This is a genomic window from Cytobacillus sp. QJM3NY_8 (genome assembly GCF_056173585.1).
The window spans coordinates 1,653,688-1,711,358 of sequence record NZ_CM149681.1; the positions used below are offsets into that span (position 1 = coordinate 1,653,688).

54 protein-coding genes, 1 tRNA gene, 2 pseudogenes and 1 riboswitch (1 of these 58 running past the window's edge) are annotated in these 57,671 nt (G+C 38.8%); of the genes and pseudogenes, 42 read left to right on the plus strand and 15 right to left on the minus strand.

Annotated features, from left to right (window positions below):
* A protein-coding gene (locus tag AC0VZ9_RS08695; RefSeq protein ID WP_475397266.1) for an N-acetylmuramoyl-L-alanine amidase crosses the window boundary here: on the plus strand, nucleotides 1-482 show its 3' portion. It extends 208 nt beyond the left edge of the window; only the last 482 of its 690 coding nucleotides appear in the window; its start codon lies off the left edge, out of view; it ends in the stop codon at nucleotides 480-482.
* Nucleotides 483-947: 465 nt separating this feature from the next.
* On the opposite strand, the pseudogene AC0VZ9_RS08700 reads toward AC0VZ9_RS08695, so the two are convergent.
* Together AC0VZ9_RS08700 and AC0VZ9_RS08705 are read right to left on the minus strand one after the other, a co-directional pair.
* A pseudogene (locus AC0VZ9_RS08700) lies at nucleotides 948-1,043 on the minus strand (helix-turn-helix domain-containing protein); the annotation flags it as partial.
* A 422-nt stretch (nucleotides 1,044-1,465) separates the two neighbouring features.
* Nucleotides 1,466-2,116, minus strand: coding sequence for a helix-turn-helix transcriptional regulator (locus AC0VZ9_RS08705; RefSeq protein WP_071160454.1), 651 nt, complete (start codon nucleotides 2,114-2,116; stop codon nucleotides 1,466-1,468).
* 373 nt (nucleotides 2,117-2,489) lie between these two features.
* Here AC0VZ9_RS08705 and AC0VZ9_RS08710 point away from each other — a divergent pair, with 373 nt between their 5' ends.
* From AC0VZ9_RS08710 to AC0VZ9_RS08735, 6 genes are all read left to right on the plus strand, one after another.
* The gene (locus tag AC0VZ9_RS08710) at nucleotides 2,490-3,596 is read left to right on the plus strand and encodes a D-TA family PLP-dependent enzyme (RefSeq protein WP_251266719.1); all 1,107 of its coding nucleotides are present in this window, start codon (nucleotides 2,490-2,492) and stop codon (nucleotides 3,594-3,596) included.
* Nucleotides 3,597-3,697: 101 nt separating this feature from the next.
* Nucleotides 3,698-4,714, plus strand: a complete 1,017-nt coding sequence (locus AC0VZ9_RS08715; RefSeq protein WP_252246153.1) for an ornithine cyclodeaminase family protein — start codon at nucleotides 3,698-3,700, stop codon at nucleotides 4,712-4,714.
* 147 nt (nucleotides 4,715-4,861) lie between these two features.
* Nucleotides 4,862-5,236 carry a RidA family protein gene (locus tag AC0VZ9_RS08720; protein ID WP_475397267.1) on the plus strand — a complete coding sequence of 125 codons (375 nt, stop codon included), beginning with the start codon at nucleotides 4,862-4,864 and terminating at the stop codon, nucleotides 5,234-5,236.
* Nucleotides 5,237-5,300: 64 nt separating this feature from the next.
* Complete coding sequence (locus AC0VZ9_RS08725; protein ID WP_475397268.1) at nucleotides 5,301-6,404, plus strand: threonine synthase; 1,104 nt, start codon at nucleotides 5,301-5,303, stop codon at nucleotides 6,402-6,404.
* Nucleotides 6,405-6,450: 46 nt separating this feature from the next.
* On the plus strand, nucleotides 6,451-7,446 hold the full coding sequence (locus AC0VZ9_RS08730; protein WP_475397269.1) for a type II asparaginase: 996 nt from the start codon (nucleotides 6,451-6,453) through the stop codon (nucleotides 7,444-7,446).
* A gap of 229 nt (nucleotides 7,447-7,675) precedes the next feature.
* Nucleotides 7,676-8,932, plus strand: coding sequence for an amidohydrolase (locus AC0VZ9_RS08735; protein WP_251157584.1), 1,257 nt, complete (start codon nucleotides 7,676-7,678; stop codon nucleotides 8,930-8,932).
* Nucleotides 8,933-9,339: 407 nt separating this feature from the next.
* Here the strand turns inward: AC0VZ9_RS08735 and AC0VZ9_RS08740 are convergent.
* Both AC0VZ9_RS08740 and AC0VZ9_RS08745 read right to left on the minus strand, forming a co-directional pair.
* A tRNA-Arg gene (locus AC0VZ9_RS08740) sits at nucleotides 9,340-9,413 on the minus strand.
* A gap of 254 nt (nucleotides 9,414-9,667) precedes the next feature.
* On the minus strand, nucleotides 9,668-10,708 hold the full coding sequence (locus AC0VZ9_RS08745) for an acyltransferase family protein (RefSeq protein ID WP_071160342.1): 1,041 nt from the start codon (nucleotides 10,706-10,708) through the stop codon (nucleotides 9,668-9,670).
* A 507-nt stretch (nucleotides 10,709-11,215) separates the two neighbouring features.
* On the opposite strand from AC0VZ9_RS08745, the gene AC0VZ9_RS08750 reads away from it, so the two are divergent.
* The 4 genes from AC0VZ9_RS08750 to AC0VZ9_RS08765 all read left to right on the plus strand — a co-directional run bounded on the left by AC0VZ9_RS08750 (nucleotide 11,216) and on the right by AC0VZ9_RS08765 (nucleotide 16,225).
* Nucleotides 11,216-13,021 (plus strand): methyl-accepting chemotaxis protein, encoded by a 1,806-nt coding sequence (locus AC0VZ9_RS08750; protein WP_019381629.1) that lies wholly within the window; start codon nucleotides 11,216-11,218, stop codon nucleotides 13,019-13,021.
* A 165-nt stretch (nucleotides 13,022-13,186) separates the two neighbouring features.
* A complete protein-coding gene (locus tag AC0VZ9_RS08755; RefSeq protein WP_251263804.1) occupies nucleotides 13,187-15,022 on the plus strand; it encodes a PAS domain-containing sensor histidine kinase in 1,836 nt (611 codons plus the stop codon).
* A complete protein-coding gene (locus AC0VZ9_RS08760; RefSeq protein ID WP_019381631.1) occupies nucleotides 15,019-15,519 on the plus strand; it encodes a methylated-DNA--[protein]-cysteine S-methyltransferase in 501 nt (166 codons plus the stop codon). The genes AC0VZ9_RS08755 and AC0VZ9_RS08760 overlap by 4 nt, the downstream gene beginning before the upstream one ends.
* Nucleotides 15,520-15,643: 124 nt before the next feature.
* A complete protein-coding gene (locus tag AC0VZ9_RS08765) occupies nucleotides 15,644-16,225 on the plus strand; it encodes a DUF2087 domain-containing protein (protein ID WP_009331068.1) in 582 nt (193 codons plus the stop codon).
* A 36-nt stretch (nucleotides 16,226-16,261) separates the two neighbouring features.
* Here the strand turns inward: AC0VZ9_RS08765 and AC0VZ9_RS08770 are convergent, their stop codons facing one another.
* Nucleotides 16,262-17,047: a carbon-nitrogen family hydrolase gene (locus AC0VZ9_RS08770; RefSeq protein WP_009331066.1), complete on the minus strand. Its 786-nt coding sequence runs from the start codon at nucleotides 17,045-17,047 to the stop codon at nucleotides 16,262-16,264.
* A 143-nt stretch (nucleotides 17,048-17,190) separates the two neighbouring features.
* Between AC0VZ9_RS08770 and AC0VZ9_RS08775 the strand changes: the two genes are divergently transcribed.
* The 10 genes from AC0VZ9_RS08775 (at nucleotide 17,191) to AC0VZ9_RS08820 (ending at nucleotide 25,990) form a co-directional block, all read left to right on the plus strand.
* A complete protein-coding gene (locus tag AC0VZ9_RS08775; protein ID WP_019381634.1) occupies nucleotides 17,191-18,363 on the plus strand; it encodes a pyridoxal phosphate-dependent aminotransferase in 1,173 nt (390 codons plus the stop codon).
* Between the two features lie 92 nt (nucleotides 18,364-18,455).
* Nucleotides 18,456-18,559, plus strand: a riboswitch (SAM riboswitch).
* An 86-nt stretch (nucleotides 18,560-18,645) separates the two neighbouring features.
* A complete protein-coding gene (locus tag AC0VZ9_RS08780) occupies nucleotides 18,646-19,878 on the plus strand; it encodes a 2,3-diketo-5-methylthiopentyl-1-phosphate enolase (RefSeq protein WP_019381635.1) in 1,233 nt (410 codons plus the stop codon).
* The gene (locus tag AC0VZ9_RS08785) at nucleotides 19,871-20,533 is read left to right on the plus strand and encodes a 2-hydroxy-3-keto-5-methylthiopentenyl-1-phosphate phosphatase (RefSeq protein ID WP_475397270.1); all 663 of its coding nucleotides are present in this window, start codon (nucleotides 19,871-19,873) and stop codon (nucleotides 20,531-20,533) included. Before AC0VZ9_RS08780 ends, AC0VZ9_RS08785 begins: the two co-directional genes overlap by 8 nt.
* Nucleotides 20,530-21,165: a methylthioribulose 1-phosphate dehydratase gene (locus AC0VZ9_RS08790; RefSeq protein ID WP_009331057.1), complete on the plus strand. Its 636-nt coding sequence runs from the start codon at nucleotides 20,530-20,532 to the stop codon at nucleotides 21,163-21,165. The genes AC0VZ9_RS08785 and AC0VZ9_RS08790 overlap by 4 nt, the downstream gene beginning before the upstream one ends.
* 53 nt (nucleotides 21,166-21,218) lie before the next feature.
* Nucleotides 21,219-21,761 (plus strand): 1,2-dihydroxy-3-keto-5-methylthiopentene dioxygenase, encoded by a 543-nt coding sequence (locus AC0VZ9_RS08795; protein ID WP_475397271.1) that lies wholly within the window; start codon nucleotides 21,219-21,221, stop codon nucleotides 21,759-21,761.
* Between the two features lie 304 nt (nucleotides 21,762-22,065).
* Complete coding sequence (locus tag AC0VZ9_RS08800) at nucleotides 22,066-22,299, plus strand: aspartyl-phosphate phosphatase Spo0E family protein (RefSeq protein WP_009331053.1); 234 nt, start codon at nucleotides 22,066-22,068, stop codon at nucleotides 22,297-22,299.
* A gap of 250 nt (nucleotides 22,300-22,549) precedes the next feature.
* A complete protein-coding gene (locus AC0VZ9_RS08805) occupies nucleotides 22,550-23,368 on the plus strand; it encodes an electron transfer flavoprotein subunit beta/FixA family protein (RefSeq protein ID WP_009331051.1) in 819 nt (272 codons plus the stop codon).
* 24 nt (nucleotides 23,369-23,392) lie between these two features.
* A complete protein-coding gene (locus AC0VZ9_RS08810) occupies nucleotides 23,393-24,418 on the plus strand; it encodes an electron transfer flavoprotein subunit alpha/FixB family protein (protein WP_251157591.1) in 1,026 nt (341 codons plus the stop codon).
* Nucleotides 24,411-25,706: an FAD-dependent oxidoreductase gene (locus AC0VZ9_RS08815; protein ID WP_019381638.1), complete on the plus strand. Its 1,296-nt coding sequence runs from the start codon at nucleotides 24,411-24,413 to the stop codon at nucleotides 25,704-25,706. Before AC0VZ9_RS08810 ends, AC0VZ9_RS08815 begins: the two co-directional genes overlap by 8 nt.
* Nucleotides 25,706-25,990: a ferredoxin family protein gene (locus tag AC0VZ9_RS08820; RefSeq protein WP_019381639.1), complete on the plus strand. Its 285-nt coding sequence runs from the start codon at nucleotides 25,706-25,708 to the stop codon at nucleotides 25,988-25,990. Before AC0VZ9_RS08815 ends, AC0VZ9_RS08820 begins: the two co-directional genes overlap by 1 nt.
* 444 nt (nucleotides 25,991-26,434) lie before the next feature.
* Here the strand turns inward: AC0VZ9_RS08820 and AC0VZ9_RS08825 are convergent, their stop codons facing one another.
* Together AC0VZ9_RS08825 and AC0VZ9_RS08830 are read right to left on the minus strand one after the other, a co-directional pair.
* A complete protein-coding gene (locus AC0VZ9_RS08825; protein ID WP_009331043.1) occupies nucleotides 26,435-26,755 on the minus strand; it encodes a hypothetical protein in 321 nt (106 codons plus the stop codon).
* A gap of 178 nt (nucleotides 26,756-26,933) precedes the next feature.
* Nucleotides 26,934-28,169, minus strand: coding sequence for an MFS transporter (locus AC0VZ9_RS08830; protein WP_009331042.1), 1,236 nt, complete (start codon nucleotides 28,167-28,169; stop codon nucleotides 26,934-26,936).
* A gap of 146 nt (nucleotides 28,170-28,315) precedes the next feature.
* On the opposite strand from AC0VZ9_RS08830, the gene AC0VZ9_RS08835 reads away from it, so the two are divergent.
* Nucleotides 28,316-29,308, plus strand: coding sequence for a phosphotransferase enzyme family protein (locus AC0VZ9_RS08835; protein WP_009331041.1), 993 nt, complete (start codon nucleotides 28,316-28,318; stop codon nucleotides 29,306-29,308).
* 37 nt (nucleotides 29,309-29,345) lie between these two features.
* Here AC0VZ9_RS08835 and AC0VZ9_RS08840 read toward each other — a convergent pair whose 3' ends face one another.
* Nucleotides 29,346-30,848, minus strand: a complete 1,503-nt coding sequence (locus AC0VZ9_RS08840) for a PAS domain-containing sensor histidine kinase (protein ID WP_009331040.1) — start codon at nucleotides 30,846-30,848, stop codon at nucleotides 29,346-29,348.
* 130 nt (nucleotides 30,849-30,978) lie between these two features.
* Between AC0VZ9_RS08840 and AC0VZ9_RS08845 the strand changes: the two genes are divergently transcribed.
* From AC0VZ9_RS08845 to AC0VZ9_RS08855, 3 genes are all read left to right on the plus strand, one after another.
* The gene (locus AC0VZ9_RS08845; RefSeq protein ID WP_475397272.1) at nucleotides 30,979-32,562 is read left to right on the plus strand and encodes a bifunctional metallophosphatase/5'-nucleotidase; all 1,584 of its coding nucleotides are present in this window, start codon (nucleotides 30,979-30,981) and stop codon (nucleotides 32,560-32,562) included.
* 102 nt (nucleotides 32,563-32,664) lie between these two features.
* Nucleotides 32,665-33,120: a MarR family winged helix-turn-helix transcriptional regulator gene (locus AC0VZ9_RS08850; RefSeq protein ID WP_009331038.1), complete on the plus strand. Its 456-nt coding sequence runs from the start codon at nucleotides 32,665-32,667 to the stop codon at nucleotides 33,118-33,120.
* Between the two features lie 135 nt (nucleotides 33,121-33,255).
* Nucleotides 33,256-34,950 (plus strand): M3 family oligoendopeptidase, encoded by a 1,695-nt coding sequence (locus AC0VZ9_RS08855; protein WP_217028262.1) that lies wholly within the window; start codon nucleotides 33,256-33,258, stop codon nucleotides 34,948-34,950.
* A 62-nt stretch (nucleotides 34,951-35,012) separates the two neighbouring features.
* Here the strand turns inward: AC0VZ9_RS08855 and AC0VZ9_RS08860 are convergent.
* Nucleotides 35,013-36,346 (minus strand): IS3 family transposase gene (locus AC0VZ9_RS08860; protein ID WP_475397273.1). Its coding sequence is split into 2 segments (ribosomal slippage): nucleotides 35,013-35,974 and nucleotides 35,974-36,346, totalling 1,335 coding nucleotides; the frame shifts between segments, so codons are not numbered across the junction.
* Between the two features lie 128 nt (nucleotides 36,347-36,474).
* A complete protein-coding gene (locus tag AC0VZ9_RS08865) occupies nucleotides 36,475-38,619 on the minus strand; it encodes an ATP-dependent Clp protease ATP-binding subunit (protein WP_009331033.1) in 2,145 nt (714 codons plus the stop codon).
* A gap of 197 nt (nucleotides 38,620-38,816) precedes the next feature.
* On the opposite strand from AC0VZ9_RS08865, the gene AC0VZ9_RS08870 reads away from it, so the two are divergent.
* Nucleotides 38,817-39,875, plus strand: a complete 1,059-nt coding sequence (locus AC0VZ9_RS08870) for a YkvI family membrane protein (protein WP_009331032.1) — start codon at nucleotides 38,817-38,819, stop codon at nucleotides 39,873-39,875.
* 49 nt (nucleotides 39,876-39,924) lie between these two features.
* On the opposite strand, the gene AC0VZ9_RS08875 is transcribed toward AC0VZ9_RS08870, so the two are convergent.
* Nucleotides 39,925-40,608 carry a hypothetical protein gene (locus AC0VZ9_RS08875; RefSeq protein WP_475397274.1) on the minus strand — a complete coding sequence of 228 codons (684 nt, stop codon included), beginning with the start codon at nucleotides 40,606-40,608 and terminating at the stop codon, nucleotides 39,925-39,927.
* Nucleotides 40,609-40,806: 198 nt separating this feature from the next.
* Nucleotides 40,807-41,359 (minus strand): annotated as a pseudogene (locus tag AC0VZ9_RS08880) (lysostaphin resistance A-like protein).
* A 312-nt stretch (nucleotides 41,360-41,671) separates the two neighbouring features.
* Here AC0VZ9_RS08880 and AC0VZ9_RS08885 point away from each other — a divergent pair.
* Nucleotides 41,672-41,782 (plus strand): DUF6254 family protein, encoded by a 111-nt coding sequence (locus AC0VZ9_RS08885; RefSeq protein WP_019381647.1) that lies wholly within the window; start codon nucleotides 41,672-41,674, stop codon nucleotides 41,780-41,782.
* A 199-nt stretch (nucleotides 41,783-41,981) separates the two neighbouring features.
* Here the strand turns inward: AC0VZ9_RS08885 and AC0VZ9_RS08890 are convergent, their stop codons facing one another.
* Nucleotides 41,982-42,170, minus strand: coding sequence for a YkvS family protein (locus tag AC0VZ9_RS08890; protein WP_009331029.1), 189 nt, complete (start codon nucleotides 42,168-42,170; stop codon nucleotides 41,982-41,984).
* A gap of 275 nt (nucleotides 42,171-42,445) precedes the next feature.
* Here AC0VZ9_RS08890 and AC0VZ9_RS08895 point away from each other — a divergent pair, with 275 nt between their 5' ends.
* The 13 genes from AC0VZ9_RS08895 (at nucleotide 42,446) to AC0VZ9_RS08955 (ending at nucleotide 54,263) form a co-directional block, all read left to right on the plus strand.
* Entirely contained in the window at nucleotides 42,446-42,640 is a 195-nt protein-coding gene (locus AC0VZ9_RS08895) for a hypothetical protein (protein ID WP_475397275.1), read from the plus strand.
* Nucleotides 42,641-42,788: 148 nt separating this feature from the next.
* Entirely contained in the window at nucleotides 42,789-43,532 is a 744-nt protein-coding gene (locus AC0VZ9_RS08900) for an SDR family oxidoreductase (RefSeq protein WP_217030205.1), read from the plus strand.
* Nucleotides 43,533-44,206: 674 nt separating this feature from the next.
* Nucleotides 44,207-45,145, plus strand: coding sequence for an AAA family ATPase (locus AC0VZ9_RS08905; protein WP_475397276.1), 939 nt, complete (start codon nucleotides 44,207-44,209; stop codon nucleotides 45,143-45,145).
* Nucleotide 45,146: 1 nt separating this feature from the next.
* Nucleotides 45,147-46,343 carry a DUF58 domain-containing protein gene (locus AC0VZ9_RS08910; RefSeq protein WP_009331025.1) on the plus strand — a complete coding sequence of 399 codons (1,197 nt, stop codon included), beginning with the start codon at nucleotides 45,147-45,149 and terminating at the stop codon, nucleotides 46,341-46,343.
* On the plus strand, nucleotides 46,340-47,578 hold the full coding sequence (locus AC0VZ9_RS08915) for a hypothetical protein (protein ID WP_009331024.1): 1,239 nt from the start codon (nucleotides 46,340-46,342) through the stop codon (nucleotides 47,576-47,578). Before AC0VZ9_RS08910 ends, AC0VZ9_RS08915 begins: the two co-directional genes overlap by 4 nt.
* Before the next feature lie 114 nt (nucleotides 47,579-47,692).
* Nucleotides 47,693-48,352: an ABC transporter ATP-binding protein gene (locus AC0VZ9_RS08920; protein WP_009331023.1), complete on the plus strand. Its 660-nt coding sequence runs from the start codon at nucleotides 47,693-47,695 to the stop codon at nucleotides 48,350-48,352.
* Between the two features lie 11 nt (nucleotides 48,353-48,363).
* Entirely contained in the window at nucleotides 48,364-49,161 is a 798-nt protein-coding gene (locus AC0VZ9_RS08925) for an ABC transporter permease (protein ID WP_009331022.1), read from the plus strand.
* Between the two features lie 85 nt (nucleotides 49,162-49,246).
* The gene (locus AC0VZ9_RS08930; protein WP_009331021.1) at nucleotides 49,247-49,537 is read left to right on the plus strand and encodes a hypothetical protein; all 291 of its coding nucleotides are present in this window, start codon (nucleotides 49,247-49,249) and stop codon (nucleotides 49,535-49,537) included.
* 454 nt (nucleotides 49,538-49,991) lie between these two features.
* Complete coding sequence (locus AC0VZ9_RS08935; RefSeq protein ID WP_035328512.1) at nucleotides 49,992-50,258, plus strand: phosphocarrier protein HPr; 267 nt, start codon at nucleotides 49,992-49,994, stop codon at nucleotides 50,256-50,258.
* Complete coding sequence (gene ptsP, locus AC0VZ9_RS08940) at nucleotides 50,258-51,973, plus strand: phosphoenolpyruvate--protein phosphotransferase (RefSeq protein ID WP_009331019.1); 1,716 nt, start codon at nucleotides 50,258-50,260, stop codon at nucleotides 51,971-51,973. The genes AC0VZ9_RS08935 and ptsP overlap by 1 nt, the downstream gene beginning before the upstream one ends.
* A gap of 501 nt (nucleotides 51,974-52,474) precedes the next feature.
* The gene (locus AC0VZ9_RS08945; protein WP_009331018.1) at nucleotides 52,475-52,936 is read left to right on the plus strand and encodes a hypothetical protein; all 462 of its coding nucleotides are present in this window, start codon (nucleotides 52,475-52,477) and stop codon (nucleotides 52,934-52,936) included.
* A 194-nt stretch (nucleotides 52,937-53,130) separates the two neighbouring features.
* A complete protein-coding gene (locus AC0VZ9_RS08950; RefSeq protein ID WP_009331017.1) occupies nucleotides 53,131-54,009 on the plus strand; it encodes an NAD(P)-dependent oxidoreductase in 879 nt (292 codons plus the stop codon).
* 74 nt (nucleotides 54,010-54,083) lie between these two features.
* The gene (locus AC0VZ9_RS08955; RefSeq protein ID WP_009331016.1) at nucleotides 54,084-54,263 is read left to right on the plus strand and encodes a hypothetical protein; all 180 of its coding nucleotides are present in this window, start codon (nucleotides 54,084-54,086) and stop codon (nucleotides 54,261-54,263) included.
* Nucleotides 54,264-54,383: 120 nt separating this feature from the next.
* Here AC0VZ9_RS08955 and AC0VZ9_RS08960 read toward each other — a convergent pair whose 3' ends face one another.
* Together AC0VZ9_RS08960 and AC0VZ9_RS08965 are read right to left on the minus strand one after the other, a co-directional pair.
* Entirely contained in the window at nucleotides 54,384-55,535 is a 1,152-nt protein-coding gene (locus AC0VZ9_RS08960) for an aminotransferase A (RefSeq protein ID WP_009331015.1), read from the minus strand.
* Nucleotides 55,536-55,644: 109 nt separating this feature from the next.
* Entirely contained in the window at nucleotides 55,645-55,848 is a 204-nt protein-coding gene (locus AC0VZ9_RS08965; protein ID WP_009331014.1) for a hypothetical protein, read from the minus strand.
* Between the two features lie 277 nt (nucleotides 55,849-56,125).
* Between AC0VZ9_RS08965 and AC0VZ9_RS08970 the strand changes: the two genes are divergently transcribed.
* Nucleotides 56,126-56,665 carry an RDD family protein gene (locus AC0VZ9_RS08970; protein ID WP_019381654.1) on the plus strand — a complete coding sequence of 180 codons (540 nt, stop codon included), beginning with the start codon at nucleotides 56,126-56,128 and terminating at the stop codon, nucleotides 56,663-56,665.
* 394 nt (nucleotides 56,666-57,059) lie between these two features.
* The gene (locus tag AC0VZ9_RS08975) at nucleotides 57,060-57,524 is read left to right on the plus strand and encodes a DinB family protein (RefSeq protein WP_019381656.1); all 465 of its coding nucleotides are present in this window, start codon (nucleotides 57,060-57,062) and stop codon (nucleotides 57,522-57,524) included.
* Nucleotides 57,525-57,671: the final 147 nt, after the last annotated feature.

Sequence of the window (57,671 nt, forward strand, 5' to 3'; positions counted from 1 at the left end):
GGGGAGCTGATTACTTCTTGTCAGTTCATATAAACGCAGGCGGGGGAACAGGATATGAAGACTATGTTTATCCAGGAGTTGGAGCACCTACGACCACCTACCAAAACAATATTCATGCTGAAGTAATTAAGTTGGTAGATTATTATGATCGCGGTAAAAAGCAGGCAAACTTCCATGTACTTCGTGAAACATTGATGCCTGCTTTGTTAACTGAAAATGGATTTATTGACAATGCCAATGATGCAACAAAGTTAAAATCAAGCACATTTATTGAAAATTTAGCCCGTGGACATGTTAATGGAATTGTGAAGAGCTTTAATCTTCCCAAGAAGAGTTCAGCGGTCTACCACACTGTTGTATCTGGAGATACTGTATATTCTTTAAGCAGAACCTATGGGAGCACAATCCAGCAGGTCCGGGATTGGAACAATCTTGATGCAGACTATACTATCTATGTTGGTCAGCGCTTACGTGTCAAATAATAAATAAACCCTTTTTCGATCGAGAGTGGTTATGGAAAATCAAGCCCATCATGGTTTAGCAATTGATGGATTAGTAGGCAGGAATATTTCGTGCAAACTAATCTAAAGGTCAGCCCTGGATGAACAATCCGGGGCATTATTTTTTTCATAAACAAAAAGTTCCACTTTGGAACAATCAAATTATTCAAGAACCCTTTGTGTTATTTTTAGCGTATTAGTTGTTTATAAAGGAGGAATGAAAGATTTTATATCTTTTATATATAGTTACTTGCCTGGCAGTTACAGTTTTCTTCAGCGTTCTGGTTTGGTATTTAATCTATATAGGTGCAGCTGGCGTCGCGGTTGTGGCTTCAATTATATGGTTTGGGTTCATTGTTGGGTTCTTGACAGAAAGAGAAAACAGGGAAAACGATAGGTCGCTTTTTAGCAATCAATATTAAAAACCCTACTCACTCGAGAGGGGCTTTAGTATATTACATCTTTAATTTTCTCCCCGGGTACTCCATAATATCTCGCCAACTTTTCAAGGTCCTCCAGTGAGGGATTAATTTTGTTACATTCGTAGTAACTGAGTTTTTAATATAGATCCCAGTAGCTTCTGCTACTTCTTTTTGAGTCTTGTTCTTTTCGAACCTTAACATTCTTAAATTGATACCTATACTTCCATACATGTTATCACCCAATAATTATTTCGGCAAGAATTACCTGACTTTAATCCAGCAGGCAATATAAAAAGCTCCATCCGAAGAAAGGGCTTATCTAGTCATAGCAACTTTACAGTTGCAAAACTCATTATAGAATATAAGTATTAAAACGGCAAAGCAGCCTTCAGGATTGATTTCCTTCACATTCTCAGTAATATCATTCTTAAATAGGGAAAAAAATTATCTATAAAATTAAAAGGCGTTTGGAAAATGAGGACATTTCCAAATGCCTTTTGTCTACACTGTAAACCAGTTATATAAAACTGGTTTTTTCATTTCTCAGTCAATTGTTTTTTTTATTTCATCCAAATAACTGTATACGGTAACTTTTGAAATACCAAGCTTTTCTGCCACTTTATCTACAGATCCTTTGATTAGAAATATCCCTTTCTCATCCATAAACTTGATTAATTTAATTTTTTCTTTTCTTTTTAACTCTTCGGTTCCGTAATTGGCAATAATGCGATCTATTAAATCGTCTGCAATTTCTACTACATTTTCCATAAGTTCCACATTTTCTTTTTCTTTTTCTTCCTCATCTTGTCCAATACCCATAAAATCATCTAGAAATTCCTTAAAATGAATCATGCTTTCCAAACTATAATTAACACAAAGTGCCCCAATAACTTTTTCGTTCGAATCTCTAATTAAAGCAGTAGATGATTTTATTTCCTTTCCATCGTCGGTACGTATTTTATAATTTGCCAAATAATCGTTCTCAAATTTACTAGATAGAAGCACTTGCTTCACTAGGTGATCGAAAGCCTGTCCAACTTTTCTTCCTGTTACATGATTATTAACAGCGTAAATCACTGAGTTTTGAGGAACGGTTAAGTCATGAATGACGACCTCACAATTCCGTCCAAAAGTCTTTGCGATTAAATTAGCGATTGGGATGTACTTTTTTAATTCTTTATTATTGATATTCATAAGATGGTCCCTTCTTTTTAAACGATATCTATTTATTTGAATCATTTCTAACATGAAATATATATTTTTTTATATAAAAATCCTTATTGTGTTGACTTTTGTATAACTTTTTATATAATTTTAATAAATAATAATGATTTAGTTTTATTTTATATAATTTTTTATGTGTTTTCAATTTAAAATATATAAAATTTTCTTTTCTTGAATTGAATAGTTAATCTCCTTTGTAATTTTTACAATTAACTTAAACTAATTACTACTTTGGTCATCGGTTAGTTGATAAAAAAGTTTTTTAAATCCTACCTACTCAATTGCAACCATGAAAATACTCACTCCCACAAGCTTGTCAAAAAAATAAAAAGGAGCCGATAAAATGAAATATGTTGAGTTAGATACACCAGCACTTTTAATTGATAGAGAAATAATGATGGATAATCTTCGCTTCATGCAAAATTACGCTAATGAACATAAAGTACATTTACGTCCACATACCAAAACTCATAAAATGCCTAAGCTTGCTAGATTACAAGAAGAATTAGGCGCAGTTGGAATTACAGTAGCAAAAGTCGGTGAGGCTGAAATTATGGCTAAAAACGGCTTGAAAAACATCTTTATTGCCAATGAGATTGTTGGAAAATCAAAAATTCAACGAATTAGAAAATTAGCTGAGACCATCGATATCTCGTTTGGTATAGATAATATTTACCATGTAACTGAAATTGAAGAAGTATTCAAAGGAGCAGAGAAAAAAGCCCAGGTTCTAATTGAAATTGAAGTAGGAGAACAACGCTCAGGGATTATTGAAGAAAGTGATTTCAGAACACTATTAGAAAACGTAAAGGCTTGTAAACATGTTGAACTTAGAGGGATTTTTTCACATGATGGGCATTCCTACAAAGCTGAAAACATTGATGAATGTAAAGAGCTTTATCTTGAAAGTGTAAACCGAACCTTGCACTTTGCAAGAATAGCAGAAGAGATGGGAGTTAAACCTGAAGTAATAAGTATTGGCTCGACTCCTCCTTTCATGCTCAATTTCGAGATACCGGACGGGGTTACTGAAATTAGGCCTGGTACCTATATTTTAATGGATTCCTCACAGGCAAACGTTATTGGCACATATGAGCGATGTGCAGCATCGGTCCTTACAACAATCATCAGTAAACCTACTAATGAACGGGTGATTACAGATGTTGGGGCAAAAGGAATTACAGCCCAAACACGAAGCGAGGGCCATACAACCACAAATGGTTTGGGGCGTATAAAGGAGTTTGAAGATGTCTATATTCACGGTGTTTTCGACGAACATGCGATCATTTACAATGGAGATTTCCGTAATCAAGTAAATATTGGAGATAAAGTACAAATTATCCCAAACCATATTTGTCCGGTTTGTAATTTATATGAAAAAGCTTATTTGCTTTCCAAAGGCGAAGTTGTTGAAGAAATCCCTATCGACTGCCGGGCAAAACTGCAGTAAATAATTTTGTATTCTCAGTTTCAATTATAAGATCTCTTATAGAGTTTGGACTGATTGAATCAGTTTATTCACAAATTTGATAATGGAAAGGATGAGTTACAATGATCGATTTAAGTGCAATGGGAAACACTGAGTTTCTACTTCTTAGTAGGTCTGAAATTGCCTCCATGATTTCATCTAATGATTACTTAACGGCAATGGAGAGTGCTTTTAGAAAATGGTCTGAAGGTCGAGCTCTAGTTCCAGGATTAATGCACGCGGATGTAGAAGACGGAGAATTTCATATTAAGAGTGGCGGACTTAAAATTGACAAGACGTATTTTGCACTGAAAGCAAATGGCGGATTTTTCGGAAATTGCACCAAATTCGGCTTACCAAACATTATCGGATTGATTATACTGTTTGATGGTTCGAATGGGAGACCCTTATCCATCATGGACTCAACGGAAATCACCTCAAAGCGTACTGCTGCAACAACAGCAGTGGCAGCAAAATATCTTGCCCGTTCAGACTCATCAACAGTCACTATTTGTGGCAGTGGAAACCAAGCGAGAGTTCAGCTGAAGGCTCTTATGAATGTCATTTCTTCTATCTCTCAAGTATACGTATGGGGAACTAACCAGAACAAGATAGAAAAATTTTCGAAAGAAATGTCAGAGGAGCTTAAAGTGAACATTGAGGCTACTGATAATTTAGCCGATGTTGCACCTAAAAGCGATATTATTATTACTTGTACTTCTGCAAAAAAATTCTTTCTGCACGAAGAGTATGTTCGCCCTGGGACCTTCATTTCTGCAGTTGGTGCAGACAGCCCAGATAAACAAGAACTTGACCCGCAACTTTTGGCAAGTGGAAAACTAGTTGTGGATATTCTAGAACAATGTGCACATGTAGGAGAGCTCCATCATGCTATGGATGCAAATCTAATGTCTACTGGGGATGTTTATGGAGAATTTGGGGATATTGTTACTGGTAAAATTGATGGACGAACAAATTCTGAGGAAATTATTATTTTTGATACCACAGGTAGTGCGATTCAAGATACAGCTGCTGCAGTCGCTGTATATGAAAAAGCTATATCACTTGGCAGAGGAAAACTTTTAAATATTTACGAATAATATTTAATGGAAAATAAGAGCTTTAGTAGTTTCCAACATTAAAACTGTTTATAAGAAGGATCTGTTGAGAAGGTCGCATCTAAGTTAGGCATTTCCAAAGTAGTTATTTGGATGAAATCAAAAATAAGTCAAGTTAAGGGGAATCAAATGAAAAGCATCTTTGAAGTAGGAAATTTAAAATCTAATGGACACTATGCATTAGCAACAGTTCATCAGAACACTGTCTATGTATCAGGGCAATTTGCCATTAATCCAGAAACCGGTGAAAAGAAATTTGGCACAATCGAAGAAGAAACATTACAAGCACTTAAGAATGTGGAAATGATTGTAGAAGCAGCTGGAAGTAAAAAAGAGAAGATTTTGCGTATGACATTATATACTCCGGACGTGAAATTATGGGATAAAGTAGATGCTGTTTTTAAGGAATTTTTCGGTGAACATAAACCAGCACGTACCGTTGTACCAACTAATCAATTACATTTTGGCTTCAAAATTGAAATTGATGCCATTGCATATATTTAGTCATATTTTTTTCCTGTTTTGTATGAAAAAATCTAGTTAATATCATTTAAAGGGTTGATTAACGATGAAACAATTTATTTGTAACAGTTGTGGGAAAAAGCATGATATTACACCAACTATATGGAAATGTGAATGTGGGGGAGTATTAAACATAGTAAAAGATACCCCGAAAGTTGATATTAAAGCTTGGAATAACTATCCAAACTCATTATGGCGTTATTTTGAAACTATGCCATTCGCAAAAGATTCTAAGACATGGGAATCCGTGACAATGGGTGAAGGTCAATCACCATTAATCGTTCTAGATCCTATGGAGCCAAATACGTATGTAAAAGTTGATTATATGATGCCTACATTATCCTTTAAAGATCGAGGGGCCGTTGTTTTGATGACGAAGGCTAAAGAATTAGGGGTATCAAAGGTCATTGCTGATAGTAGTGGTAATGCAGGTACGGCGATTGCAGCTTATGCAGCACGTTGTAATATTGCCTGTGATATTTATTTAAGCGACGAAACATCCCCGAAAAAAATTGCTCAAGTAAAAGCTCATGGTGCAACGATTAAAGAAATTCGTGGTACACGAGAGGACATTGCAGCTGCTGCCCAAAAAGCAGTAAAAAATGAAAATGTATTTTACGCAAGTCATGTGTATAATCCATACTTTTATGAAGGAACAAAAACATATGCTTATGAAGTTTTTGAACAATTAAAAGGTGCGCCTGATGCATTAATAATTCCAGTTGGTAACGGTACACTTTTACTTGGTGCATATTATGGTTTTAAAGAGTTATTGGGAAATGGATTAATAGAAAGAATGCCGAAAATCATTGCTATCCAAGCAGCGAATTGTGCGCCTCTTGTAAATGCCTACAAACATGGTGAGGTAACAGCGAAACCTATTATGAACGAAGGTACTTTAGCGGAAGGGATCGCCATTGCAGCTCCAGCACGTTCAAAACAAATTTTAGAAGCTGTACGGGAAACAAATGGTACATTTATTGAGATTCAAGAAGATGAGATTCTAAGAGCACGGGAGAAGCTTAGTGAAAAAGGTTTTTATGTTGAAGTGACATCAGCGACCAACTATGCCGGTTATTTAAAATATGGAAAAAAATCGGATGAAAAAATAATAATACCTCTTTGTGGTGCAGGTATAAAATCGAAATAAACCAAGAGGAGCTAGTTGGATGTAATAGAGAATATAGGAGAGAAGCATGGAAAGTAAGCCAACGATAAAAATTATTGGAACCGGTGGAACAATTGCAGGGGCTGGAACTTCGAGTACAATGACCACAGGCTATCAACCAGGAGCTTTGTCTATTGATGACTTATTAAAAGAAGTACCGGATTTAGTCAACATTGCAAATTTAAAAGTTGAACAATTGTTTAATATTGATAGTGTTGATATGACAACAGAACGACTATTGACACTGAGTAAATATATCAATGACATATTATTAGATGAAGAAATAGATGGTGTTGTGATCACACATGGTACAGATACACTGGAAGAAACCGCCTATTTTTTACATTTAGTGATTAAAAGCCATAAACCAGTCGTGATTGTTGGAGCAGTAAGACCTGCAACAGCGATAAGTGCAGATGGTCCGTTGAATATCTACAATGGTGTAAAAGTTGCTTGTAATCAAGAAGCTCATGGAAAAGGTGTATTAGTTGTCCTTAATGACCGAATTGGTTCTGCACGTTATATCACTAAAATGAATGCTACAGCAGTCGATTCGTTTAAAGCTCTCGAACAAGGTTATATCGGATCAATTGTTGGTGGGAAAGTTTATTTTTATTATAAAGATATCACCTATCTTCATACGACTGAAACCATATTTGATGTTAGCTCCATTAGTAAGCTGCCTAAGGTTTCAATTATATATACTCATCAAGGAGATGAACGATATTTATACGACGCAGCCGTTCAAGCAGATACAAAGGGAATCATTGTAACTACTGCTGGGGGCTATACAATCTCTAAAGAAGCAGAGGCTGGAATTCATGATGCGATAAACAAAGGGGTTATCGTCATACGATCATCTCGACTCAATACGGGAATTGTTAGCCGTACTGATATGGATAATCAACACGCATATATCGTATCTGAATCATTAAATCCTCCAAAAGCAAGGATTCTTCTTATGCTAGCATTAAACTTAACAAATGATAAAAATGAGATTCAACAGTATTTTCATATATACTAATTTTTTGAGTGTCCCTTAGAAGAATGAAAAAAAAAGATTTGATTTTTCACGATTTCATTCAACGAATGATTTTTGAAGGAAGCGAAGATTCACGGTGTGAAAAAAATGGTGTAATGCCAGAAAGAATAAGGTGGATTATTATAAAAAGTTTGGTTTAAGAGACCAACTCCAGTTTTATAGGAGAGGGGAAATGCTAGAGTTCTAAAAAATTTAGTAGAGGAGATCAAAAATGGATATTATAGCTTTAAGGCGAGAGTTTCATATGCACCCTGAGGTTGGATTTACTGAATTTCGAACGGCTTCAAAGATAGTGGAGCTGTTAAACTCGCTTGGATATCATTTAATCTATGGGAGAGATGCAATGGACGGAGATTTTATGAGAGGAGTTCCATCCAATGCGGTTTTAGAGATGGCATATCAAAGGGCATTACTGGATGGTGCTAATCCGAATATACTTCAGAAAATGAAAGGTGGCTATACTACTGTAATTGGAGTTTTAAAAGGTATAAAACCGGGTCCTACCGTTGCATTTCGTTTTGATATGGATGCCTTGCCAATTGCAGAGAGTCAGGATGAGAACCATTATCCTAAAGTAAATGGTTTCCGTTCAAAATATGAAGGGAATATGCATGCTTGTGGGCATGATGGCCATACTGCCATAGGCTTGGGGCTCGCTGAAAAACTGGCGGATGGTCAGTTTGCTGGGACAATAAAGCTGATATTTCAGGCAGCAGAGGAAGGAGTTCGCGGAGCATATGCAATTGTACAGAAGGGGTTATTAGATGATGTGGATTATATGTTTTGTCATCATCTAGGTGCAGATGTTCCGACTGGTGAGTTCCATGGTGGTTCAACGCACTTCCTTTCCTCCACGAAAATGATAGCTCACTACTATGGTGTTGCTGCTCACGCAGGCGGTAATCCGGAAATGGGTAGAAATGCTTTGTTGGGTGCTAGTACCGCCTTATTAAATATACATGCTATCCCGCGCTTTAGTACAGGACCCACCCGAGTTAACGTAGGAATCTTAGAGGGTGGAACAGCAACTAATATCATTCCCCAATATGCAAAAATGAATATTGAGACTAGGGGTCTTACCGAAGAGGAGAATAAAGATTTGGAGGAGAGAGTTAGAAATATCATTACTCACAGTGCATCTATGCATGAGCTTGATCATCAAATTGAAGTTATTGGTGCCGCTATCCCAATTACCTGTGACAATGAACTGGTTGAGTTAACTATAGAAGAGGCAAAGCAAGCAGAAGGATTTACAACATTTGGAAATGGTGATGGTAAAGGACTCGGGAGTGAAGATGCTAGCTTTATGATAAAACGAGTCCAAGATTTAGGGGGAAAAGGGACTTATATGATTGTAGGTTCCACTATACCCGCACCGCATCATAATCCAAAGTTTGATATTGAAGAAGAAATTCTTCCGCATGCAGTTGAATTGTTTAACCGAATTGCACGTCGAATATTAAAATAATTATTATTTGGATTTAGGTTATCGGTCACAAAGTGAATAATCATAACTTATTTGAAGTGTTTATCAGCATAAATTTGAGAAGTCCCGATTAATGTGATTCCTCTATTACACTTTTTTATGTTTAATATATTCATGTGTTATTGAAGATGAATGTAATTAACTAACGGATTCTTAACTTCAACATTAGCTGCTAATCAGGCAGCTTTTTCTTTTTAAACAACACTGATGTCTTAACCAACAACAGGGGCTTTAGTGGCCGATTAGAGGTATGAAATCATAAATAAAAATCGGTTCGACCCCAAACCGACCCCAAACTTGGTATTCTAAGGATTAGGAATAAACATATTGAATAAAATAAAAAGCGCAAAACCCTTGATATAAATGGGTTTCGCGCTTTTCTTTTGTAGCGTCCCAGGCGAGATTCGAACTCACGACCTACAGCTTAGGAGGCTGTCGCTCTATCCAGCTGAGCTACTGGGACATATTGGCGTAAGTATATTTTTTGTAGTGCAGATAAGACTGGTATATCCTGTTTTTTCCTCTGCAAGCCCAATACAAGGGAGCAAATGCGTCGAAACAGAGCTACAGGGATGTAATTCAGGGATGTTTACGCTTAGCTGAGCTACTGGGACAAAATAATATAACACAGTTATTTATTATAATCCCATAATCAAAAATGGTCAATAGTTATGACTAAAGTAAAAACCGGCCATTAATACATGACCGGTTTCTGTTCTAACTTGTAAGTTTTTTACGATAAAATCTGGCATATGCCTTTGATCTATCTTTTAGCTTCTTTAGCTGTGATGTTCTCAGTTCTATAATAGGCTGCGCAAATGAAGTAATCAGTTTGCTTGAGAGAAGCAAAGTCAGCAGCAGCGATATTCCGGCAAGCAGCAGGAAGTTTTCCGGTTTGCTGAAAAAGCCCTGTACATCACTTTCCCTGAATACCCGTACAAAGAATCCGTGAAGCAGATAGACATAAAGTGTATTTTTTCCTAAATCAGTAAAGAAATATTGTTTGCGGGGCACAAAAGCAAAGAAGCTAAATACCATTATTAAACTTAGGACATAAAAGCCCAATCTCGTTAAGACTGCCCCAATTGAAGCTGCCCCCATTTCAGTATATGGCTTTGAGCCAAGCAGCCACTTATAATCCACTTCAGGATAGAGGTAAAAGCCTATAAAGACTACAGCAAAGATTGCTAATGCACTAATTCTGAACTTTGGCTGGAATAGCGCATAGAAATGCTCCTTCTTTAAATAATAACCCAATAGGAATAAAGGAAAGAACACAAATGTTCTCGATAAACTTAAATAGTTTGAAATCCAATCGGCATATCCAACAGCAAGCCCAATGATAAAAGCAGCTGCCAGGGAATAAACCGCTTTATACTTTGCAAAGAATAAAAGCATGATATTCCAGCAAAACATACTGATCAGGAACCATAAAGACCAATGCGGGTTAAAAGGATCCAACTCAAAGGTGCCTTTATTATATAAAAAATAATAGAAGATCGAATAAATAACCTGAAAAATAATATATGGCAGTATGAGCTTTTTTGCAATTTTCTTTATATAGCCTTTTTTATAAAAGCCTTTTGCAAAAAAACCGGATACCAGTATAAATGCTGGCATATGGAACGTGTAGATTACCTTATATAAAGTATAGATTGTTTCATTATCTTCAATAAAAGAGCGGAGTAAATGTCCGAAAACGACAAAGAAGATTAAAATAAACTTCGTGTTGTCGAAGTAATAGTCACGTTGTTTCATAAGTCCTCCTCTATTAAAGACCCCCATAAATACTCTTTCTTTCTTTACCCACTTTAACATGAAGCAAACTTCTTTTCTCGTGTAAATAGAAGGTTTAATTTACAGAAAAAGTAAAAACTTCTAACTCTGAAAATGCTGTCATACTAATTAGAAATTACTGTTATACAAATAAATATTGCTTGTTACTTCATATATTATATGGCTTGAATGGATTTAATTTAAATCTGTTTCAAATTTTATTTAAAGAAAATCATTTTTGTCGCAGATAAAAGGGAGTAGTCCGATTAGTATGTCATGACTGATGCTGACGTGAGAAAATCAGGTTTTTTAAGGTAAGATTTTAAAGGGAATAGGTGCAGGGAAGGCTTTATTAAAATGAAAAATTGGAAAAATAATCTTCAAATGTCTTTTTTGTTCTATTATAATGAATTGAAAGAATAGTAAAAAAGAATTAGGTACATACTAGTTCAATTGTTCGCATCTGGTTCAATCATAAAGGGGGAAGTTATGTTGAAAGGGGTAAGAAAATTTATACCTGGCAATAAGGAAAGAAAAGAATCGTCCAGGTCAAAAAAGTTTAAAATAGGCAAGTATTTAAATAAAATGGCGAGCACGAAATGGTGGAGGAACCTGAAGCTTGGCCAGAAATATGGGGTTGCGCTTTTTGTGACCATTGGACTATTCACGGTTTCCACCGTTCTAACTTTCTTCTTGCTGACAATTGCCAATTCAAAACTGGAGACTGTTAAGGATTCTGGGGAAAAAGCCATTAAGATTACAGAATCAGCGGCCACTTTTCATCATAAAGGGAGCACGATTGGAAACTTTATCATTGACTCCAACCCCAAACATTTAAAAACATTTGATGAGCTGACAGAGGATTTTAATAAATTGAAAGAGGAAATTTCTCCGGAACTGAGCGATTCAAAATCAAAAACCCTTTTTAGGCAAATCGATGAAAATGATCAAAAAATCACCAGTTTATTTCATGATGTCATCGAGCCAGAAGTAAAACTGCAGCATGCAAGAGAATATAGGCTGGGGAAATTGCAGGCAGATAATATTATTTCTGAAACGGTTGATAAGTTAAATACCCTTGGCAGAATGATGAAGGAGGATCAGCAAAAGGCTGTGTCTTCTGCCAAATATGGTCTTATCCTTACTTTAATAGTACTTGGTATTTCAATCATCATTTCTGCTATCCTGGGAATCGCGAGCATCCTTTTTATTGGAAGTATAATTTCTAAAAAACTAACTGCCATTGTCCAATTCTCAAATGAAATTGCAGGAGGAAACCTCAATGCAAATTCAGTGGAATATGAAGGTGATGATGAAGTAGCACAGCTTAGCAGAGCCATGAACTCCATGAAAATAAAGCTGCAGACCATGATTCAGGAAATTAATGCAGTTTCTGGGTATGTGACAGAAAGAAGCGGAGAACTGAATATTGCTGCAAATGAAGTAAAAGCAGCCAGTCAGCAGGTGGCTTCAACCATGCAGGAACTGTCCGGAGGAGCCGAGGATCAGGCGGGTTCTGCAACGCGTTTATCTTTAATGATGGACGAGTACCTGGAAAAAGTGAAAGAAGCTTCATACAGCGGTAATGAAATAAAGAGTGCTTCCACAGAGGTGCTATCGCTTACTGAGAATGGAAACAAGCTAATGAAAGAATCCCAGGAACAAATGAGATTAATTAACCAAATAATGAAGTCTTCTGTTGACAAGGTAAATGGACTTGATGATCAGACAAAACAAATCTCCAGATTAGTTAAGGTTATAAAGGAAATTGCAGACCAGACCAACCTTCTGGCATTAAATGCAGCAATTGAAGCTGCCAGAGCCGGTGAGCATGGAAGAGGTTTTGCAGTAGTGGCAGATGAGGTGAGGAAACTGGCTGAGCAGGTATCATTCTCGGTTTCAGATATCACTAAGATTGTCGGGGGTATTCAAACGGAGTCAAACAGTGTGGCCACATCCCTTCAAACAGGCTATGTTCAAGTTGAAAAGGGAACCGGGCAAATTCAATTGACAGGACAAACATTTCAGAAAATTTATGAGGCAGTTAACTCAATGTCCAATAATGTCAGTGACATTTCCCGCAGCCTCGAGCAGGTATCCATTAATTCTGCCCATATGAACCAGTCCATTGGCAATATTGCCGCAGTGTCTGAGGAATCTGCGGCAGGCATCGAACAAACGAGTGCATCAATGGCTCAGACTAACCATTCAATGGAGGAAATCTCAGAAAATGCACAGTCCTTGTCGGAATTGGCAGAACAATTAAATGAGATGATTGCAAAATTCAAATTGTAAAATCCAGGCATACTCTCTACACAGGGTATGCCTTGTCCTTTCCCTAGACATTTGAGATGAAAAATTAATAAGACAGTTTTCTCGGAGATTTAAAGGTTTTAGTCAGATATTGTAGAAATATTTAATTAATTGCATATCCCAATAGGAGGAAATAGAGTGGTCATTATGAATCAAGAAATCAGGAGACTCTATGCCAGGATTGAGACTTTGGAAAAGGAAAATAATATTTTGGCCAATAATCATTCACTTAAATATAATATATTCTCACGCTCAAATGATGGAATTTTAATTTTTGATAGCCAGGAGAGAATTGTTGATGTCAATCCATCATTTGCTGAAAGTATAAAGACTGATAAACAAGACCTGATCGGCAGGAGACTGTCTGATATCGTGCCGAAAAATAGACATTTCAAGCTTGAAAAGCAAAGGGAATTATTAAAGAAGAAGGAAAGTGTCAGGGGCATTCTGCCAATATATAACGGCAGAACGATAATAGAGTTTGATTTTACTACCAGCATCCTTAATGAGGACGGTCTTTATATGTGTATATTAAGAGATGTAACGAGTAAGCGGCTCCTCGAACGAAAAGTGAAAAAGAATGAAGAGCTGTATGCTGACCTATTTATTGAAGCCCTGGATGGAATCATTTTTTGGCGTGGAAATGGTGAGATCATTGATGCGAATGAAGCTGCTTGCCGAATTTTTGAATGTACTCATGATGAGCTTCTCAATAAAAAGATCAAAGATTTTGTATATGAAAAATCGGAAAGATACAAAAGCATTGTTAAAGAGATGTTCGTTAAGGGAAGCATACGGGATGAGCTAGTTTTTCTTATGCCAAATGGCCAGTTCAAATCTTTGGAGTTTACAGTGAAATTGAACTCCGTTGAAGGCTACCATATGACAATCTTTAGAAATGTCAGTGAGCGTCACGCTATGGAAAAAAGCTTGAGGGAAAGCGAACAAAAATTTCGCATGATATTTGAAGGTGCCCTTGAAGGGATTCTGCTCTGGAACAATCAGTTTGAAATAGTCGATATTAATCAATCAGGTCAGAGAATGCTCCAGATGACAAAAAAGGAGCTTATTGGTGTTTCGCTGCATAGTATTTTAAATGACTGCAATATAACCGATGATGAATTAAAGGAGCAGATAAAAAACATACACTCTGCGGGGCAATCAGACGGTAACCTTTCCATTACTCTGAAATCAGGCAGAAAGAAATTTTTTGAGTTTTCCAACAAGCTGAATATTTTTTCTAATATCAGTATGACAACATTTAAAGACATTACTGAGAAGCTGGAAATGGAAGAACAGCTTCGGAAATCAGACACTTTGCATGTGATTGGAGAATTGGCAGCAGGGATTGCCCACGAGATAAGAAACCCCATGACAGCACTTAAAGGCTTTATACAGCTGCTTGAGGACAGTGTGAAGGAAGATCATACTATGTATTTCAATGTGATTACCACTGAGCTTAGCAGGATTGATTCAATTATTAATGAATTTCTTATACTTGCTAAGCCTCAAGCTGTCAAATTTGTGGAAAAAGACATATCTCAAATCATGAAGGAAACAGTCGATCTCCTTAGTGCTCAGGCTGTGCTCCATAATGTTCAATTCAGGACTTATTATGAAAAGAATTTGCCCAATGTTTTCTGTGAATCCAATCAAATGAAAAAGGTCTTTATCAATATTATAAAAAATGCCATTGAAGTCATGCCTAAAGGTGGATATATTACTGTATCCATTCAGAAAGGGTTTGACCATAAAGTTCACATATCCATTAGGGACGAAGGGACAGGAATTCCTGCGCATAAAATAAAAAAGCTTGGTGAACCTTTTTATACTACAAAGGAAAGAGGCACTGGACTTGGCTTAATGGTTACATATAAAATTATTGAAGAACACAAGGGAACAATTGAAGTGGAAAGCAAATTGGGGGAAGGAACTGTATTCCACATCCATTTGCCCTATTCTTTAAAGGCGGGAATGAAATGAAAGGCAGAGTTTATTCTAAAACATACACACCGGCAGGAGACATTTACATTGTCATTGAGAATGGAATCCTTTCGGCTTTATACATTGGGGAAGAAGATTTTCTCGAAGGGGAAGACGTTTTATCATTGAAATTGGATCCCTCCGACTCTTTAATTAAAAGGTGTACAAATCAGCTTGAGGAATACTTTGAAGGGCATAGGAAAGAGTTTGACATCCCCATAGAACCTCATGGCACTGAATTTCAAAAGGCAGTCTGGAAAGAGCTGTGCCTAATCCCATTTGGAGAGACAAGAAGTTATCAGGACATTGCTTTTAAAATAGGGAGAGAAAAAGCAGTGCGTGCCATTGGTCAGGCAAACAAGGCCAATCGCCTTCCGATCATTATTCCATGCCATCGCGTGATTGGAAAAAATAAATCGTTAACGGGTTATGCAGGAAACAGGACTGAAATTAAAGAAGTACTGCTAGCACTCGAAGGGTCTAATTATATAAAATAGCTCAATCTTAACAATCACCTCTTAGGTGATTTTTTTATGGGGGTATTATATATATGGTTGACTGAATGAGTGGGATTCGATTATCATCTAATTAGATATCGATCGAAATGAGGGCGCTGAAAATATGCAATTAAATCGTTTAGTAGCTTTTTATAAGACAATGGGAGACCCAACCAGAATCAGGATTGTTTTTCTCCTTGCCAAAGGTCCTTTGCATGGACAGGCGATAGCGGGGAAGCTTGGTTTAACTCCGCCAACCATTACTCATCATTTAAATAAACTGAGGGAAATAAACCTTGTTTATCAGAGAAGAGATAAAAATACTGTTTATTTTTATTTAAATGAATCCGTACTGAAACATCAATCAGGTGTTCTTGCAAAATTGGCAGATAAAGAGGAGGTTAAGAAAATGGAAGAACAAAATATAGAAAGCCAGAAGGTTATTGAAAATTTCTTTACCAAAGATGGAAAGCTGAAGAATATTCCTGCACAGAGGAAGAAGAGACTCATGGTTTTTGAGCATCTAATCAAAGGATTGAAAATGGGGAAAAAATATGAAGAAAAAGAGCTTAACGAATATATTCAACAGTATCATGAAGACTATGCTACGATACGCAGAGAATTTATTATAAATCATTATATGTACAGGGAAAATGGCATTTATGAATTAAACCCTCCGGAAATGTGGGCGAAAATAGAAGGGTAAAGCAAGGCAGGGCCCCAGTTAGGGCCCTGCATGCCTTCAATAGTAATAATCCGGTTTGCGATCGGTAAAAATCGGAATCATGCTGCGGACTTCTTTCACTTTATCCAGGTCTATCTCAGCATATAGGATTTCTTCCGTTTCAGAACCTTCTGCAAGCACTACTCCCCAAGGATCTATAATCATCGAATGGCCAGCAAAGACATTGTCAGGATCAGACCCGGAGCGGTTGCATGCAATTACATAGCACTGGTTTTCAATGGCACGCGCAATCAAAAGTGCCCGCCAATGTGCCAGCCGGGCCAATGGCCATTCAGCTACTACAAATAAAGCTTCAGCACCTTCCGCTGTATGGGTCCGCACCCACTCAGGAAAACGGATATCATAACAAATCATCCCTGCAAACTTCCTATTTTCCAGTGAAAAAACTCCCTTGGCTGTCCCGCCGTTCAGATAGAGATGTTCATTCATCAGCTTGAACAAGTGCAGCTTGCTGTATTCATGTATAAGGTCACCTTGGTTATCTACAATCAGCAGAGTGTTGTAAATGCCTTCGGGTGTTTTCTTTGCAACAGATCCGCCAATCATATGAACCCGATTGCTCTGTGCGGCCTTTTTCAAAAAGACTAGCGATGATTCTGCATCCTGGTCTGCAATTTCACCCAATCTGGTCAAGTCATAACCAGTCGTCCAAAGTTCCGGCAGCACAATAACATCCGGTTTATCCCTAAGCGCCTTTTTAATCATGATTTCGGCTGCTTTAAAATTATCCTCAGGTTTTCCAAATGCAATATCCATTTGCAAACAGGCAATCTTTAATTTCATAAAACTCCCCCGCAATCATCATATCCTTATGGTAAAATTAGTCCGATAGATGGAAATTTTCAAAATTTTACTTTACATCTTACCATTTACGTTATATCATTTGTGACTATATTTTCAATCTTTTTTTTAAGCAGGTGAACAATTTGGTAAATTATCCGCAATCAGATCTTTTGAAAAGTCTGCCTAAACAGTTTTTTGCATCTTTGACAGCCAAAGTGGGGAGAAAACTCCAACAAGGGCATGATGTCATCAATCTTGGACAGGGCAATCCTGACATGCCTACACCAGAGCATATTGTCAAGAGTCTTCAAAGTGCAGCCGATAATCCGCAAAACCATAAATATTCCCCTTTCCAGGGCTTCCCGTATTTAAAAAAGGCAGCTGCTGACTTTTATAAAAGGGAATTTAATGTTGAATTGGATCCTGAAACCGAAATAGCCATCCTTTTTGGTGGTAAAGCCGGACTGGTTGAAATCCCTCAATGCCTTTTAAACCCTGGGGACAGCGTATTGGTTCCGGACCCGGGATATCCTGATTATTGGTCAGGTGTTGCACTTGCCAAAGCAAAAATGGTGACAATGTCTCTAAGAGAAGAAAATAACTTCCTGCCAGTATACAGTGAATTGTCAGCAGACCAGCTTAATGCAGCAAAACTGATGTTCCTTAATTATCCAAATAATCCCACTGGAGCAGTGGCAAACAAGGACTTTTTTCAAGAAACAGTTGATTTGAGCAGAAGCCATGGTATTTGCATCGTCCATGATTTTGCATATGGAGGAATTGGCTTTGACGGCATAAAGCCTGAAAGCTTTCTTCAGGCAGAAGGGGCAAAAGAGGTCGGAATTGAAATTTATACACTTTCAAAAACATTTAATATGGCAGGCTGGAGAGTTGGATTTGCAGCTGGAAATGCAAGTGTCATCGCAGCACTGAACCTTATGCAGGATCATCTATACGTCAGCTTGTTTGGTGCTGTTCAGGAAGCTGCAGCAGCTGCTCTGTCAGGACCACAGGATTGTGTTAAAGAATTGAATTCCATATACGAATCCAGACGTAATACATTCATCTCTGGCCTCAGGGAAATCGGCTGGAATGTTCAAGCTCCTAAAGGCTCTTTTTTTGCATGGCTCAAGGTCCCTGAACAATTTACATCGGAAGAGTTTGCTGACTATCTCTTGGATAAAGCGCATATTGCGGTTGCACCAGGCATCGGATTTGGTGATTTTGGAGAAGGGTATGTGAGAGCGGGTTTACTGACATCTGAGGAGAGACTTAAAGAAGCAGTGGGCAGAATAAAAAAATTAAATTTATTTTAAATTTTTCTCATAATTCAATTGACAAAAATATTAAGCACTGTCATAATTCTAATTAAATTTTAATTCTAAATTAACTGAATACTCGTTTCGTTTTCTTATCAAGAGCAGGCGGAGGGACTAGCCCTATGAAGCCCGGCAACCGACTTATACATGAGCACGGTGCTAAATCTTGCAGCTTATAGCTGAAAGATAAGAAGATGTTAGATTGCTATCCTAACCTCTTCTTATTTGAAGAGGTTTTTTATTGTTTTCATTCTTTGATTTTTGAAAGGAAGAATATACATGAGTGAAATTATTGCAACGTATCTGGTTCATGATGAAAAACATAACCCGGAGAAAAAGGCCGAGGAGATCGCTTTAGGCTTAACGGTCGGGTCATGGACCCATTTGCCGGAACTAGAAAAACAGCAGCTGGAAAAGCATAAAGGCAGGGTCGTTTCTGTTGAAGACTATACTAAAGATGAAGAAAAAAAGGAAACAGCCGCAGTCATTAAGATTGCCTATCCAACTGTTAATTTCAGTCCTGATTTACCGGCAATATTAACAACAGTCTTTGGAAAACTATCATTGGATGGAAAGATTAAATTGTTAGATTTACAGTTTTCCAATGAACTTAAAAGCTTTTTTCCTGGGCCACGATTCGGGATTGACGGACTGAGGGAAAAACTGAATGTATATGATAGACCCCTTCTGATGAGCATCTTCAAAGGGGTGCTGGGCAAAGACATGGATTTTTTAACTTCGCAGCTGAGGGAACAGGCCCTTGGCGGCATCGACCTTGTAAAAGATGATGAAATTCTATTTGAAAACCGCCTTACACCTTTTGAAGCCCGGATAACCGAAGGCAAAGAAGTGCTAAGGCAGGTTTATGAGGAAACAGGCCACCGTACCCTATATGCTGTGAATTTAACAGGCAGGTCTTTTGATTTAAAAGATAAGGCAAGGAAAGCATCCAGACTTGGTGCAGATCTTCTTCTCTTCAACGTATTCTCGTATGGGCTCGATGTTTTGCAGTCATTAAGAGAAGATGATGAGATAGGGCTGCCTATCATGGCACATCCTGCAGTTAGTGGAGCTCTTTCTGCTTCAAGTGTTTATGGGATTTCCTATCCTTTGCTTTTAGGCAAACTCCTCAGGTATGCAGGCGCAGACTTGTCTCTATTCCCTTCACCTTATGGATCGGTTGCCCTTGAAAAAACTCTGGCCTTATCAATTGGGGATACCCTGACTAGGAATGATTTCTGCAAAAGAACCTTTCCGGTTCCATCAGCCGGCATCCATCCGGGTCTTGTACCTTTGCTTTTCGAAGACTTCGGAATAGACAGTGTAATTAATGCCGGAGGTGGCGTACATGGGCATCCGGATGGGGCAAGAGGAGGCGGTTTGGCATTCCGCCAGGCGATAGATTTAATTTTAAATGGGGCTTCTTTAACAGATGCTCCATCAAACTTCCCTGAATTAAAAAAAGCGATTGATCTGTGGGGGTACAAAGAGGTGGCTGTAAAGAATGGCTAAAGTGGCGGTATTTTGTGATTTTGATGGAACTATTACCGAAAACGATAACATCATTCATATCATGAAGCACTTTGCTCCTTCTCAATGGGAGGGGTTAAAAAATCAAGTTCTGGGACAGGAAATTACCATTCAAGAAGGAGTAGGAAAGATGTTTTCCCTTCTGCCAAGCAGTCTGAAAGATGCTATCACCGATTTCATCTTAGAAAATGCAAGAGTAAGAGAGGGATTTCAGCCATTTATCGATTATCTGGAAAAAGAAAAAATACCGCTTTATATAGTCAGCGGAGGAATAGATTTTTTTGTGGCTCCTGTACTGGATAAGTATGGACCCTTTGAAGAGGTGTTCTGCAATAGTTCTGATTTTAGCGGCGATACAATTAATATCTTATGGCCCCATAGCTGCGATGAAAAATGCAATAAGAATTGCGGCTGCTGCAAGCCTTCTATTATGAGGAAACTGGTGGATGAGAACACCTTTAAAGTGGTGATCGGAGATTCAGTAACCGATCTGGAGGCTGCCAAACAGGCAGACTTTGTCATTGCCAGAGATCTGCTCCTGGAGAAAAGCAAAGAGATGAACCTAAATCATTCTGCCTTTGAAACATTCTATGATTGCATTGAGCTTTTAAAAAGATTAAATGAGGTGAGGGTATGAGCAGAGTTGGGGAAAAATGGAATGAGCTTGCAGATATTAAGGAAGAGCTTGCAGAAAGGGACTGGTTTATGGGAACAAGCGGAAATCTGGCCATTAAGGTCAGCTCACATCCCCTTCAATTCCTCGTAACAGCAAGCGGAAAGGATAAAAGGAAACGCACTGATGAAGACTTTCTCCTTGTTGATGAATATGGACACCCGGCAGGGGAAACACATTTAAAGCCTTCTGCTGAAACACTTCTGCATTCTGAGATATATCGAAGAACGAAAGCTGAATGCAGTCTTCATGTACATACTATTGACAATAATGTCATTTCAGAAATTTATGGTGATCAGGCGGCGGTTACATTTAAAGGGCAAGAGCTGATTAAAGCATTTGATAAGTGGGAGGAAGATGCTGTTCTCGAGATTCCGATTATTCCGAATCATGCGCATATTCCAACGCTGGCAAAGTGTTTTTCTTCCCATGTACATGAAGATTCAGGTGCCGTCTTGATAAGAAATCATGGAATTACAGTATGGGGCAGAACCTCCTTTGAGGCTAAAAAGATCCTTGAGGCTTCAGAGTTTCTGTTCCGTTATCAGTTAAGGCTCCTGGCATATAAGCCCGATCAGCTAATTAAAGTAGTTTAATATATGAACTGCTGTTATTAAATCATGCGAGAAAAAAATTATAATAGAGAGGAATGATTAGATTGGCATATATCGTACTGAAAAATTCAAAAAAAGAAATTAGGAATCAGGAAGAGGTTGCTGCTTTTCTGGAAAAGCAGGAGGTTATCTATGAGCAATGGGCAATAGATAAATTGCCTGAAAATCTGCAGGAAAAATATTTACTTTCCGATGATGAGAAACAAGAAATTCTGGCTGCATTTGCTGAAGAAATTAAGGATATTTCTGATCGAAGAGGATATAAGGCACAGGATGTAATTTCCCTTTCAGAGAATACGCCGAATTTAGAACAGCTTCTTCAGAATTTCCAGCAGGAGCATCATCATACAGATGATGAGGTGAGATTTATTGTCAGCGGTCATGGAGTCTTTGCTATACAAGGAAAAGATGGAGAGTTCTTTGAAGTATTCCTGAATCCTGGCGATTTAATATCCGTACCCGAAAACATCCGTCATTATTTTACTCTTCAGGAGGATCGAAAAGTAGTAGCCATCCGGATTTTTGTTACCGCAGAAGGATGGGTGCCAATTTATGAAAAAAAGGAAGTTCATCAATAATTTAATGACCCACCCATTGCCCCCGGCATTGGGTTTTTATTTTCCTGCTATAACAATTGGATATTTTTTTAACATATTATGGTCTTGCGATTTTTTTATCAAATCCCGTTGATGCCACATAATAAATTTAGCAGAATGTGTCGAAACCCCATGAGGGCGAATTGAAATTGATGTCGATAAAAATAAATTCGGAAAAAGATTGTCTAATATTGCGAATCTATTTACATTTATAGAAATTCTTGTAATAATGCTTCAAGTAGACACATTTATATCGGATAAAGGGATAGGAGTAGGAGGAAGAAAGTTGCGCTATAAAAGAATACAGCTGCTGACTGAAATTCAGCAAAAAAGGGAAACAATGATAGAAACGGCCAAGAAAAATGGAATGGCGAGCCAGGAAACGGTTCGCTGCAGCCAGGAACTTGATCAATTAATTTTTGAATATCAATGCGTCGTTAAAAGAGAGAAGGAACAAAAGAAAAGAATGAGGATTTCCTTCCGGGAAATGATTCTCTTATGGAAGAAAGCTGTTGTATAATTTTAAAATTCCAAGCACATAGATTGAACATATAATAGGGAAGAAAAAAAAGGATCCGTTGAGGATTCTTTTTTTTAGTTGGCGCCAGTTCTCGCTTTTCTTAGTAATGAACTGCACAATTCTTATTAATTCTTCATAGCAGTACTATGCATGTATCGAGAATCATATCGTAATACAAAGCTTTTTTATCTATCTCTTAAAGCGAACTATACTTATAGAAGCTTTAAGTTTAGAGGGGGGAAAGTAAAAAATGCACATAGTAGTGTGTGTCAAGCAAGTGCCTGATACAAAAATTATTAAAATCAATCCCAAAACCAACACTCTTGACCGGCGCAGTGCACCTGCCATTTTAAATCCTTATGATGCCCATGCAGTACAGGAAGCAGTGAAAATAACAAAGACCATAGGAAAAGGCACCATTTCGGTTTTATCCATGGGACCTCCACAGGCTGTTGCTGTTATTAAGAAAAGCATCGAAATAGGAGCAGACCGCGGCTTTTTAATCTCAGACCGTGCATTTGCCGGCGCAGATACACTGGCAACAAGCTATGCTCTGTCTAAAGCATTGGAGCGTATTTCAAAAGATATGCCTGTGGATTTAATCATATGCGGAAAACATGCCATTGATGGAGATACCGGCCAGGTGGGACCAGGAATAGCAAGAAGGCTGGATATTCCGCCTGTTACAAATGTTATAGAGGTATCCGAACTTAATGAAGGTGAAAAAACGATACTGATCAAAAGGAAAATTACAAACGGATATGAATTAATACAAGCTCAAGTCCCTTGCCTGCTGACCGTTGAAAAAGAGATTAATAGCATAGAATACTCCCCTATGCCAAACATGATAAAAGCTGCCAGGTATGAGCCGGTTATCTGGTCTGTAAATGATCTTGAGGAAGTAGATCGTACACAGCTCGGGTTGAAAGGGTCTCCTACGATAGTGGGAAAAATGTTTACTCCTCCCAAGCCGGAAGGCGGAAAGAGGCTTGAAGGGAATGCGGAAGAACAGGTTAAGCAGCTGATGGAGCTGCTTAATGATAAGAAAGAGCTGTTTGTAAGCCGATAATGGGAATAATTAGGGGGGATTTACATGATGGATGAGTACCGGGGAGTGTGGGTATTCATAGAACAAAATGATGGGAAAATAGAAGGGGTTTCCCTTGAATTGCTCGGTGCAGGCAGAAAGCTGGCAGATAAGCTGGATGTGCCTCTTTCCGGTGTTCTGCTTGGATATGAAATAAAGTCTTTATGCCAGGAAGTGATCGCTTATGGAGCTGATCAGGTATATGTTATTGACCATGAAGTGATGAAAGATTATCGGACGGAGTCTTATATGAAGGCAGTAATCAATCTTGCAGAAAAGTATAAACCTGAGATATTTCTCTATGGGGCCACTTCCAATGGTAAAGATTTGGCCAGTGCTGTTGCTACAGATCTTAGCACTGGATTGACTGCTGATACAACCATGCTGGATGTCGAAGTGGATAAAAGGCTGCTTGAAGCTAGCCGCCCGGCGTTTGGGGGAAATATAATGGCAACCATCCTTTGTAAAAAGCACCGGCCGCAGATGGCTACTGTCCGTCCTAAGGTTATGAAAGCCCTGGAGCCAGATCCAGATAGACAGGGCGAGGTTATAGAAGAAGCGATTACCCTAAGTGAAGATGATATGCGCACAAAGGTAATTAAAATTGTGAAAGATGTCACAAAAAAAGTGAATTTAGCAGATGCGCATGTTGTTGTTGCGGGCGGAAAAGGAATGGGGGATTTTCAGAATTTCCAGCTGATCCATGACCTGGCTGATGCAATTGGAGCAACTGTAGGGGGCACAAGGGATGTAGTGGAGGCAGGATGGCTGCCGCATGAACAGCAGGTAGGGCAGACCGGAGAAACCATTACCCCAAAGGTCTATTTTGCTATTGGGATTTCAGGGGCAATCCAGCATGTCGTAGGCATGAAGAATTCAGAGTTCATTATTGCGATTAACAAGGATCCAGACGCACCTATATTTGATGTAGCAACCTACGGAATCGTGGGTGATGCACTTGAAATTGTGCCGAAGCTGATTAAAGAGTTAAAGGAAGCAAGGGAAAGAGGGGGTGAAATGAGTTATGTCTGAAAAGTTTGATGTCATCGTGGTGGGGGCAGGGCCTGCAGGAACTTCCTGTGCTTACACATGCGCCAAAAACGGTCTAAAAGTCCTTCAAATTGAAAGAGGAGAATATCCCGGCAGCAAAAATGTAATGGGTGGAGTTTTATACCGTAAGCAAATGGAGGAAATCATTCCAGAGTTTTGGAAAGAAGCACCGCTGGAGCGGCCTGTCGTAGAGCAGCGGTTTTGGATGATGGATAAAGAATCGACAGTGAGTTTTGGCTATAAAGGTCTTGAGTGGGGGAAGGAACCATATAATAATTTTACAGTACTCCGGGCGCCATTTGACCAATGGTTTGCAAAAAAAGGGGTTGAACAGGGCGTTCTATTAATAAATGAAACAGTCGTACTTGAGTGCCTGACTGAAAATGGAAAAGTGGTTGGTGTAAGAACTGACCGGCCGGATGGGGAGGTATATGCAGATGTAGTGGTTTTGGCAGATGGTGTAAATTCACTGCTGGCAAAACAGCTGGGCTACCATAAAGAATTTCGCCCTGATGAAGTGGCACTGACGGTAATGGAAGTCATTAATCTTTCTAAAGACAAAATTAATGACCGCTTTAACCTGGAAGACAACCAGGGCTGTACGATTGAAATATTCGGGGACTCCACGAAAGGCAATCTGGGAACTGCCTTTATTTACACAAATAAAGATAGTATTAATATTGGTGTGGGAACCACGCTGTCAAGTATGATTAAGGCGAAGCTTAAGCCTTATGACCTGCTGGATTATTTAAAAACACACCCTATGGTAAGACCCTTAATAGAAGGAGGAGAATCTGCCGAGTATCTGGCTCACTTGATTCCTGAAGGGGGCTACCATTCAGTGCCTAAAGTGGCTGGGGATGGTGTCCTTCTTGCAGGTGATGCTGCACAGCTGGTTAATGCCATACACCGCGAAGGCTCCAATATGGCAATGGCTTCCGGAACAATGGCTGCAGAAACCATCATTGATGCCAAAAAACGGGGTGACTTCAGCGAAACAAGCTTGAATCAGTACAGGGAAACACTTTATCAAAGCTTTATTATAAAAGACCTGGAAAAATATAAAGATGCAACTCACACGTTTGAACACTACCCTCAGTATTTTAAAGAATATGTTCCGATGCTTAACAGGGCAGCGAGCAAATTTTTTACAGTTGATGGAACTCCTAAGAAAGAAAAGCAAAAAGAAATTATGAAGAGCTTTACCAGTGAACGCGGGACCATTCGTGTGCTTCAAGACATGTACAGGGCATGGAAGGCGGTGAAATAATGTCAACGAAAACGATCGAAGAAAAGCAATATTTAGTTCGTTTTAAGGCAGACACCAAATCACATCTTACCGTATTGGATCATGATATCTGTATGACAAAATGCCCCGATAAAATATGCACTATTTTCTGCCCGGCTGAGGTGTATAAGTGGGAAGGATTGAGAATGCAGGTGGGTTATGAAGGATGCCATGAGTGCGGCAGCTGCAGGATTGGATGCCCATATCAGAATATTAAATGGGAATACCCAAAAGGCGGCCATGGTATAGTATTTAGGCTTGCATAAAGTTAACCCCTATTTCATACAAAAACCGGCCGCATTTGGCCGGTTTGAAAAGGGGGGTAATGAAAAAGGTTTTATCTTTCGGTACATTTATATTATAGATAAGAAATATTAACAAACTGTTAACAACATATATCAAAACTATTAATCCTGCAGCATACATATCATTCTGTTTTTTTTATTATAAATTACCGCGTTAAAGCTTTTAAGTAATAGTACTTTAGTATCTTAATTTTTTAGGCAGGATTTGTTAAACTAAATGTGGTCGGACTATTATAGTTGACCCCCTATAATCTGGAGAGCTTAGAGAAGTCTAGGCTCTTTTTTTGATCTGAATTAAGAATTCACTTTTTTAGGATTTTGTTTAAAAGTAGAAATTACCTATATGTATGTTATTTCACATTCGAGGGTAAAAAAGAGTAACGCATAGGGGAATGGATTTTGAGGTTAGCTGATTTTCTCTTGTCTCTTTAAAAAATTGAACTGGGAGTCCTTTACATTGGCTTCAAGTTCTTTAGCATGTTCAAAAGCTTTATGGATGCATTCGTACAGAGATGAAGAATAAAGCGCCTTATTCCATATAAAACTTCCTTCTGAATTGGATGGATATAAGGTTACTTTCCAGAGGTAATATTCTTTTTCCTGTTCCTTAAGCTGTCCTTCCAGAGCAATTAGCCAATGGGTTTGCCCGGCCGGAAGGAAAGTATCAGCTCCATTTGCAGGAATAAGGCATTTTTGATAAAAATCAAAGTAGTTTGGCAGATGCATATTTAATCCCTCCTAACATTTTACAGGGTATTTAGCTGCGCCAAAGAGAGCTAATATCTTACCTTTATTATATGGCAAAAAAGAAGAAGATTGCACACAATTATTAAAATTTTTAGAAAATTTTAATAAAAATAATCTATATCCTTTATAAAAAGGAGGGACGCCCCCTCCTCCTTACCTATTTATTCCATTCTGAAACAGTTTCATCCGGTGGGAGTAATAATGTCAGCAACCCCAGTACAGGAAGAAAACCGGTAAATATGATCATATTTACCAGACCAACGGTGTCCGCTATATAGCCCAGAGCGATTGAGCCTATTGCCCCCATACCAAAAGCCAGACCCACTGTAAGTCCCGCCATAGTGCCGATTTTGCCGGGAACTAATTCCTGAGCGTATACTACCGTCACCGAAAAGCTTGACATCAATATGAATCCGCTTGCCACCAGCATTATAAATGCAATAGGAGATGGAACGAAAGGGATCATGGCGGATAGCGGAACAGTCAGGATCATGGACAGAAAAATAATTCTTTTCTTTCCAAACCGATCTGCGAGCGGCCCGCCAAAAAATGTGCCCAATGCACCTGATACTAAAAATGCAAATAAGAAGAGCTGCGCCTGACTAATGGAGAAAGAGTATTTTTCTATCGCATAAAAGGCATAGAAATTTGTCATACCCGAAATATACCATGAACGGGCAAATATCAAAAAGAGAACCAGGATCAGTGCACTCCATATTTTTTTTGATATCCTTTTATTATTATGGCCACCAGCTTGTTTTTTTGCTCTGCCGGCAATCAATTCCTCCTGAAGGCGTCCAGTATACCAAAACGCTATATAAATCAGCAGCCCGACTGCAATAGCAGCAACTGCAGTAAACCAGGCAGCACCCATTTGACCTAGCGGAACAAGAATAAGGGCCGTAATGATAGGAGCAAGTGCCTGTCCAGTGTTTCCCCCTACCTGATAGATTGATTGGGCCAGACCTCTGCGCTGGCCAGCTGCCATATAAGCAACCCTAGATCCTTCCGGGTGGAATACAGCTGAACCGAGACCAATGAACAATACTGATATAATAATCCATTTATAATCCGGGGCAAAAGCCAATCCTAATATGCCAAATAAAGTTGAAGTCAGACCGATTGGCAAGGCGAAAGGGAACGGCTTTTTATCAGTGGCCATTCCAACTACCGGCTGCATGATTGAAGACACGATATTAAGTGAAAAGGCAATCATACCCAGCTGTGAGTATGAAAGCCCCATAGATTTTTCTAAAATGGGAAACATGGCTGGAATGACAGATTGAATAGAGTCATTTAATAGGTGGCAAAGGCCAATAATGAATAAGATCCGATAGGCCGTTTTTTGATGTGGCTCATATCTTGGACTGACTGAAGCAGCGGTAGTACTCATGGTATAGTCTCCTTTTTCACTGAACATTTCGTAAAACTAAATATAGTTTACCTTATTCATTAGCCTTTCAAAATAGTTATTTTGGAAATCTATTAAATATTATATAATTTACATTATTCAGATTAAATAAGAGGGCAGGGAAGCCAATGGAAAAAGCAGTTGATGCTTTAATGACGGACGATATTCTCACTAATTTCCTTAGAATCTATTCTTTAAATATAGGAAATTATAAAAAGCTGGGTGACTTTGAAAACTATGTTTATGAGGTTTATAAAGATGAAAAAGCATATATTTTGAGGATTACCCACTCATCTCACCGCATGCTTGAGGAGCTTTTATCAGAAGCAGACTGGATGAGTTATCTGAAATCGAAGAGTTTAAAGGTTCCAGAAGTTTTTCCATCACAGAATGGGAATTTGGTTGAGCGGTTAACAGCTGGGGACGATTCTGCCTTTTACGCCTGCCTGTTTTCAAAAGCAGAGGGAAAACCAATAAGTGTTCGGGCACCGGAATTCAATAAGGAGTTATTTCATGCGTGGGGAAGTGCGGTAGGGAAAATGCATGCAGCCACTAAATCATATATGCCATCAGCTGGAATTGTACCGCGGATGCAATGGGATGACGAAGAATTGCTTAAAGTTGAGAAATATATACCTGAAGAGGATCAATTGGTCATTAAGCATACAGAAGATTTGTTGAATCTGCTTCAAAATTTGCCAAAACATATAAACAATTATGGCCTTATTCATACTGATCTCCATTCCGGAAACTTCTTTTATGATGGGAAAGATATACAAGTATTTGATTTCGATGACTGCTGCTATCATTGGTTTGCATCAGATATAGCCATACCGCTGTATTACTCACTTTTATATAAGTTTAAAGAGGCGGATCAAGCGGAAATGGAAATATTCGGCAAGCAATTCCTTGACTCCTTTTTGGATGGCTATCGGCTGGAAAATGAAATTCCCGAAGATTTGGGAAGGCAGCTGCCCTTATTTCTGAGACTGAGAGATATCACACTTTATTCTGTCCTGCATAAAAAAATCGCACCTGAGGAAAGGAATTCGCAGCTATTATTTATGATGGAGACGATCAAGAAAAGAATTGAAAGAAATGCTCCAATCTATGTGAGTTAAAAAAAGAAGGTGCCTCCGAGCGAGCACCTTCCTTCTTTTATGCGTCGTTTTTGATGGGCAGAAAAATATCTACATGCGTTCCTTTAGTTTCTTTGCTTGTAATAAAAATTTCACCGCCGAAAGAATGCAGAATGCGCCTGCAGACTACGAGGCCAAGGCCCGTGCCCGTTTCCTTTGAAGTGTAGAATGGATGGAAAATCTTTTCAATTTCATCTTCAGAGATGCCTGAACCTGTGTCCGCAATTTTAAGCTGACACTTAGAATGCATTTTATTTAGTTTAATTGTCAGCTTTCCTCCGCCCTCCATCGATTCAAAAGCGTTTTTCGTTAAATTCAGGATAACCTGTTTCATCTGGTCTTTCGTACATTCGACCATGACAGGTTCATCTGAAATAGCAGATTCAAAAGTGACATTGTGTAAATTGGCTTCGGAGAATATCAACGGTTCCAATTCCTTTATGATGTTTCTCAAATCCAGGGTTTCCATCTTTTGAGCTGCAGGTTTACCCAGAATTAAAAATTCACTTACAATTTCATTAATTCTGCTGATCTCATCATTTATAACTGAAAAGTAATACTGGTCATGTGTATTCGTATATTTTTCACTTAATAGCTGTATAAGACCTTTTATTCCTGTTAAAGGGTTCCTGATTTCATGGGCTGTGCTGGCAGCCAGAGTACCCACCAGTTCCAGTTTTTGGAGCTCATTTTCCTTTTTTTCCTCTTCATTCTGCTTTTTAAGCCTTAAATACTTAATAAAGAGAAATAGAATATGGCTTATAATCATTAATACAAGGATAGCCTTAAAAGCATCTTTGACAATTGCCAGCATATCTCTTGGCGGCAATTCTACTTTTACACTCCAGGGAAGCCTGTCAATTGGAATTGAGATGCTATTCTGGCTGGAAAATGATGAGTCACCATTCATGTTGATATCCATAATCGTTTCCCTTTCAGAATTAAGGACAGAAAGTCTTGCTTCTGGAGTAAGAAGTCTCATGATATTTTGTACGTAATCCACCCTCATATGTGCCACAATAATAGAGATTACATCTCCATTGTCATTGAACACGGGTTTTCCTATCCCAACGACTGTTTGCCCATTGGTTAGTGTTTCAGGGGAGTTAGAGATTACAATATCTTTCGTGCGCGAAACCTCTTTAAGATATTTCTTATTAGATAAATCGGAGTTCGCTAAGAATTGATTGGACCCTGTAAGAACCTTTCCGCTGGGATTAAGAAGGTAAATTCCGCCATATCGCGGATCCAGCTGATTGGCTTTTTGGAGCAGAGGCTCCAGTTTATCAGAGGGAGTGTCAGCACTTCCAGCAGTCAGTGATAACATATCAAGTGTGGTCACAGTTTCGGAAATAAACTGGTCCCAGCTTCTTTGGTGTATGGAGCCAATCCATTTTGCTTCTTCCAGCCTTTCCTCATCATTTTGTTTAACAGAGTCCATAAAGAAAAAGATGCTGCCGGCCAAAGTGGGAATAATTACTGCGATTAAATATAGTAGTAAATTTCGTTTTCGACTTTTCATCAGGTTAACTCCAGCATAATTAGGTTAATTTATTCATATCTAACTGACATTATCAATATTATACCATTTTGTGTTAAAAGAGGTTTATTTCTAACAAAGGAATGATATTTTATATGTAAGGAGGGGTTTGATGAAATCAGAAGTTTTTCTCACGGTTTTGGCTACAAGTGATGTCCATGGACATGTTTATCCATATTATTATGGAACTGGTGAGCATGCTGGTCATGGGCTGGGCAAGCTTGCAGCAATAATAAAGAAAGAAAAGGAACAATCTGAGATCTCTATACTTATTGATAACGGGGATCTGATCCAGGGAACTCCTCTAACTTATTATTATTCCAGATACTTAAATAACCAAAAAAATCCCATGATTCAAATATTAAATGAACTTGAATACGATGCAGCTGTAATCGGAAACCATGAATTCAACTATGGAAAGAACACACTTGCAAGAGCTGTCAGTGAATCCAATTTCCCATGGCTGTCAGCCAATATATTATTTAATTCAACAAAAGAAACGTATTTCGGGCTTCCCTATAAAATAAAATCCTTCCCAAATGGCTTGAAAGCAGCAGTTATAGGTGTTACAACCCAGTATATTCCCAATTGGGAGAAAAGGCAGCATATTGAACATCTTGTTTTTGAATCTGCGGTGATCAGCTTAAAAAGGTGGGTTTCATATATTCAGGAGGAAGAAAAGCCGGATGTGATTATTGTCTCTTATCATGGCGGCTTTGAAAAGGATATCAGAACTGGTGAAGAGACGGAAGAACAAACAGGAGAAAATGAAGCATACCGGATCTGTACAGAAGTTCCTGGAATCGATGTTCTGATTACCGGGCATCAGCACCGTTTTATTGAAGGAGAACAAGTAAATGGTGTGGCTGTTGTTCAGCCGGGATTTAATGGTCAAGCGCTTGCAAAGGTCACCGTTAAATTCAGAAAGAAACATAATGATTGGCTGATTGATGATAAACACTCTGCGTTAATCTATCCCGACGGAATACCGTCTGATAATGAGGTTCTGCAGCTGGCTGGGTATTATGAATCCAAAACCCAGAAATGGCTGGATACGGAGATCGGTGAAATTGATGGTGATATGCTGATTGATGATATATTTGAGGCACGTACAGGGGAGCATCCGCTGATTGAATTCATTAATAAAGTGCAGATGGAAGCCTCAGGTGCTGATATTTCCTGCACTGCCTTATTTCATGAGGGGGCACCAGGATTCAAGTCTAAAGTAACGATGAGAGAAATTGTTTCTAACTATATTTATCCAAATTCATTATGTGTCCTCAGAGTTGCAGGAAAGGACATTAAAGATGCTTTGGAGCGGTCTGCAGCTTATTTTGAATTGAACAGTGACGGAAAAATTATAGTGAATCCTGATTTTTCAAATCCAAAGCCACAGCATTATAATTACGATATGTGGGAAGGTATTGAGTATAAAATAGATGTTTCACGACAAAAGGGCAGCCGGATTACAAAGGTTTTGTATAAAGGGCATCCAATCAGGGAAGATGACGAGTATCATGTAGTAATGAACAATTACCGCGCTGCAGGCGGGGGAGGCTACAACATGTTCAAGGATAAGCCAGTGGTGAAAGAGATTTTAACCGATATGACCGAATTGATTGCAGACTATTTTTGGGAAAAGAAAAAGGTAATTCCAACTCTTAATCACAATTGGGAGGTTGTTTCGGGCAAATGATCCGGATGTGTTAAATTGACAGCTTTCTTCCTGTTTTCTATAATGATTGAGAATTGAATTTATGTATACGCTACTAATTAAAAGGAAAAGGGATTGGATAAAATGGGGTCTGAACAAATTGACCAATCGTTGAAATTGTTTATTGTCCTGTCCAGGGCATATAGGGCAATAAATGAAAATGTAAATAAACTAATACAAACATATGGAGTGAATCCAACTGAATTTGCTGTTCTGGAACTGCTATACCATAAGGGTGACCAGCCTTTGCAGCAAATCGGCGGGAAAATACTATTGGCCAGCGGAAGCATCACTTATGTAGTGGACAAGCTTGAGCAGAAAGGCTTGTTGAAAAGGGTCGCATGCCCTAATGACAGAAGAGTTACCTTTGCGCAAATAACAGATAAGGGAAAAGACTTTATCGAAAACATATTCCCTGACCATGAAAAGCATATCCATTCTTTAATGTCCGAGCTTACTCCAGAAGAAAAAGGAACAGCCATTGAGTTATTAAAGAAGCTTGGACTATCTATCTCCAATGATAAAAATAGCTTACAATAACTAAAACAGCCTTGACCGGCTGTTTTTTATTTTGTGCTTTATAGATATGTTCAGGGGAGGAATTAACCAAATATTGTCGAAATAGTTTAGTGGTTTAATTAAAATCGATTTACATATACACGAGGGGGCAATAATGTGAGATTTGAAGACTATACATACGTTCGTCCGGATCTTGATACAGTACAGGGGAAATTCGAAGCAGCGCTTGAGAAATTTGAAAACGCAGCTTCTGCAGACCAGCAAAATCAAGCTATGAAAGAAATTAATGATATTCGCAATGATGTCGGCACTATGTTCAACCTTTGTTATATCCGTCATTCAGTCGATACGAATGATGAATTTTACAAAGCAGAGCAGGATTATATGGATGAGATTCAGCCTGAAGTAGAAGGGTTTGTTACAAAGTATTATCAGGCTTTGGTTAATTCCAGGTTCAGGGCAGAGCTCGAAGAAAAATGGGGGAATCAGCTTTTTGCACTTGCGGAAGCCCAATTGAAGGTGTTCTCGCCAGAGATTGTTCCGCTTTTGCAAAAAGAAAATAAGCTCTCATCAGAGTATACTAAGTTAATTGCTTCAGCCAAAATTCATTTTGAAGGTGAAGAACGCACTCTTGCCCAATTGGAGCCATTTACTGAATCTACAGATCGGGAAATGCGCAAAAAAGCAAGCGAGGCACGCTTTGGTTTCCTGGCAGATAATGAGAAAGAGCTGGACCGTATTTATGATGAGCTTGTCAAGGTTAGAACAGTGATTGCCCATAAACTTGGATATTCGAATTTTGTTGAACTGGCTTATTTCCGTATGTATCGAACTGATTATAACGCCGAAATGGTTGCAAATTTCCGCAAGCAGGTGAAGGATTTCATCGTCCCAATCGCCACAAGGCTAAAGGAACGGCAAAGAGAGAGGATTGGCGTTGACAAGCTGAAATTTTACGATGAAGGATTTGAATTTAAAACAGGAAATGCTGTACCCAAAGGCAATCCTGAATGGATTATTGAAAACGGACAAAAAATGTATGATGAGCTTTCCAGAGAAACCAGTGAATTTTTCTCTTATATGAGAGAAAATAATCTTATGGACCTGGTGGCCAAAAAGGGAAAAGCAGGGGGCGGCTATTGCACTTATATTGAGAACTATAAATCCCCATTCATTTTCTCAAACTTCAATGGGACGTCAGGAGATATTGATGTTCTTACTCATGAAGCAGGCCATGCATTCCAGGTGTATTCAAGCAGTCATTATGAGATACCTGAATATAACTGGCCAACTTATGAAGCTGCAGAAATTCATTCCATGAGTATGGAATTTTTCACATGGCCATGGATGGAGGGCTTCTTTAAAGATGATACTGAGAAATACAAGTTTTCCCATTTGAGTGGAGGACTGCTATTCTTGCCTTATGGCGTATCAGTTGATGAATTCCAGCATTGGGTATATGAAAACCCGGATGCATCACCTCAGGAAAGAAAACAGGCTTGGAGAGAAATTGAGAAGAAATACTTGCCGCATAAAGATTATGATGGCAATGAGTATTTGGAGAACGGCGGATTCTGGCAGCGGCAGGGCCATATCTACAATTCACCTTTCTATTATATCGATTATACATTGGCACAGATCTGTGCATTCCAATTCTGGAAACGGTCCCGGGAGAATCAGGAAGCAGCATGGAAAGATTATTTGAAACTGTGCCAGCTTGGCGGCAGCAAACCTTTTACCGGACTGGTAAAAGAAGCTGGGTTGATTTCTCCTTTTGAAGAGGGATGTGTCGAGTCAGTTATCGGGGAAATTGAGAATTGGCTGAATTCAGTGGATGATAAAAGTTTATAAACAAATAAAAAAGAGCCGGAAGTTTGAACTGTGCCCCGATTTACGGACAGTTTAAAAAGCGCCTATGCGGCTAGTAAATGGCCCCGGTATTGCTCCGGGGTCATTTTATTTAAGCCCCATTGATAACGATGCTGGTTATATTCCTCAATCACTCGATCCACTTCTTTTCTAACATCTCCTAAATTATCTAATGATTTATACTCTGCTAAATCCTTAAAGTGCCCAAAGAAACTTTCCATTGGTGCGTTATCCCAACAGTTTCCCTTTCGGGACATCGATTGTATTAAGCCAAGTTCTTTTACTTTGCTTTGGAATTGGGGATGGGTATAGTGGAAACCTTGGTCAGAGTGCAGTATGGCTTCTGGATGAAAATGGTCGCCGACAGCTTGTTTTAACTTTTTAAGCGTCTTATATACAATATCCATTTCTAACGAAGTGGATAGATGATAAGCGACAATTTCTTTGGTAGCTCCATCTTTTACGCAGGATAAATATGCTTTTTGTCCCTTTCCGAAATAGAGATAAGTAATGTCAGTAAGCAGGACTTTTCCTGGTTCTTCTTGATTAAATTCTCGGTTAAGGAGGTTGGGACAAGATCGATGCTCATGGGTTGCCTTAGCCATTTTACGATAAGGATTGGCTTTCCTTACTTTTGTTACAAGATTATATTTTGCCATCAGACGCCTAATCTTTTTGTGGTTCATTACCGATGAATAATCATTCTCCATAATCATTTTGATCTGGAGGACACCTACTTTTTCTTTTTTACTTATGAATATTTCTCGAATTAACTCTATATCCAATTGATCCTTCTCGTCACGTTGTGCCCGTAATTGTGCTGCCTTCAGCCAATCATAGTAGCCACTTCGACTTACGCCTGCCAGTTCACACAGGTAGGAAACAGATTTTTTCAACTGATATGTTCTGATGGTTTTCTCAATTAAAGAAAACTTCTCAGCTGCCGTTAGAATCGTTTCTTCATCAACGCCTGCCTTTCTAGTTCTTCCAGCTTTTTTAAGAAGTCATTCTCTGCCTCAAGGAATTTAATCCTTGCCTCAGCCTTCCTTAGTTTCTCCTCAATGGAAAGTTGTTTAGAAGAAGGACGTTCAGTGCTCCCTTTACCTCGACGTTCCGTAAGGAAACCTTCCTCCCCGAACCTTTCGAATGTTTCTCTCCAACGCTTAAGACAACGTTTTGGCTGTTCCTTGCCAATCATCTCGAGATCAAAGCCTTGTTCAATAAAGATTTGCGATGGTGTTTTCCCACTTTTGTACTCCGCCACTGCTTTTATCTTAAATTCAGAACTATAGGAGATTGACCTCTCAGAAGCCCTCAAAACATTAGGATTCTTTTCAAGCTCTTTCATTTGGAATTCATTATAGATATTCTTACTCATAAAAAATCCTCCGCCTTATTCATTAAAACTATTGAAACACAAAAAACCCCAGAAAGGGGCACTTTTTTATCAGTGTCCACTATCTAGGGTATAGTTCAATTATTTAATTCCGGCTCTTTTCGTTCTTTTTAGCGGATGGGTTTAATAACAATTGCTTCGTCTTCGAGATCGGCCTGTAATTGGCTATTTCCGCCATGATCAATGATGAAATCAGCAATCTTGTCTTCAAGTTCATCCTGGATGATCCTTCTTAATGGCCGTGCGCCAAAAGCAGGATGATATCCTTCTGCTGCTAATTTCTCCTTGGCTTCCTGGGTAACAGTCAATTTTATATCCTGCTCATTTAATGTTTCCTGAAGGTCATTGAGCATTAAGTCGACAATTTTCAATAAATGCTCTTTTTCCAAAGCTTTAAATTCAATAATGCTATCAAAACGGTTCAGGAATTCAGGCTTAAAGAAGCTGCCGAGTGATTCAAGAATGTTTGACTCCATGACGGCGTCAGCTGTGCCAAATCCAACATGGATTTCCTTTTGCCCAGCTCCTGCATTGCTGGTCATGATAATGACTGTATCTTTAAAGCTGACAGTGCGGCCTTGGCTATCTGTCAGGCGTCCATCCTCCAGTATTTGAAGGAACATGTGCTGTACATCCGGATGTGCTTTTTCTATCTCATCAAGCAGAATGATGCTGTACGGGTTTCTGCGCACCTTCTCAGTAAGCTGTCCGGCTTCTTCATGACCCACATATCCTGGAGGGGAACCGATAATTTTTGATACGCTGTGTTTTTCCATATATTCACTCATATCAAGCCTTATCATGCTTTCTTTTGAGCCGAATAGCTCTTGGGCAAGTGTTTTGGTTAACTCAGTCTTTCCGACCCCAGTTGGCCCGACAAATAGAAATGATCCAATTGGGCGGTCCTTTGATTTAAGTCCTGCACGGCTTCGGCGAATTGCCTTTGAAACTTTTTGCACGGCTTCCGCCTGTCCGATTACTTTTTCAGCAAGGCTTTCCTCAAGGTTCTGCATTTTTTCCTGTTCATCTTCTGCTAATTTGCCGACAGGAATCCCGGTTTTCTTTTCGATAATCTCCTGAATATGGCTAACGTCAATAACTGGCCGTTCTGCCTTGTTGTCCCCGTTTAGTGCCTGCTGGAGTTTTAGTTCCTTTTCACGGAGTTTTGCAGCCTCTTCATATTTTTCTTCATTTAATACAAGTTCTTTCTGCCTGCTGATTTCTTTCAGCTGATTTTCAATATCATCTGCAGGTATATATCCTGATTGAAGATTCATTTTAGAACCTGCTTCATCCATTAAATCAATGGCTTTGTCAGGCAGGAACCGATCCTGAATATAGCGGCTTGACAGCTGCACACATGCCTTGATGGCATCTTCTGTAAAAGAAACATCATGATAGTCTTCATATTTTTGTTTCAGTCCAAACAGGATATTAATTGCCTCATCAGGTGTCGGCTCATCTACATGTACAGGCTGGAATCTGCGTTCTAGTGCAGGATCTTTTTCAATTTGGCGGTATTCTTTCAAAGTGGTTGCTCCGACCACTTGAAGCTCTCCTCTTGCAAGGGCTGGCTTCAGAATATTGCCTGCATCCATTGACCCCTCAGCTGATCCTGCTCCGACAAGAAGATGAATTTCATCTATAAAGAGAATAATGTTCTTCCGTGACTGAAGCTCAGAGATCAGCTGCTTCATGCGTTCCTCGAATTGGCCGCGGATGCCTGTGTTTGCAACCAGAGACGCCACATCAAGCAAATAGACTTCTTTATTTTGAAGTTTCTTTGGTGCATTTCCCTCGGCAATCTTAATGGCTAGCCCTTCGGCAATAGCTGTTTTTCCTACTCCTGGTTCACCGATTAAGACCGGATTATTTTTGCTTCTTCTATTTAATATTTCAATCACACGATATACTTCATCGTCCCGTCCGATGACTGGGTCGATTAAACCAGCTTTGGCAAGCTGTGTAAGATTTTGTCCGAATTGATCTATAAAACCGCCGTTGCCATGACTGTATCCCGGTGCTTCGTTTAGAGCATAGTTTTCATTCCCTTGGGATGCAGCCATTTTCTTGAAGAAATCCTCTAATGGCATTTGGCCAAAACCTGAAAAACCGCTCAAAGCAGGCCCAAAGGAAGTAAGGCTATTTTGCTTTTCATAACAGTTATGGCATAGGTGTAGATTACGCTCATTTCCATTCACATTCAGTCTTAATTGTACATTTGCTTGTTTTGTTTGACATTTTTGACAAAGCATTTTGCATCCCTCCATTAATAGTTTGGTCTGACTTTGACTATATTTGACCTAATATCCACATTATAATTTGACCTTCTTTGACTTTCAAGTGATTTGTATTGTTATTTTTAACCAAAACTGAAGTTTAGCCATAATGCAAAAAAGCTCGTCTTTGTTTGTACTAGCCTACATATATTGGAAAGGAAGGAGGAGATTAAGTGAAGACAAATTGGGGGGCAGCTTTCCAGATCGCTGCCGTTTATGTGGGAACCGTGGTGGGAGCGGGCTTTGCCACTGGCAGAGAGATTGTGGAGTTTTTTTCCCGATTTGGTTTTATCGGATTAATTGGGATTATAATGAGCGGCTATATCTTTATTTTTCTCGGTTCCAAATTAATGAGAATCTCTGCACGAATAAAGGCTGCATCATATCAGGAATTGAATGAATATTTATTTGGAAGATTTTTTGGTTCTGCCATTAATATATTGATGCTGTTTATGCTGCTGGGCGTTTGCGCCGTCATGCTGTCGGGAGCTGGTGCAGTGTTTGAAGAACAGATCGGCATCAGCAAAACTGCAGGGTTGCTCATAACGATAGGGTTAACGATTATCACAATGATAGTGGGCATTCGCGGATTATTCGCTGTGAATACGTTTGTTGTTCCAATGATGATTGCATTTAGCTTTATTTTATTGTTCATAAGCATGAAGCTTCCTAGTTTTGCAGATCAGGTTCTATTTATCCCATATGCTGAAGATGGATGGAAAGCAGTTGTGGCTCCGTTTTCATATACGGCTCTGAATTTGACATTAGCACAAGCAGTCTTAGTGCCTGTGGCTTCAGAAATAAATGATGATCGGACAATAAAGTGGGGTGGATACCTTGGTGGAGCCGCACTGACTCTTATCCTGCTTTCCAGCCATTTGACACTGATGATGCTCCCAAATCTGCAGGCTTATGATATCCCAATGGCCGCAATTGTGAAGACATTGGCATCATCTTTCTATTGGATATTTGTTTTTGTCATCTATGGTGAAATTTTCACTTCTGTTATTGGGAATGTGTTTGGGATCGAGAGGCAGGTAAAAAAATATATTTCCGTGCCGAGTATTATAATTGTGGGCTTTATCTTTATAGTTTGTTACTTTATCAGTTTGATCAATTACGGAACCTTGCTTTCCTATTTATATCCGGTTTTCGGATATGTAAGTTTGACATTTATTATTCTTCTGTGGATGAAACCATTTGATAATGGAAGTAAAGGCAAGAAAGCTTAAAAAAGCTAAATAAAGAGATCCGTTTTGCACGGATCTCTTATTCACTCCATTATTTTTGCGACTCCTCTTTCATAATGGTTTTCGCCATCTGAAGGAAAGCCTCTTCATGATCAGCTTCTTCCTTATTGAATAGGGTAAGCTTCAGTGAAAGATCTTCGTTTTTCACTAGATAGGCTGAAACCTTCTCGCCGTTTCCTTCAGCCTTCATAACATTAGCATCTTTGTAAAAATCATCTGAAGGAGCATCAGCTGTCTGCACATTTTCGCTAACAGCTCCTAATTGTGCTTTTGTGTTTTCTTCGATCATGTTCCAATCTGCATCATTCGGAAGAAGTTCAATACGCATGAATACCTGATCATTTTCTGAAAGGTATAAAACATCCTTATTAGGCTCCTCGGCAGTTAGTTCATAGGCGGGCAGAACGTACATAGAATAATTCTGATTATCACTATGTTTCAGGAAGGCAGTCTCTTCCTTGGCTTCACCCTCAACCGTATAAGTCATGTTCTGTTCAAGGATTCTGATTACGCTCTGTCCTTCATCCACAGTGCCCTCTTCTGCTGGATCCTGTTCTTCAGTTTGCTCTTGTCCATCCTGTCCATCTGAAGCTGTTTCTTCTTCATTTTGCCCAGGATCTGATCCATTGCCGGAATCATTCTGAGACGTGCCGCAGCCTGCCAGGATAACAGCAAATAAACCCAGAATTAACATAAATTTCGCCATGAATTTCATTAATGTTCCATCCTCCCGTTGTTACTTCTAGCGCTTTTGCATAATTAGACGTAAGTGGAATAAAAGAGTTACATATAAATTCCTATTAATTAGTACATTACCATTTATGTAAAACATCGACAAGACTCAACAAAAACTTTAAAAAAAGACAATCCATTAAGGATTGTCTAATCAACATTGAATCTGCACGTGGCCATTTTAATAAAAAGGGAGCAGGACAAACATCAATAAATCAAAAATCAGGTGGGAAACGATTACTAGCGGAATGCTTCTTTTCCATGCGTAAAGCCATCCCCAGAAGAGGCCTGCGATTAACGCTGCAAAGGCCAGCATCCAGTATCCTGAATAAAAATGAACTGAAGAATAGAGGAGAGACGATAGGAATGATGGATAACTTAACAGTCGTAAGTTTCATCAATCTCTTTTGAACGAACCCTCTCCAAAAGACTTCTTCTCCTGGAACAATGATTAAAATCAGCACAATATAGTGCCAGATAAAGGAAGGCGAAAAACGGCCATATAGTTTTTCAACCTGATTAACAAGGGGAAGATTGAGTATTTCAAATAAACTGTAGCCGGCCCAAAAAAGACCGTACAATAGAAAACCTGAAAGGGCCCCATAGGTAATAAATGTCCCAAATGAGGCCTTGTCTTCCACTTCCTCCATTATGATGGAATAACTGATTAGAAGCAGTAAAGAGGCAGAAAAGATATACCAAAAAATTGATTTATCCTGAAATGTAAAATACATAAGCAGATGAGCGAGTAATATCCCGCCAATAAAGCGGAGATCTGCGGCAACACTCTTCAATTTTTAATCTCCTTTCAATAAGAAAAGCGGAAGCGCCCTGCCCACCCCCAACAAGCTTATGAACTCGAGGGAGCAGGCGCTGCAGCTGGACAGTTCTCAAAGCAAAAAAACTTTCTTATCTATTAAAAATAACCAAACACTATTCTAACAAAAAACAATCCTAAAAAGTAAGGAAAAGATTTCTTTGGAAACGATAAGATAAAATAATGCAGAAATGCTAATCATAAGCCCATGAGAAGGGAGGTATGTATAATGACGAAATCAAAAAGAGAAAAAGAGCGTGCCTGGACGGTAAGAAAGCAGGATCAGCATCCTCATGGCAAAGTGAAATCCTTAAAAGAACTGTCAGGGGAAAAGGAATAATATCTTGGCCTCCTATTCAGGGGGCCGCGTATGTGCAGAATTCCAAGGCTGCGCCTGTTTAATTTGCAAACTAAAAAGAGGACGGTGGAGCAAAAAGCATCAAAAGGCTTGAATGGCAAAGATAAAATAAAAAAATAAAAAAAGCAGCAAGAGAGCTGCTTTTTTTAGACTCCGAAAGAATACGCTTTCATTTTTTCTTTTATACTGCTGATTCTCTTACTACCTTGTAATTTTTATGATTGACAACTGTTCTTTGATCTAATTCCAAATCACGGTAGTTATCCATATACGTTAAATCAACAATAACAGAATTCTCATTTACTTTTTCTACAATTCCCTGTAATCCGTCACGAAACTCAATAATATTGCCAACCTCTGCTTTCTTCAAAAAGCATCTCTCCTTTTGTCCATTTCTTTCGCTGGTAATAACAGTTTGCACTATATTATGAAATGCGTAAAGAATTTTGCAATTCCACTGATGCTTAGGTAATTTATTACAGCATTAGGTTGGTAATATTATACCAGATAAAAAAAATTTGTACATTCAAATTATTTAATATTCAGAAAAAATGATTGGTATGCAAATATAATATTAGATACTTCAAAATTGACAGCACTTTATTTATGATAAGGAAAGAATAGAAATAAAAGGAGTTCTGAGTAATGAATTATGAACAAATCCAGGAAGTGCTCGATCAATTAAAAAATGGAATCATTTCTGAATATCATGTTTCAAAAGATGACTTTCTTCCATTTCGGAGTGTCATAGTGAACAGGGAGGATTTTAAACACTTCCGCGGAGTTGCCCAAAGAGGCGGACACGTTATATATCAATATTTAGATTCGCCCCGGAGCTAAAAAAGGAATGACACTGAAATATAAAGCATAGGAAAGACACCTGAGCGTCTCAGGTGTCTTTCATGCATGCCTTTATGAAAAATTGAATAGAAAGATAAGCAAGCAGGGTATAAAAGCAATATTACAAGTTTGAAGGGAATGAAAAGGTATGAGCAAATTTAAAGGAAAAACGGTCATCGTTACCGGAGGAGCCAGCGGAATTGGCAAGGGAATTGCCGAGACGTTCGCAGCGAACGGGGCCAATGTAGTCATCGCTGACTTAGATGAGATGAAGGGGAAAAATTTAGAAGAAAGCTTGAACAAAAATGGACTTATAAGCATGTTTATCAGAACAGATGTTAAGAATGAAGCAGAAATCAAGGGACTTATAACAAAGGTTTATGATTCATTTGGAGCAATTGATGTTCTAATAAATAACGCTGGCGTCTCAAAGTTTCATTCATTTTTTGAACTGACTGTGGAATTGTGGGATGAAGTGATCAATACGAACCTTCGAAGTGTCTTCCTGTGCAGCAGGGAAGCTGCCAAATTGATGAAACAAGGATCCTGTATTATTAATCTCTCATCGACGAGAGCTGTAATGTCTGAAAGCAATACAGAAGCATATTCAGCATCAAAAGGAGGAATTATGGCGATCACCCATGCTTTGGCCAGCACGCTCGCTGAAAAAGGGATCAGAGTTAATTGTATAAGTCCCGGCTGGATTGAAACAGGAGATTATGAAAGTCTCAGGAAGATTGATCATAAACAGCATTTTGCCAACAGGGTTGGAAAACCCGGGGACATTGCAAGGACCTGCCTATTTTTAGCCGATCCAGAAAATGATTTTATAACAGGAGAAAACATAACGGTAGATGGAGGCATGACAAGGAAAATGATTTATGAACCATAATAACTGTCTATTTTCTTAATAATACGATATTCAGCACAAAAACTGCACCAATGAAAATAAGGCATAGCAGGATGTTAATCATTATTCTCGCCTCCTGTCTTAAAGACATTGTAAAATAGCCTCGTTAAATCGCGTTGAGTTCTTTGTAAATTTACTGTGAAAAATGATAAATAAGTTATAAACACGAACAGGCTCATATCCTTTAAATGCTTTAGAACAATTAGAGCGAGTGATTCTAGTGGGAATTACTATGATTATGATTTCATCCGTTTAATTTGCGGTGGGAATTTTGCTTGGGTATTGTATGTCAAGTACTCATTCATACCTATTAACGCCTGTCCATGTCCATATAGGTTTACTTGTGGCATTTCTGGCTTTATTATATAGAACTTCCAATCATCCTTGGTCCTGGTAACGGAGATTAATGCCTTTCTTCCTGGTACTGCTATTGGAGCCGCTATTACTGCTGCCGGAATTTTAATTTTCGTATGGAACAAACTGAAAACTTTATAAGCTGATTAGTCAGGAATTAGCGTATTGGATTTATTATTCATGCGTTTTTCTTTTTGTCAGGCAAACTATCAGATAATTGTAAATAGTAATATTTTTTAGTAAAATTATACCAGTCAATCTAAAACGCAGAGAGCAGCATGGAAGTGAACAGGAGGGCAAAAATGAAATATATGGACAAGCTTAAAACAGAAATTGGGAAAGTAATATCAGGGAAAGACCTGGAAATTGAATTGATGGCCATTTCCTTAATATTCAATGGCCATATCTTATTGGAAAGTGTGCCTGGAACTGGAAAAACAATGCTTGCCAAAGCATTTGCCCGCACCATTAATGGGGATTTCTCACGCATTCAATTTACACCGGATGTTTTGCCGAGTGATGTCACGGGTATACTTTTCTTCAATCCGAAAAATCAGGAATTTGAATTTCATCCTGGGCCAATTATCTCGAATGTTGTACTTGCTGATGAAATTAATCGTGCAGCACCAAGAACGCAGTCAAGTCTTCTCGAAGTTATGGAGGAGCGCCAGGTCACCATTGATGGACACACAATTAGACTTGACCCACCTTTTATGGTTATAGCTACACAGAATCCGGCTGAATCTCAGCAGGGGACATTTCCGCTACCTGTTGCTCAGCTTGACCGTTTTTTTATGAAACTTAAAATGGATTATCCTAGCAGGGAAGAGGAAAAGGCGATGCTTCAAATGTATCGAAGCGGTGCCGCTCCTTCGGAAGTCAATGCCATTTTCATCTTAGATCAAATCATTAATTTAAAGAAGGATGCCGGCAAAATTATTCTAAATGAGCCTGTTGAAGCTTATTTGCTGGATATTGTAAGGAAGACACGTGAACATGCGGATATTGTATTGGGGGTAAGTCCCAGAGGAATGCTTGCCTTAATGAAAGCTTCCCAAGGCAAAGCGCTTATGGAGGGAAGAAACTATGTGATACCTAATGATATTAAAGAAATGGTTCCATTTGTGCTTGGTCATAGGATTTTCCTTTCCACTGAAGCTTCTATGACAAAAAGCCCTGAGTCGGTTCTGAAAGAAGTGCTGGAATCTGTGCCAGTTCCTGTAGAGTCAGGTGCTCTCTAGTATGGAGTGGAAAAAGTATCATGCTGAAGACGGGTATTTGTCCCTTTCAAGTGTATTCTCCGTATTTTTATTAATAGCAAGCTTTTATTTAAAATCATGGGAAGTATTTCTGGCATCAATCCTTTTTCTGCTTATAATATCTGCCAATACATATTATATGAAGCACCTGGGGGAAAAGCTGAGTCTGCAAAACACGAAGGTCAGATACAAATTGTTTGCCGGACAAGAAGCAAAATGGATTTTGGAATTTGATAATAAAGGGCTTCCCATTTTAAAGGGAGAATTAAGGATTTTATTTGACGATTGTATTTGTCCGGTGGATCAAAATCTGGAGCCCAGGCTGGGGAATTTTGAGCTTTCTATCCCTTTTTCATTAAATCATAATGAAAGAAAAATAATAACAATCCCCATTTCTGCAAGGAAAAGGGGAGTTTCAAAAATAAGAAAATTGGAGTTATATATTCCTAACTTTATAGGTTTTGGAGAAACCATTCTTGAATATCGTGCTCAACTGCTGCAGGATGCATTGGTCTATCCAAGTCGTCTGCCAGTTAAAAATATCCTGTCACTCTTTACAGACCGCCCAGGCACTTTTCTTTCCGCCTATTCACTTTTTGAGGATCATTTTTCGCCAGCCGGAACAAGGCAGTATGTTTCATCTGATAGTTTTAATCGGATCAATTGGAAGGCAAGTGCGAGGAAACAGAGTTTGCAAACAAAGGTCTTTGAAAAAGCTGCGGAAACAGGCTGGAATATTTCGCTTAATGTTTCAGCTGGACATTCAATATCTGCACAACTGGAAGAACGCATCAGCAGCGCAGCAGAAATTGCCTATATTTGTGTTAAGGAAAATATCCCTTTTTCCATGTGTATAAATATCCGGACTGCTGGCAGCACTCCCTTTTATTTTATATCTGCTGCATCTGGAAAAGATCATCTGCAAAAGGTGCTTGAAATGCTGGCTGTTGTAGATAATCATTCTTCTATTTACCCTTATGAAAAAATGCTTTCCTTTTATGAAAGACATTTGACTAGTCAGCCTTATTTCCTTCATGCAGGAGAATTGAATCCAGCGGCTTCCAGCGCAATAACTAATATCAGCCGAAAAGGAGCATTTTTATTTGAACTGCAACTGCTTAATGAAGAAGCCGAATTGAGGCCGCTTCAAGTGAAAGCGAAGGAAGTGGCAATACAATGAAAAAAATGTTTGAAGTGAGTTTTCTTCTTGGCATTGAAATCATTTTTGGAGCACTAGTGTTATTCCCTTTTTATATGGCTAATGAAGCGGCTGTTCCTCTCACTGAATATTTTGTGCTTGTTTTTCCTGCAGGAATGGCCTTTATAATTCTGCTCATCAGATTTAGAGAAAAAGGGAAGGTTCTTTTTTTTCTTTTAGAGCTTCCTTTATTATATGTAATCGGAAATTTTCTCTCTTTTTCCTGGTTTTTTATAGTACTGATGAGTTTTTTGGTTTTTTGGAGAACTTATGTTCATTTCAATGAACATAATAACCGGCCTGAGGGCTGGTGGATTCTGCTTACGGTTTTCTTCGGAACTTTCCTGGTTATCTTTTCGGCCATAAAGGACGGTGCTTATACTGGAGAAATTGTGGGATTAATGATATTTGAACTGTTTTTTATCATCTCTGGAGGGTTTATAAAACGTATAATTGAATCGGATGCAAATGCGAAAGAAAAGAAAAGGTTTTTAATTTATTTCTTGTCACTGACTGCTTCAATTCTTGCAGTTGGCATGGTAGTTTCCTTCGGTATGGGAACTGTCAAGTTCCTATTCTTTGGTATCCTAAAATTAATTGCTTCTGCAGCTGCCATCATTGCTTCACCGCTGTTTAATTGGGCAGAGAAACAGGATTGGGCAGTGCATATGAAGTTCTTATCTGAGAATGAAAGCCGTGATAACGATGTACTCTTCAAGGAACCTGCTGATTTGGGGGAAAGCGGGCAATACATAGATCCTGCTGCCTTAATATCTATCCTGTTTATTATAGTTATCATTTTTCTGTTCATTTATATTTATAAAAAAACTATAAAGGTAAGATTCGTGAAAAATGGAGCTGTATTTGCCTCTTATAGTCAGCAGATTGAAGATGAAGGAACATTGCTGTCAAGGAGGTTTCAGCATATTGCTCCTGAAAATCAAATCCGTAAAGAGATTTTTCACCTGGAAAGACATGCAGCTAAATTTGACCTGGGAAGAAAAGAGTCCGAAAGCTTGCCTGAATGGTTTGATAGAATAGGGCTCAAGGACCCCGAAAAGATTGTAGATGCCTATGAAATAGTCCGATACAGCAATAACATGTCCACTCAAAGCGTTGAGAAATATAAACATGCAGTGGATCAAATAAAAAAAGAAATAAAAAGGATTCATAAGGAAAATTTGAAAAGGAAACAGGCAAAGAAAAACTCTAAATAAATAATGTGTATAGTCTTTTCTCATATGGGAAAGGGCTTTTTTAAAACCAATACAAGCTATTGCGATTAAAGGGATAAGCTAGAGGGTATACGGAAACTGGAAAAGGAGCTGCATATGACAACAGATTTGCTATTCGCAATAAGAGGAGTAAGGGTTAATAATATTTTGAATGTGGATCATCTTGACATAAGAAAAGAAAAAGTAACTTGTATTACGGGTGAAAGCGGCGCTGGAAAGTCAACTCTCATGAAATTGCTGAACAAAATGATTTCCCCGGATTCTGGTGAAATCTTCTATGAAGGCGCCCCGCTAAAAGATATAGATTCTGTCCAGCACAGAAGAAAGGCAGTCATGCTATCGCAGGTTCCATTAATATTTCCTGGCACAATAAAAGATAACTTGATGATGGGTTATATGCTCAACGGATCTAAACCTGATGGTGATGAAGTACTTAAGCAGGCACTACATAATATGCAAATGACTAAGGAGCTTGATGAAGATGCAGGGACTCTTTCCGGCGGGGAAAAACAGCGGCTGGCATTGGCAAGAATTCTGCTTCTTGCAGCTGATGTCTATCTGCTGGATGAACCGACTGCTGCATTGGACGAAGACACCGAAATGATGGTTTTGGGTCATTTTATCGCGGAAATTAAAAAGAAGCATGCTTCATTAATCATGATTACTCACTCCAGGAAAGTCAATGAGCAATATGCAGATGAAAGGATTGATTTATCCCAGCTGCCGTTCAGGGAGGAGATGGAGAAGAATATCTAAGGGGGATTATGATGGAAAATAGCTCCATTATTGATATTGAATTTTGGCGGCTAATATCAGCTTATTTATTTGTGCTTCTTCTTATCATTATCTTTAAAGTGAGAGGAATCGCCCGTGAGAAAAAGCTGACTATTGCAGCTTTCAGAATGACACTTCAGCTCGTAATTGCAGGCTATGTATTAACCTGCTTGTTTGAATTTTCCAATCCGCTGTTGACATTAGGTGTTATCTTGATTATGGAAGGTTTTGCTATTTATACAATATATAAACAGGCTGGAACCAGGCTTTCAGTAAACCTTAAGAAAACCATTGCGATATCCATGATAGCCGGTACATCCTTTTGTCTTGTGTTTTTTAATTTTGTAGTTATTCATTTTGAGCCGTGGTATGATCCACGCTACTTTATTCCAATAGCAGGGATGATAATTGGCAACTCCATGACAGGCATTACTTTAAGTGTAAAGGAGCTTCTAAATTCCTTTACAACTCAAAAAGATATGATTGAGGGTGCACTAATGCTTGGCGCTGATCCAAAAGCTGCAGTTAAGCCATATGTTAATCATGCTTTTGATTCTGCTGTTCTGCCGACTATCAATAATATGCTGGGAATGGGCATCATATTTTTGCCTGGGATGATGACAGGGCAGATTCTATCAGGAGTCAGCCCATTGCTTGCGATTGAATATCAGATTGTTATTCTGCTGGGGATATTGGGAAGCGTAGGTTTATCGGTAATCTTATTCATCCTTCTGGCTCATAGGAATTTTTTCAATCTGGATGCCCAATTTTTTCCGGAAGGAAAGAACTAGATTGCTTAATAGCCTAAGCTCACAGCATTTCACTCTTCTGGCCCGCATATAATGAAAAAATCAATCAAAAAGGCGGGATAAAATAATGAAAGTTGAATCCGAAAAAGCATTAAGAGTGAAAAGTTTATCTCAAGATATTTTAGAGCATCTGATGGAAGACAGCACTTCTTATAATCATGAAGACTTGAAACATGTCATAGAAATGCTTTCGCGATCCGTATCGGATCTTGCCACATTGTATACGGACCGGGAATGCGATCATGAAACGGCTCTAAAGGGAACCATTTCAAAAATGCGAATCAGCTATAATGTACTTCAATACAAAGAAACTTCAAAACTGGTTAGAAAACAAGATAAGTATCATCCACAGCCATAAATCAAAAGGAATATTGGATCTGAAACATTAAGTAGAAATCATTGGCAAATGAAAGCGTTTTACTCAAAAAAGTGTGAACAAACGTGAAAAATTAAGGGTTTTTCATTGTCTAAATGAATGTGAAATGCTATTCTTTTGTCTGAGATGTAAGTTGTCCGATGACTTAATTGCAGCCAGGTAATATTTCCTGATTTTATGGAAGTTTTCAAAGTGCAGAGAAGCTTCGAGACGAAGTGATTTTATTAATTTTTCTCAGCCTTTTTGAACAACTATATACATGAATAATAGGGCGTTGGAAAAAATAAAACAGCATATAGGACGAAATATCCGGCATCATTACTGTTTCATCCTGCTGCTGATTTGCAGAATAAGTTCCAGTTCCCGTCTTTAAGTTCGTGAGGCAACGCCTTGCACATCTTAATACAATCATTAATAAGAAGGAGATTGATCCCATATGGTTCAAAAACAATTTAAAGTAACTGCAGAAACAGGAATTCACGCTCGTCCAGCTACAATGCTTGTACAAGCTGCCAGCAAATTTGACTCAGAAATTCACCTTGAGTACAAGGAAAAGAAGGTAAACCTAAAATCAATCATGGGTGTTATGTCTTTAGGTGTTGGACAAGGTGCAGATATAACTATTATTGCTGAAGGCAGTGATGAACAGGATGCCCTTAACAGCCTTGAAGAAACACTGAAAAAAGAAGGTTTGGCTGAATAATGAGCTTTTTAAATGGAATTGCGGCGTCAAGCGGTATCGCAATAGCGAAAGCATACCGTTTGGTTGAGCCGGATCTCTCTTTTGATAGAAAGACAGTAGAAAATGCTGAACAAGAAGTGGAACGCTTTCAGTCGGCATTAGCTGAATCTAAAGGTGAATTGGAAGTCATCCGCGATAATGCCCATAAAGAACTTGGGGCTGATAAAGCTGCTATTTTCGATGCTCATCTTCTTGTATTAAGTGATCCGGAATTAATTTCGCCAATTGAAGATAAAATCAAAACAGATAAAGTAAATGCTGAATCTGCTTTAAAAGAGACAGCAGATATGTTCATTACAATGTTCGAACAAATGGACAATGAATACATGAAAGAGCGTGCAGCGGATATCCGTGACGTAACAAAACGCGTACTTTCTCATTTGCTTGGAGTGCAAATTGCGAATCCCAGCATGATTGCAGAAGAAGTAATCATTATTGCTGAAGACCTGACCCCTTCCGATACTGCTCAGCTGAACCGCCAGTTCGTAAAAGGTTTTACAACTGACATTGGAGGCAGGACATCTCACTCTGCCATTATGGCCCGTTCCATGGAAATTCCAGCAGTAGTGGGGACAAAGGAATCCACAAAGCAAATTAAAAATGGTGACCTGGTTATCGTGGATGGATTAAAAGGTCTGGTACATATTAATCCGACCCCAGAGGCCATCGCCGAATACAAAGAAGAACACCGCAAATTCGAGGATCAAAAAGCTGAGTGGGCAAAGCTAGTAAACGAAAAATCAGTTACTGCTGATGGCCATCATGTTGAATTGGCTGCCAATATCGGCACTCCAAAAGATCTGAAGGGCGTAGTTGAAAATGGCGGAGAAGGAATTGGCCTTTACCGCACGGAATTTTTATATATGGGAAGAGACCAGCTTCCAACTGAAGAGGAGCAGTTTGAATCCTACAAAGCTGTCCTGGAAGGAATGGGCGGAAAACCGGTTGTAGTCCGTACGCTTGATATTGGCGGGGATAAAGAGCTTCCTTATCTAAATCTTCCTAAGGAAATGAACCCATTCCTGGGCTTCAGGGCGATTCGCCTATGTCTGGAAGAACAGGATATGTTCAGGACACAATTAAGGGCTTTGTTAAGAGCAAGCACTTATGGAAACCTGAAAATCATGTTCCCTATGATTGCAACTCTCGATGAATTCCGTCAGGGCAAAGCAATCCTTGAAGAAGAAAAACAAAAGCTTATAAGCGAAGGCTCACAGGTTGCTGACAACATTGAAATTGGTATTATGGTTGAAATTCCTTCAACTGCTGTTATGGCTGAGCAATTTGCTAAAGAAGTTGATTTCTTCAGCGTAGGCACAAACGATTTAATTCAGTACACAATGGCTGCAGACCGAATGAATGAGCGTGTTTCTTATCTTTACCAGCCGTATAATCCTGCAATCTTGCGTTTAGTTAAAATGGTTATTGACGCAGCACACAAGGAAGGAAAGTGGGCAGGCATGTGCGGTGAAATGGCTGGGGATGAAACTGCAATTCCATTGCTGCTGGGATTAGGACTTGATGAGTTCTCTATGAGCGCTACGTCGATCCTTAAAGCTCGTTCTCAAATCAGTCACCTAAACAAAAAAGACATGGAAGCACTGGCTGAAAAAGCGCTTCATATGAATACAGCAGAAGAAGTAGTCCAAGCTGTAAAAGAAGCAGCGAAACTGTAATTAAATTGAAATAATTAAAGAGTTTTAAATATAATTTCCCGGGTAAATAAGAAGTAAGCACTTAGGTCAGTCTTAAGTAAGCTGATCATTCTCATTTTCCCCCCTTTTTAAGCCGGCCAATAATGGCCGGTTTATTTTTTATCCTTCTCCAGTCGAAACTGCCATTCAGCCTTAAGGATGACGGCAATCACATCTTATGATTGTTATCCGGAATCTGAAACTCTCCTATAATAAAGCTACAACATAAAAAGGAGAGATGGAAAATGGTTACCATGATAATCAGCTTTCTCTTTCATGACCGATATAGATGTATTAAAGATAAGCAGAAAAACGACTTATATGAGAAGCAGAGCTCATTTTTAAGCCGTGTCCTCCACTAAAGAAGCCCGGAAGGGTTTCTTTTGTATTTTGTGAGCTTAAATTAAGGTAACGTTTTAGTTTTATAATTGGGGTTTATCTTAAGGCGAGAATGGAAAAGGTGATGAAAAAGGAGGAATTCTTATGAATAAAAAGCTCATTTGCCTAATCCTTACCGCCATATTAGCCCTGTCTTTGTCAGGCTGCATGCAGGGTCCCCAGGACTCAATCGTTAATAGTCATGCTGAAGCCTTGCTGACTAAAAACAATGAGCTGCAGTTCCGGTTTAAAATTAATGATAAAATCCTTTCAGAAGAAGAATTATACAAAGTAAAAGTTTCCATACATAATGAAAAACTGGCTGCTGCCCTGGGTACGGATGAGTTTGTATATGGGGAGGACACGATAATCGACGGGGAATATATAGAAGTCAATAATGAAAAGGGAAACTTTATTTTTATGAATCCCATTCCTCTTACACAGGACCTGCATGTTTTCGAAATAGAAGAAATGATCGTGAATGAAGATGCGGTATCTGTAGAAATCTTAAATGAGGAGGTAGTGATCGCTAGAGCATTCTTAAATAATTTTTCATCACAGCTTTAAATAGAATCAAATGTGATGACAGGAGTTTTGTTTTTATCTAAATTGGGTAATATTAATTACGCGCATAAAATTGGGGATGGACCAGGTATTTGCCTGGTCTTTTGTCTTTATTGGGACATCTAATATTTTTAATATGAGAAAAGGAATGGTAGAATTAATATAAAAAATTCAGATATTTAAAGGGAGCGGGTACGTTGATTTCACCTGAAAATACAGTTATCGGTTTTGTGGGAACAGGGGTTATGGGCAAGAGCATGGCGGGACATCTGCTGAAAGCAGGTTATCCATTAGTTGTTTATACAAGAACCAAAGAAAAAGCTTCTGAACTAATAAAACATGGGGCAGAGTGGGCTGAGACGCCGTTGGAAGTTGCAAAGAAGGCAAATGTCATAATTACGATTGTTGGTTATCCGGCAGATGTAGAGGAAGTGTATCTTGGGGAAAATGGCATTATCACAAATGGCAGAGAAAATACATATGTAATTGACATGACCACCTCGACACCTACATTGGCCAAAAAGATATACGAAGAAGCAGGCAAAAAAGGAATGCATGCAATAGATGCCCCTGTTTCAGGGGGAGATATCGGCGCCAGGGATGCAAAGCTTTCAATAATGGCCGGAGGAGACAGGGACGCATTTCTGGCTGTGGAGCCGATTTTCAACCTTCTCGGAACAAATATCGTTTATCAAGGAAAAGCAGGAGCCGGACAACATACGAAAATGTGTAATCAAATTGCGATTGCATCAAATATGATCGGGGTGTGTGAAGCGGTAGTTTATGCTGAAAAAGCAGGTTTAGATCCAAGGACGGTGCTTCAAAGCATATCATCTGGTGCAGCAGGCAGCTGGTCACTATCAAACCTTGCACCTAGAATAATTGATGGCAACTTTGAACCCGGCTTTTATATAAAACATTTTATTAAGGACATGAATATCGCCTTAGATGAAGCAGAAGCAATGGACATGATGACTCCAGGGCTTGCTCTTGCAAAAAAAATGTATGCCGAGCTTTCTGAAAAAGGGGAAGAAAACAGCGGTACACAGGCGTTATATAAATATTGGGATAAGTAATTTGCGCCCGTTAATGAATAAAGCCCCCTTTTTCACTTCAAACTAATAATGAAAGTGAAAAGGGGGTTAGACAGGTGGCTAAAAAAAATAAGAAAAACGATCCTCAGCAAAAGAACAAAAAAGGCTTCGATTCCGCTGTCATTGATTCTGAATTCTCCCACGAATTTGGAAGTGCTGACACAAATAAAATTCATAAGGATAAAGCCAAAAAGGAAAAAGCATCAAAAAACAACGGGCACTATCAGGGGCAGTAAGGGTGATAAAGGCAGGCAGGAAGCCTGCCTTTTTGCTTTGATTGAAATTAGAAGCAATGAATATACAAACAGCGCCATTCCTACTAAAAAGGAAAATGGCGCTATTGACTGAGTGATTCGCTACAATATACCCTCCAGATACTTTTCAATCCGGTCAAGCCCTTCTTTTAATGTATCCATGGAATATGCAAAGGAAATCCGGAAATAACCTTCTCCATATGAGGAGAATGCACTGCCTGGAACTACTGCAACTCCTGCTTGTTTAACGAGAGAAAGGGCAAATTCAAAGGAGTTCATTGATACATCTGGTATTTTTATGAAAAAATAAAATGCACCATCCGGTTTGACTACATCCAGGTTCATTTGTATTAATCGTTCATATACATAATCACGGCGTTTGGCATATTCATTCCTCATTGGCAGGGCGTCGTTGATTCCTGTTGTCAGCGCATCAAGAGCTGCCATTTGGGAGACAGAAGCTGCACATGTCACATTATACTGATGCACCTTCAAGATATGTTTAGCCAGGTTTTCCGGTGCGAATAAAAGACCAATGCGCCAGCCTGTCATTGAATGGGATTTTGAAAGTCCATTAATTACTATAGTTTGCTCCCGCAAAAGGGAGGCGATTGAGTGGTGTGTTTGATCATAGATCAGTTCGCTGTAAATTTCATCAGCAAGGATAAAGATATCTTTGCCTTTAACAAGAGCAGCAATTTCCTCAAGCTCCTCCAAACTCAGACTGACACCTGTCGGGTTCGAAGGATATGGAAGAACAATACACCTTGTTTTATCACTCATATGTTTTGCAATTAAATCCGCAGTAAATCTAAACTTGTTTCTGGAAATATCAGTATGTACCGGAACTGAACCGCAAAGCTTTATGATTGGCTCATAACCGGGATAAACAGGACCAGGCAGAATTACTTCCGATCCTTCATCCAGAATTGTACGGAATGCAATATCGATAGCTTCACTTGCCCCCGATGTCACAATGACTTCTAGTTCAGGGTTATATGTAAGGTTATATTTTGTTTTTACAAAAGAAGCTGCAGCTTCCCGCAATCGAATATCGCCCGCATTGTGTGTATAGGAGGTAAAGTTCTCGTCGATTGCCTGTTTAGCTGCTTCTTTAACATGTAATGGCGTCGGGAAATCAGGCTGTCCAATTGTAAGAGAAATCATGTCCCTGGTGCCGGCAACCATATTGAAAAACTTTCTGATTCCGGAAATTTCAATGTCCTTCACTCTTTGGTTAATTAAATGTTCCAATGTGTTCACCTCGCATAATCATAATGTATATTCTATCACTTTGATGCGGGAGCAAACAGAAAAAAATAAAACAGGCTCTGAATTCTATTCAGAGCCTCCAAAAATAAAATTAGTATCCGTAATCCCAATCGACTTCGTCTTCATGCCATAATACCGGGGATACAGCACCAAAATCGATTACTTTATTTTCTATATGGCATCGGCAATGTTTGTCGCCGCATTGATCTTTCATTTCCTCAAACACAGAATGCTCCACATTTTCCAGGATTGTAACTTTATGTTCATCATGGTAAAGGATTGCTGTACCTTTCATGCCTGATCGCACCTCTTTTTTAATTTATGTAAAACTTACTTTCAGCTTTACAAACTTATTTTATGACTTGGTAAAAACAGTGTCTACACTGTTATAAGACTGTTCACAAAAAAGTCAAGATGAAAACGTTTTAGAGGAATTTTTGTAAAAAATAAATGAGTGTAAAAATTTACAAATAGTTGAATATAATTCATTTAGAGATTAACATTAGTAGATAGTGGAAACTGCATTTTTAGTTTGTTAGTTTTCCAGCTGAATAAATAAAGGAGGTTTTAAAGTGGAGACATCTTTAGAGAAGCAGCCTTATGAAAGCACTAAGGAATATGAGGAGTATGGCGGGTTCTGGCTCCGATTTGCGGCCTATTTAATCGATTCTATTATTGTTGGAATTCCGCTTACAATTCTAAGCATTGTTATCTTTATGATTTTCTTTGGCACTTCTGACGCTTTTAATACGATGATAAGCGACCCATCTTATATGGAAACAGAAATGACCAATGAAGAAGCTTTTGCATTCATGGGATCTTATTTTGGCGCACTTGGAGTAACCTTTCTTGTCAATCTTGTCGTTGCTGTTGCCTATTTTGCAGGCCTGCACGCATCCAAATGGCAGGGAACTGTGGGCAAAAAGCTGCTGGGATTAAAAGTGACTGACTTAAATGGTAACCGTATTTCTTTCTGGAGGGCGCTTGGAAGATATTTGGCCATGGCCATTCTGTCTGGAATTTTCCTTATTGGCTATATCATTGCGGCCTTTACAGAGAAAAAACAGGCATTGCATGATTTAATTGCAAGCACAGTCGTATTAAAAAAATAAGGTATTTGGTAAAGTAGTTACTTTATTACTGAATAATAAGTTTAAAAAACGAGTTGATCTTCGCTGTGGGCACTTGATCCTCGAAAATGCTGACGCATACCTTCGTGCGGGATTCATACAATGAAGCTTAATCAAGGTCCTGCGGGAAGTGAGGGAATCCCCGCAGACGGAGCCAAGGAGGCTCTCATTCCTCCCCTCGGGTTCGCTGAATGTCCCATGCTGAAATCAACGGGCAGTATTCATAAGCAAAACGGTATTCTATGCAGATAGACCAATAATAATTCTTAATTAAGCTGCTGGGCAACTGAGTTGCAACGCAGCTTTTTTTGGGGTCAGCAATAGGAAGGATTTATTATCTGCATGCAGAATATATTTTTAGGAAGGGAGGATGAAAATGAAGAAGCAAGATATTGTTACTCACTACGAATCATATTCTGTATGGCTTGAGTCGATAAAAGATCTTGGCCGTGAAAATTGGGTAAAGCCTGTCTCGGATGGAAAATGGCCGGTTGCGGCAGTAGTTGCCCATCTGTTATTTTGGGATAAATATTCTCTTGAACAGCGTTTTCCATTTTTTAAAGAGGGTGCAGTACTTGAGAACTATCCTGATTTTCAAAGTGTGAATGACGCTGCAGGAGAATACGCTAAAAAGCATGCACAATTAGAGATTATTGAAGAACTTTTATCAGTACGGAGTCAATTTCTTCAGATGCTTCAAGGCATGTCAGAAGAAAAACTGGATACAGCTTTTAAAATCGGCGGCACCAGCTTAACTGTGCGCGATTATTTTGCAGACTTTATAGAACATGACATTCACCATAAAAAGCAAATAATGCATGCAGCCGGCATCAGTGTATAACACAGGCTGGCAGTCCGATTTTACTGTAAAGTAAGATGCTATAACGTCATGCAGCAAAACAGGCAGAGGCTCCTGATCGGGATGATGCACTCAATAAAACAAAATGCCCAAAAAAGAAGGCACCATCATTGCGGCAATACGGGAAGA

What these genes read in the sequence shown, in the direction of transcription:
- AC0VZ9_RS08705 (WP_071160454.1), bottom strand. Translation starts at nt 2,116, where the DNA reads ATGAATATCAATAATAAAGAATTAAAAAAGTACATCCCAATCGCTAAT.
- AC0VZ9_RS08710 (WP_251266719.1), top strand. Translation starts at nt 2,490, where the DNA reads ATGAAATATGTTGAGTTAGATACACCAGCACTTTTAATTGATAGAGAA.
- AC0VZ9_RS08715 (WP_252246153.1), top strand. Translation starts at nt 3,698, where the DNA reads ATGATCGATTTAAGTGCAATGGGAAACACTGAGTTTCTACTTCTTAGT.
- AC0VZ9_RS08720 (WP_475397267.1), top strand. Translation starts at nt 4,862, where the DNA reads ATGAAAAGCATCTTTGAAGTAGGAAATTTAAAATCTAATGGACACTAT.
- AC0VZ9_RS08725 (WP_475397268.1), top strand. Translation starts at nt 5,301, where the DNA reads ATGAAACAATTTATTTGTAACAGTTGTGGGAAAAAGCATGATATTACA.
- AC0VZ9_RS08730 (WP_475397269.1), top strand. Translation starts at nt 6,451, where the DNA reads ATGGAAAGTAAGCCAACGATAAAAATTATTGGAACCGGTGGAACAATT.
- AC0VZ9_RS08735 (WP_251157584.1), top strand. Translation starts at nt 7,676, where the DNA reads ATGGATATTATAGCTTTAAGGCGAGAGTTTCATATGCACCCTGAGGTT.
- AC0VZ9_RS08745 (WP_071160342.1), bottom strand. Translation starts at nt 10,708, where the DNA reads ATGAAACAACGTGACTATTACTTCGACAACACGAAGTTTATTTTAATC.
- AC0VZ9_RS08750 (WP_019381629.1), top strand. Translation starts at nt 11,216, where the DNA reads ATGTTGAAAGGGGTAAGAAAATTTATACCTGGCAATAAGGAAAGAAAA.
- AC0VZ9_RS08755 (WP_251263804.1), top strand. Translation starts at nt 13,187, where the DNA reads ATGAATCAAGAAATCAGGAGACTCTATGCCAGGATTGAGACTTTGGAA.
- AC0VZ9_RS08760 (WP_019381631.1), top strand. Translation starts at nt 15,019, where the DNA reads ATGAAAGGCAGAGTTTATTCTAAAACATACACACCGGCAGGAGACATT.
- AC0VZ9_RS08765 (WP_009331068.1), top strand. Translation starts at nt 15,644, where the DNA reads ATGCAATTAAATCGTTTAGTAGCTTTTTATAAGACAATGGGAGACCCA.
- AC0VZ9_RS08770 (WP_009331066.1), bottom strand. Translation starts at nt 17,047, where the DNA reads ATGAAATTAAAGATTGCCTGTTTGCAAATGGATATTGCATTTGGAAAA.
- AC0VZ9_RS08780 (WP_019381635.1), top strand. Translation starts at nt 18,646, where the DNA reads ATGAGTGAAATTATTGCAACGTATCTGGTTCATGATGAAAAACATAAC.
- AC0VZ9_RS08785 (WP_475397270.1), top strand. Translation starts at nt 19,871, where the DNA reads ATGGCTAAAGTGGCGGTATTTTGTGATTTTGATGGAACTATTACCGAA.
- AC0VZ9_RS08790 (WP_009331057.1), top strand. Translation starts at nt 20,530, where the DNA reads ATGAGCAGAGTTGGGGAAAAATGGAATGAGCTTGCAGATATTAAGGAA.
- AC0VZ9_RS08795 (WP_475397271.1), top strand. Translation starts at nt 21,219, where the DNA reads ATGATTAGATTGGCATATATCGTACTGAAAAATTCAAAAAAAGAAATT.
- AC0VZ9_RS08805 (WP_009331051.1), top strand. Translation starts at nt 22,550, where the DNA reads ATGCACATAGTAGTGTGTGTCAAGCAAGTGCCTGATACAAAAATTATT.
- AC0VZ9_RS08810 (WP_251157591.1), top strand. Translation starts at nt 23,393, where the DNA reads ATGATGGATGAGTACCGGGGAGTGTGGGTATTCATAGAACAAAATGAT.
- AC0VZ9_RS08815 (WP_019381638.1), top strand. Translation starts at nt 24,411, where the DNA reads ATGTCTGAAAAGTTTGATGTCATCGTGGTGGGGGCAGGGCCTGCAGGA.
- AC0VZ9_RS08820 (WP_019381639.1), top strand. Translation starts at nt 25,706, where the DNA reads ATGTCAACGAAAACGATCGAAGAAAAGCAATATTTAGTTCGTTTTAAG.
- AC0VZ9_RS08825 (WP_009331043.1), bottom strand. Translation starts at nt 26,755, where the DNA reads ATGCATCTGCCAAACTACTTTGATTTTTATCAAAAATGCCTTATTCCT.
- AC0VZ9_RS08830 (WP_009331042.1), bottom strand. Translation starts at nt 28,169, where the DNA reads ATGAGTACTACCGCTGCTTCAGTCAGTCCAAGATATGAGCCACATCAA.
- AC0VZ9_RS08835 (WP_009331041.1), top strand. Translation starts at nt 28,316, where the DNA reads ATGGAAAAAGCAGTTGATGCTTTAATGACGGACGATATTCTCACTAAT.
- AC0VZ9_RS08840 (WP_009331040.1), bottom strand. Translation starts at nt 30,848, where the DNA reads ATGAAAAGTCGAAAACGAAATTTACTACTATATTTAATCGCAGTAATT.
- AC0VZ9_RS08845 (WP_475397272.1), top strand. Translation starts at nt 30,979, where the DNA reads ATGAAATCAGAAGTTTTTCTCACGGTTTTGGCTACAAGTGATGTCCAT.
- AC0VZ9_RS08850 (WP_009331038.1), top strand. Translation starts at nt 32,665, where the DNA reads ATGGGGTCTGAACAAATTGACCAATCGTTGAAATTGTTTATTGTCCTG.
- AC0VZ9_RS08865 (WP_009331033.1), bottom strand. Translation starts at nt 38,619, where the DNA reads ATGCTTTGTCAAAAATGTCAAACAAAACAAGCAAATGTACAATTAAGA.
- AC0VZ9_RS08875 (WP_475397274.1), bottom strand. Translation starts at nt 40,608, where the DNA reads ATGAAATTCATGGCGAAATTTATGTTAATTCTGGGTTTATTTGCTGTT.
- AC0VZ9_RS08885 (WP_019381647.1), top strand. Translation starts at nt 41,672, where the DNA reads ATGACGAAATCAAAAAGAGAAAAAGAGCGTGCCTGGACGGTAAGAAAG.
- AC0VZ9_RS08895 (WP_475397275.1), top strand. Translation starts at nt 42,446, where the DNA reads ATGAATTATGAACAAATCCAGGAAGTGCTCGATCAATTAAAAAATGGA.
- AC0VZ9_RS08900 (WP_217030205.1), top strand. Translation starts at nt 42,789, where the DNA reads ATGAGCAAATTTAAAGGAAAAACGGTCATCGTTACCGGAGGAGCCAGC.
- AC0VZ9_RS08905 (WP_475397276.1), top strand. Translation starts at nt 44,207, where the DNA reads ATGAAATATATGGACAAGCTTAAAACAGAAATTGGGAAAGTAATATCA.
- AC0VZ9_RS08910 (WP_009331025.1), top strand. Translation starts at nt 45,147, where the DNA reads ATGGAGTGGAAAAAGTATCATGCTGAAGACGGGTATTTGTCCCTTTCA.
- AC0VZ9_RS08915 (WP_009331024.1), top strand. Translation starts at nt 46,340, where the DNA reads ATGAAAAAAATGTTTGAAGTGAGTTTTCTTCTTGGCATTGAAATCATT.
- AC0VZ9_RS08920 (WP_009331023.1), top strand. Translation starts at nt 47,693, where the DNA reads ATGACAACAGATTTGCTATTCGCAATAAGAGGAGTAAGGGTTAATAAT.
- AC0VZ9_RS08925 (WP_009331022.1), top strand. Translation starts at nt 48,364, where the DNA reads ATGGAAAATAGCTCCATTATTGATATTGAATTTTGGCGGCTAATATCA.
- AC0VZ9_RS08930 (WP_009331021.1), top strand. Translation starts at nt 49,247, where the DNA reads ATGAAAGTTGAATCCGAAAAAGCATTAAGAGTGAAAAGTTTATCTCAA.
- AC0VZ9_RS08935 (WP_035328512.1), top strand. Translation starts at nt 49,992, where the DNA reads ATGGTTCAAAAACAATTTAAAGTAACTGCAGAAACAGGAATTCACGCT.
- ptsP (WP_009331019.1), top strand. Translation starts at nt 50,258, where the DNA reads ATGAGCTTTTTAAATGGAATTGCGGCGTCAAGCGGTATCGCAATAGCG.
- AC0VZ9_RS08945 (WP_009331018.1), top strand. Translation starts at nt 52,475, where the DNA reads ATGAATAAAAAGCTCATTTGCCTAATCCTTACCGCCATATTAGCCCTG.
- AC0VZ9_RS08965 (WP_009331014.1), bottom strand. Translation starts at nt 55,848, where the DNA reads ATGAAAGGTACAGCAATCCTTTACCATGATGAACATAAAGTTACAATC.
- AC0VZ9_RS08975 (WP_019381656.1), top strand. Translation starts at nt 57,060, where the DNA reads ATGAAGAAGCAAGATATTGTTACTCACTACGAATCATATTCTGTATGG.